This window comes from Lysinibacillus sp. IITD104, assembly GCF_036698265.2.
In the GTDB taxonomy this organism is placed as follows: Bacteria; Bacillota; Bacilli; order Bacillales_A; family Planococcaceae; genus Lysinibacillus; species Lysinibacillus boronitolerans.
The window spans coordinates 1967259-2024929 of record NZ_JBAHYH020000001.1; the positions used below are offsets into that span (position 1 = coordinate 1967259).

The 57671-nt window shown below is 38.4% G+C and carries 62 protein-coding genes, 1 pseudogene and 1 riboswitch (2 of these 64 cut by a window edge); of the genes and pseudogenes, 40 read left to right on the top strand and 23 right to left on the bottom strand.

Going from position 1 to position 57671, the window contains the following annotated elements:
* The 4 genes from V1L66_RS09875 to V1L66_RS09890 form a co-directional block, all read left to right on the top strand.
* Positions 1-283 carry the 3' portion of an anti sigma factor C-terminal domain-containing protein gene (locus V1L66_RS09875; RefSeq protein ID WP_333003884.1) on the top strand. Its footprint begins 722 nt before the window's first position, so 283 of the gene's 1005 nt are visible here — the last part of the coding sequence; the start codon falls outside the window, past its left edge; it ends in the stop codon at positions 281-283.
* A gap of 173 nt (positions 284-456) precedes the next feature.
* Positions 457-1212: an SDR family oxidoreductase gene (locus tag V1L66_RS09880; RefSeq protein ID WP_333003882.1), complete on the top strand. Its 756-nt coding sequence runs from the start codon at positions 457-459 to the stop codon at positions 1210-1212.
* A 25-nt stretch (positions 1213-1237) separates the two neighbouring features.
* Positions 1238-1666, top strand: coding sequence for a MarR family winged helix-turn-helix transcriptional regulator (locus tag V1L66_RS09885; protein ID WP_004230567.1), 429 nt, complete (start codon positions 1238-1240; stop codon positions 1664-1666).
* Positions 1667-1957: 291 nt separating this feature from the next.
* Positions 1958-2731 carry an IclR family transcriptional regulator gene (locus V1L66_RS09890; protein ID WP_036077236.1) on the top strand — a complete coding sequence of 258 codons (774 nt, stop codon included), beginning with the start codon at positions 1958-1960 and terminating at the stop codon, positions 2729-2731.
* Positions 2732-2755: 24 nt separating this feature from the next.
* Here V1L66_RS09890 and V1L66_RS09895 read toward each other — a convergent pair whose 3' ends face one another.
* Positions 2756-3958 (bottom strand): aminotransferase class V-fold PLP-dependent enzyme, encoded by a 1203-nt coding sequence (locus V1L66_RS09895; RefSeq protein WP_016995615.1) that lies wholly within the window; start codon positions 3956-3958, stop codon positions 2756-2758.
* A 14-nt stretch (positions 3959-3972) separates the two neighbouring features.
* On the bottom strand, positions 3973-5061 hold the full coding sequence (locus V1L66_RS09900; protein WP_333003879.1) for a Xaa-Pro peptidase family protein: 1089 nt from the start codon (positions 5059-5061) through the stop codon (positions 3973-3975).
* Positions 5062-5354: 293 nt separating this feature from the next.
* On the opposite strand from V1L66_RS09900, the gene V1L66_RS09905 reads away from it, so the two are divergent.
* From V1L66_RS09905 to V1L66_RS09925, 5 genes are all read left to right on the top strand, one after another.
* Positions 5355-6290: an LCP family protein gene (locus V1L66_RS09905; RefSeq protein ID WP_036077229.1), complete on the top strand. Its 936-nt coding sequence runs from the start codon at positions 5355-5357 to the stop codon at positions 6288-6290.
* Positions 6291-6641: 351 nt separating this feature from the next.
* Positions 6642-6752, top strand: coding sequence for a hypothetical protein (locus tag V1L66_RS09910; protein WP_016995537.1), 111 nt, complete (start codon positions 6642-6644; stop codon positions 6750-6752).
* 149 nt (positions 6753-6901) lie between these two features.
* Positions 6902-7462, top strand: coding sequence for a signal peptidase I (gene lepB / locus V1L66_RS09915; protein ID WP_048392477.1), 561 nt, complete (start codon positions 6902-6904; stop codon positions 7460-7462).
* A gap of 399 nt (positions 7463-7861) precedes the next feature.
* A riboswitch (purine riboswitch) is annotated at positions 7862-7961 on the top strand.
* Positions 7962-8035: 74 nt separating this feature from the next.
* Positions 8036-9226, top strand: a complete 1191-nt coding sequence (locus V1L66_RS09920) for an MFS transporter (RefSeq protein ID WP_333003875.1) — start codon at positions 8036-8038, stop codon at positions 9224-9226.
* A 253-nt stretch (positions 9227-9479) separates the two neighbouring features.
* Positions 9480-12086, top strand: coding sequence for a cation-translocating P-type ATPase (locus V1L66_RS09925; RefSeq protein WP_333003874.1), 2607 nt, complete (start codon positions 9480-9482; stop codon positions 12084-12086).
* 46 nt (positions 12087-12132) lie between these two features.
* On the opposite strand, the gene V1L66_RS09930 is transcribed toward V1L66_RS09925, so the two are convergent.
* Together V1L66_RS09930 and V1L66_RS09935 are read right to left on the bottom strand one after the other, a co-directional pair.
* The gene (locus V1L66_RS09930) at positions 12133-12615 is read right to left on the bottom strand and encodes a DUF3231 family protein (RefSeq protein ID WP_036077220.1); all 483 of its coding nucleotides are present in this window, start codon (positions 12613-12615) and stop codon (positions 12133-12135) included.
* Positions 12616-12712: 97 nt separating this feature from the next.
* Positions 12713-13369, bottom strand: a complete 657-nt coding sequence (locus V1L66_RS09935; protein WP_333003872.1) for a cupin domain-containing protein — start codon at positions 13367-13369, stop codon at positions 12713-12715.
* Positions 13370-13606: 237 nt separating this feature from the next.
* Between V1L66_RS09935 and V1L66_RS09940 the strand changes: the two genes are divergently transcribed.
* Genes V1L66_RS09940 through V1L66_RS09955 form a run of 4 tightly spaced genes read left to right on the top strand, consistent with a single transcriptional unit; the run spans position 13607 to position 15768 of the window.
* Positions 13607-13828, top strand: coding sequence for a transcriptional regulator (locus V1L66_RS09940; protein ID WP_036077216.1), 222 nt, complete (start codon positions 13607-13609; stop codon positions 13826-13828).
* Entirely contained in the window at positions 13825-15084 is a 1260-nt protein-coding gene (locus V1L66_RS09945; protein ID WP_333003868.1) for a DNA polymerase thumb domain-containing protein, read from the top strand. The genes V1L66_RS09940 and V1L66_RS09945 overlap by 4 nt, the downstream gene beginning before the upstream one ends.
* Before the next feature lie 11 nt (positions 15085-15095).
* Positions 15096-15431, top strand: coding sequence for a YolD-like family protein (locus tag V1L66_RS09950; protein ID WP_312124762.1), 336 nt, complete (start codon positions 15096-15098; stop codon positions 15429-15431).
* Positions 15415-15768: an aconitate hydratase gene (locus V1L66_RS09955; protein WP_312124764.1), complete on the top strand. Its 354-nt coding sequence runs from the start codon at positions 15415-15417 to the stop codon at positions 15766-15768. Before V1L66_RS09950 ends, V1L66_RS09955 begins: the two co-directional genes overlap by 17 nt.
* A gap of 62 nt (positions 15769-15830) precedes the next feature.
* On the opposite strand, the gene V1L66_RS09960 is transcribed toward V1L66_RS09955, so the two are convergent.
* The 6 genes from V1L66_RS09960 to V1L66_RS09985 form a co-directional block, all read right to left on the bottom strand.
* The gene (locus tag V1L66_RS09960; protein ID WP_333003863.1) at positions 15831-16571 is read right to left on the bottom strand and encodes a hypothetical protein; all 741 of its coding nucleotides are present in this window, start codon (positions 16569-16571) and stop codon (positions 15831-15833) included.
* A 156-nt stretch (positions 16572-16727) separates the two neighbouring features.
* Positions 16728-17204: a GNAT family N-acetyltransferase gene (locus V1L66_RS09965; protein ID WP_312124769.1), complete on the bottom strand. Its 477-nt coding sequence runs from the start codon at positions 17202-17204 to the stop codon at positions 16728-16730.
* An 87-nt stretch (positions 17205-17291) separates the two neighbouring features.
* A complete protein-coding gene (locus V1L66_RS09970; RefSeq protein WP_036076476.1) occupies positions 17292-17576 on the bottom strand; it encodes a hypothetical protein in 285 nt (94 codons plus the stop codon).
* A gap of 361 nt (positions 17577-17937) precedes the next feature.
* The gene (locus V1L66_RS09975; protein ID WP_081011033.1) at positions 17938-18063 is read right to left on the bottom strand and encodes a YjcZ family sporulation protein; all 126 of its coding nucleotides are present in this window, start codon (positions 18061-18063) and stop codon (positions 17938-17940) included.
* A gap of 259 nt (positions 18064-18322) precedes the next feature.
* Positions 18323-18547 (bottom strand): hypothetical protein, encoded by a 225-nt coding sequence (locus V1L66_RS09980; RefSeq protein WP_004224247.1) that lies wholly within the window; start codon positions 18545-18547, stop codon positions 18323-18325.
* 691 nt (positions 18548-19238) lie between these two features.
* The gene (locus V1L66_RS09985) at positions 19239-20225 is read right to left on the bottom strand and encodes an SDR family oxidoreductase (protein ID WP_376747981.1); all 987 of its coding nucleotides are present in this window, start codon (positions 20223-20225) and stop codon (positions 19239-19241) included.
* Between the two features lie 92 nt (positions 20226-20317).
* Between V1L66_RS09985 and V1L66_RS09990 the strand changes: the two genes are divergently transcribed.
* The 9 genes and pseudogenes from V1L66_RS09990 to V1L66_RS10030 all read left to right on the top strand — a co-directional run bounded on the left by V1L66_RS09990 (position 20318) and on the right by V1L66_RS10030 (position 27731).
* Positions 20318-20488, top strand: coding sequence for a hypothetical protein (locus V1L66_RS09990; RefSeq protein ID WP_016993274.1), 171 nt, complete (start codon positions 20318-20320; stop codon positions 20486-20488).
* A 95-nt stretch (positions 20489-20583) separates the two neighbouring features.
* A pseudogene (locus V1L66_RS09995) lies at positions 20584-21048 on the top strand (SDR family oxidoreductase); the annotation flags it as partial.
* 335 nt (positions 21049-21383) lie between these two features.
* Complete coding sequence (locus tag V1L66_RS10000; RefSeq protein WP_026023421.1) at positions 21384-21932, top strand: hypothetical protein; 549 nt, start codon at positions 21384-21386, stop codon at positions 21930-21932.
* Positions 21933-22283: 351 nt separating this feature from the next.
* Entirely contained in the window at positions 22284-23345 is a 1062-nt protein-coding gene (locus tag V1L66_RS10005; RefSeq protein WP_333003852.1) for a suppressor of fused domain protein, read from the top strand.
* 65 nt (positions 23346-23410) lie between these two features.
* Entirely contained in the window at positions 23411-25072 is a 1662-nt protein-coding gene (locus V1L66_RS10010; protein WP_333003851.1) for a DUF6138 family protein, read from the top strand.
* Between the two features lie 13 nt (positions 25073-25085).
* Positions 25086-25781: a DUF4274 domain-containing protein gene (locus V1L66_RS10015; RefSeq protein ID WP_333003848.1), complete on the top strand. Its 696-nt coding sequence runs from the start codon at positions 25086-25088 to the stop codon at positions 25779-25781.
* A 17-nt stretch (positions 25782-25798) separates the two neighbouring features.
* Complete coding sequence (locus V1L66_RS10020) at positions 25799-26599, top strand: hypothetical protein (RefSeq protein WP_333003846.1); 801 nt, start codon at positions 25799-25801, stop codon at positions 26597-26599.
* A gap of 175 nt (positions 26600-26774) precedes the next feature.
* Complete coding sequence (locus V1L66_RS10025; protein ID WP_333003844.1) at positions 26775-27242, top strand: DUF4259 domain-containing protein; 468 nt, start codon at positions 26775-26777, stop codon at positions 27240-27242.
* Between the two features lie 21 nt (positions 27243-27263).
* The gene (locus tag V1L66_RS10030) at positions 27264-27731 is read left to right on the top strand and encodes a hypothetical protein (protein ID WP_333003842.1); all 468 of its coding nucleotides are present in this window, start codon (positions 27264-27266) and stop codon (positions 27729-27731) included.
* Positions 27732-27792: 61 nt separating this feature from the next.
* Here the strand turns inward: V1L66_RS10030 and V1L66_RS10035 are convergent, their stop codons facing one another.
* Together V1L66_RS10035 and V1L66_RS10040 are read right to left on the bottom strand one after the other, a co-directional pair.
* Positions 27793-28827 carry a YdcF family protein gene (locus tag V1L66_RS10035; RefSeq protein ID WP_048392508.1) on the bottom strand — a complete coding sequence of 345 codons (1035 nt, stop codon included), beginning with the start codon at positions 28825-28827 and terminating at the stop codon, positions 27793-27795.
* A gap of 116 nt (positions 28828-28943) precedes the next feature.
* Complete coding sequence (locus tag V1L66_RS10040) at positions 28944-30110, bottom strand: immunity 26/phosphotriesterase HocA family protein (RefSeq protein WP_333003840.1); 1167 nt, start codon at positions 30108-30110, stop codon at positions 28944-28946.
* Positions 30111-30293: 183 nt separating this feature from the next.
* Here V1L66_RS10040 and V1L66_RS10045 point away from each other — a divergent pair, with 183 nt between their 5' ends.
* The 4 genes from V1L66_RS10045 (at position 30294) to V1L66_RS10060 (ending at position 32862) form a co-directional block, all read left to right on the top strand.
* Positions 30294-30728: a GNAT family N-acetyltransferase gene (locus tag V1L66_RS10045; RefSeq protein WP_112118467.1), complete on the top strand. Its 435-nt coding sequence runs from the start codon at positions 30294-30296 to the stop codon at positions 30726-30728.
* A 12-nt stretch (positions 30729-30740) separates the two neighbouring features.
* Positions 30741-31232, top strand: coding sequence for a nucleoside 2-deoxyribosyltransferase (locus V1L66_RS10050; protein WP_112118468.1), 492 nt, complete (start codon positions 30741-30743; stop codon positions 31230-31232).
* A complete protein-coding gene (locus V1L66_RS10055) occupies positions 31232-31546 on the top strand; it encodes a YbjQ family protein (protein ID WP_004225046.1) in 315 nt (104 codons plus the stop codon). The genes V1L66_RS10050 and V1L66_RS10055 overlap by 1 nt, the downstream gene beginning before the upstream one ends.
* 395 nt (positions 31547-31941) lie before the next feature.
* Positions 31942-32862 carry a WYL domain-containing protein gene (locus V1L66_RS10060; protein WP_333003836.1) on the top strand — a complete coding sequence of 307 codons (921 nt, stop codon included), beginning with the start codon at positions 31942-31944 and terminating at the stop codon, positions 32860-32862.
* A gap of 32 nt (positions 32863-32894) precedes the next feature.
* On the opposite strand, the gene V1L66_RS10065 is transcribed toward V1L66_RS10060, so the two are convergent.
* Positions 32895-33326 (bottom strand): hypothetical protein, encoded by a 432-nt coding sequence (locus V1L66_RS10065; protein ID WP_048392515.1) that lies wholly within the window; start codon positions 33324-33326, stop codon positions 32895-32897.
* Between the two features lie 93 nt (positions 33327-33419).
* Here V1L66_RS10065 and V1L66_RS10070 point away from each other — a divergent pair, with 93 nt between their 5' ends.
* The 6 genes from V1L66_RS10070 (at position 33420) to V1L66_RS10095 (ending at position 39628) form a co-directional block, all read left to right on the top strand.
* Positions 33420-35108, top strand: a complete 1689-nt coding sequence (locus tag V1L66_RS10070; RefSeq protein ID WP_333003830.1) for an AAA family ATPase — start codon at positions 33420-33422, stop codon at positions 35106-35108.
* 199 nt (positions 35109-35307) lie between these two features.
* Complete coding sequence (locus V1L66_RS10075) at positions 35308-35817, top strand: TetR/AcrR family transcriptional regulator (RefSeq protein WP_016993288.1); 510 nt, start codon at positions 35308-35310, stop codon at positions 35815-35817.
* Between the two features lie 92 nt (positions 35818-35909).
* On the top strand, positions 35910-36329 hold the full coding sequence (locus V1L66_RS10080; RefSeq protein WP_333003828.1) for a DUF3995 domain-containing protein: 420 nt from the start codon (positions 35910-35912) through the stop codon (positions 36327-36329).
* Between the two features lie 45 nt (positions 36330-36374).
* Complete coding sequence (locus V1L66_RS10085) at positions 36375-36992, top strand: histidine phosphatase family protein (RefSeq protein WP_036076450.1); 618 nt, start codon at positions 36375-36377, stop codon at positions 36990-36992.
* 78 nt (positions 36993-37070) lie between these two features.
* Positions 37071-37907: a serine hydrolase gene (locus tag V1L66_RS10090; RefSeq protein ID WP_333003825.1), complete on the top strand. Its 837-nt coding sequence runs from the start codon at positions 37071-37073 to the stop codon at positions 37905-37907.
* Between the two features lie 458 nt (positions 37908-38365).
* Entirely contained in the window at positions 38366-39628 is a 1263-nt protein-coding gene (locus V1L66_RS10095) for a polysaccharide deacetylase family protein (protein WP_333003823.1), read from the top strand.
* A 48-nt stretch (positions 39629-39676) separates the two neighbouring features.
* On the opposite strand, the gene gltS is transcribed toward V1L66_RS10095, so the two are convergent.
* Positions 39677-40861 carry a sodium/glutamate symporter gene (gltS, locus tag V1L66_RS10100; protein ID WP_333003822.1) on the bottom strand — a complete coding sequence of 395 codons (1185 nt, stop codon included), beginning with the start codon at positions 40859-40861 and terminating at the stop codon, positions 39677-39679.
* The gene (hutG, locus tag V1L66_RS10105; RefSeq protein WP_333003820.1) at positions 40858-41823 is read right to left on the bottom strand and encodes a formimidoylglutamase; all 966 of its coding nucleotides are present in this window, start codon (positions 41821-41823) and stop codon (positions 40858-40860) included. Before hutG ends, gltS begins: the two co-directional genes overlap by 4 nt.
* A 140-nt stretch (positions 41824-41963) precedes the next feature.
* Between hutG and V1L66_RS10110 the strand changes: the two genes are divergently transcribed.
* From V1L66_RS10110 to V1L66_RS10130, 5 genes are all read left to right on the top strand, one after another.
* Positions 41964-42857 carry a LysR family transcriptional regulator gene (locus V1L66_RS10110; protein ID WP_333003819.1) on the top strand — a complete coding sequence of 298 codons (894 nt, stop codon included), beginning with the start codon at positions 41964-41966 and terminating at the stop codon, positions 42855-42857.
* 145 nt (positions 42858-43002) lie between these two features.
* Positions 43003-44238: an acyl-CoA dehydrogenase family protein gene (locus V1L66_RS10115; RefSeq protein ID WP_312127341.1), complete on the top strand. Its 1236-nt coding sequence runs from the start codon at positions 43003-43005 to the stop codon at positions 44236-44238.
* A complete protein-coding gene (locus tag V1L66_RS10120; protein ID WP_258860562.1) occupies positions 44235-45011 on the top strand; it encodes an SDR family oxidoreductase in 777 nt (258 codons plus the stop codon). The genes V1L66_RS10115 and V1L66_RS10120 overlap by 4 nt, the downstream gene beginning before the upstream one ends.
* 13 nt (positions 45012-45024) lie before the next feature.
* The gene (locus V1L66_RS10125; RefSeq protein WP_333003816.1) at positions 45025-46068 is read left to right on the top strand and encodes a phosphotransferase family protein; all 1044 of its coding nucleotides are present in this window, start codon (positions 45025-45027) and stop codon (positions 46066-46068) included.
* 292 nt (positions 46069-46360) lie between these two features.
* Positions 46361-46576 carry a DUF3955 domain-containing protein gene (locus V1L66_RS10130; RefSeq protein ID WP_409072222.1) on the top strand — a complete coding sequence of 72 codons (216 nt, stop codon included), beginning with the start codon at positions 46361-46363 and terminating at the stop codon, positions 46574-46576.
* A gap of 37 nt (positions 46577-46613) precedes the next feature.
* Here V1L66_RS10130 and V1L66_RS10135 read toward each other — a convergent pair whose 3' ends face one another.
* Positions 46614-47099, bottom strand: a complete 486-nt coding sequence (locus V1L66_RS10135) for a tetratricopeptide repeat protein (RefSeq protein WP_257960826.1) — start codon at positions 47097-47099, stop codon at positions 46614-46616.
* 626 nt (positions 47100-47725) lie between these two features.
* On the opposite strand from V1L66_RS10135, the gene V1L66_RS10140 reads away from it, so the two are divergent.
* The gene (locus V1L66_RS10140; protein WP_333003811.1) at positions 47726-48571 is read left to right on the top strand and encodes an alpha/beta hydrolase; all 846 of its coding nucleotides are present in this window, start codon (positions 47726-47728) and stop codon (positions 48569-48571) included.
* Between the two features lie 72 nt (positions 48572-48643).
* Here the strand turns inward: V1L66_RS10140 and V1L66_RS10145 are convergent, their stop codons facing one another.
* From V1L66_RS10145 to V1L66_RS10155, 3 genes are all read right to left on the bottom strand, one after another.
* Positions 48644-49066 (bottom strand): hypothetical protein, encoded by a 423-nt coding sequence (locus tag V1L66_RS10145; protein WP_312125801.1) that lies wholly within the window; start codon positions 49064-49066, stop codon positions 48644-48646.
* 142 nt (positions 49067-49208) lie between these two features.
* Positions 49209-49784: a GNAT family protein gene (locus tag V1L66_RS10150; protein WP_333003809.1), complete on the bottom strand. Its 576-nt coding sequence runs from the start codon at positions 49782-49784 to the stop codon at positions 49209-49211.
* A gap of 16 nt (positions 49785-49800) precedes the next feature.
* On the bottom strand, positions 49801-50667 hold the full coding sequence (locus tag V1L66_RS10155; RefSeq protein ID WP_333003807.1) for an effector binding domain-containing protein: 867 nt from the start codon (positions 50665-50667) through the stop codon (positions 49801-49803).
* A 267-nt stretch (positions 50668-50934) separates the two neighbouring features.
* Between V1L66_RS10155 and V1L66_RS10160 the strand changes: the two genes are divergently transcribed.
* Complete coding sequence (locus V1L66_RS10160; RefSeq protein WP_036076435.1) at positions 50935-51690, top strand: bifunctional 2-polyprenyl-6-hydroxyphenol methylase/3-demethylubiquinol 3-O-methyltransferase UbiG; 756 nt, start codon at positions 50935-50937, stop codon at positions 51688-51690.
* 47 nt (positions 51691-51737) lie between these two features.
* Here the strand turns inward: V1L66_RS10160 and V1L66_RS10165 are convergent, their stop codons facing one another.
* Positions 51738-52931, bottom strand: coding sequence for a Ger(x)C family spore germination protein (locus V1L66_RS10165; RefSeq protein WP_052125337.1), 1194 nt, complete (start codon positions 52929-52931; stop codon positions 51738-51740).
* Positions 52932-53076: 145 nt separating this feature from the next.
* On the opposite strand from V1L66_RS10165, the gene V1L66_RS10170 reads away from it, so the two are divergent.
* Positions 53077-53460 carry a VOC family protein gene (locus V1L66_RS10170; RefSeq protein WP_333003998.1) on the top strand — a complete coding sequence of 128 codons (384 nt, stop codon included), beginning with the start codon at positions 53077-53079 and terminating at the stop codon, positions 53458-53460.
* Between the two features lie 161 nt (positions 53461-53621).
* On the opposite strand, the gene V1L66_RS10175 is transcribed toward V1L66_RS10170, so the two are convergent.
* The 3 genes from V1L66_RS10175 to V1L66_RS10185 form a co-directional block, all read right to left on the bottom strand.
* A complete protein-coding gene (locus tag V1L66_RS10175) occupies positions 53622-54536 on the bottom strand; it encodes an SAM-dependent methyltransferase (RefSeq protein ID WP_333003803.1) in 915 nt (304 codons plus the stop codon).
* Between the two features lie 1400 nt (positions 54537-55936).
* Positions 55937-56461 carry a hypothetical protein gene (locus tag V1L66_RS10180; RefSeq protein ID WP_333003801.1) on the bottom strand — a complete coding sequence of 175 codons (525 nt, stop codon included), beginning with the start codon at positions 56459-56461 and terminating at the stop codon, positions 55937-55939.
* A 225-nt stretch (positions 56462-56686) separates the two neighbouring features.
* Positions 56687-57671: the 3' portion of a VanZ family protein gene (locus V1L66_RS10185; RefSeq protein ID WP_333003799.1), read on the bottom strand. Its footprint extends 440 nt past the window's final position; 985 of the gene's 1425 nt are visible here — the last part of the coding sequence; its start codon lies beyond the right edge, outside the window; it ends in the stop codon at positions 56687-56689.

Genomic DNA, 57671 nt, shown 5'->3' on the forward strand with positions numbered 1-57671 from the left:
TGGCTTTCAATCAGAGCAATCCAAACCAAAACCTCGACGCTCTTCAATCGATGAGGTTGCGACCTTTATTCGAAACATTGAGCTTCTGCGTAAAAGCAAGAACTTTGAGTGGGAAACAAACCAGATTTATCAAGCTTTAGTAGGGGAAAATGGCACCCTGGAGAAAAGTGATGTGAAAATAAGTGGGGCTGTAGTAACTGGTACTCCAGAGCAATTGCAGTCATTACAAGGACAACCCTACATTAAAGGGTCTATATTTGGTGTAATATCAAATCAGAAATAGAGCGCTGGAAAAGAGTAATCGGCACAATCATGTAGGAAAGATCAATTTTAGAAAAAGCTTATTTTGGATTAACTTCTCCAGAATAGGCTTTTTTATCTGAAGCAATTTAGTTTAAAATTAAATAGTTTAATGTTAAACTATTAACAGAGAAACAAGAAGGAGATGTTGTTGCAGTGGGTAAACTACAAAACAAAATGGTCATCATTACTGGCGGTGCAGGTGGTATTGGTAGTGGAATGGCAAAAGCTATGGTAAAGGAAGGGGCGATTGTTACAATTGTTGACTTAAATACAGAAGCAGGCGAGGCAATGGCAAAAGAATTACAAGAAATGTCGCCAAAGTCTATGTTTTTACAGGCTAATCTAATGGAACGCGACCAATTACCAAAAATTATTGATACAGTCGTAGAAAAATACGGTAAACTAGATGTGCTAGTTAATAACGCTCATGCTGCTAAACAAGTTACAATAGAAGAAACTACACAAGCAGATCTTGACTTGTCATTTGGGACAGGTTTTTATCCAACCTTCTATTTAATGCAAGCAGCACTACCGCATTTAAAAGAAACTAAGGGTAATATTATTAACTTTGCATCTGGAGCAGGCATTCAAGGTCATGAAACACAGGCTGCTTATGCCGCTGCTAAGGAAGCCATTCGTGGTATTTCTCGTGTGGCCGCAAATGAATGGGGACGTTTTGGTATTAATGTCAATATCATTAGTCCGCTTGCTGATTCACCAGGTGTACAAGCATGGGCAAAAGCACAGCCAGAGTATTATGAAGCGGTGAGAAGTAAAATTCCGTTAGGTCGTTTTGGTGATATTGAGCAAGATATCGGTCGAGTAGCTGTTTTCTTAGCTTCTGACGATTCTCAATACATTACAGGTCAAACGATTATGGTGGATGGAGGCTCACTAATGCTTCATTAATTCTCAGCGTTTGAGGAGGATTTTTTTGAAACAGACAAATATTTTTAAACTGATTCATATGATTGAACAGGTGAACAATGCGAATATTATACGTTTTACAAAAGCGTTCCCATATCCTTTAGGAATTTCACCAATTTTAGTTTTAAATGAGCTACATGTCAAAGGCCCTCAAAAACAAGCAGAATTAGCTGAAACAATCGGCTATACAAAAGGTGCGATGACGAGCATTGCTGAAAAGCTGGTCAAGCTTGGATTAGCAGAAAGACTATATGATCCATCTGACCGTCGCACCATTCGTTTACAAATTACAGATGAGGGTCAAAGTGCTTTAGCAAAGGCTCAATCTATCGGGAAAGAGGTCTTTGTACAGCTTTTTGAAGTATTAGATGATGAGGAAATTGCCCAATACTTGCGGATTCAAGAAAAATTAGTACAGGGTATCCAGCAGAAATAGCCATGTAAAAAATCAACCTACCTTTTAAGAGGTGGGTTGATTTTTCATTGTTTAGGCGGATAACTGGTGGATAAAACTCAAAATGTGACGGATAGAAAGGGGATTCTAGCGGATAGCCTTCCTTTTTTGCGTGATAGCCATGCTCAGCACAATCCGAATGTTCATATGAACTGCTTGAATTAAATAGTTTATTTAAAATCTAATTGTAAAATAGTTGAATTTATTGAAAATTGTCCGTGTTCATTTTATAATCAAAATACGGTTCTATTATAGAGACATTTGAGGTGTGAAATGACATTAAAAACATTAGATAACTCATTGGAGGTACTGAAATATTTTAATAAAGAAAATCCTACATGGGGTGTTCGTGAGCTAGCGAAAGAGATGGATATTAGTCACTCCATTATTTATCGGATTTTAGCAACCTTCGAAAAACAAGGCTTTCTTATTCAAAATCCTGAGACAAAAAAATATGAATTAGGGCTTCGCTTTTTAGAATATGGTCAGATGGTTAAAGATAAATTAAATCTTTCTGACTTTGTTTTACCAATTATGATCAACCTTGCAGATACCATCAAGGAATCCGTATTTTTAACATGGCTGGATGGAACAGATGGTGTCACAGTGGAAATAGCTGAGAGCTCTCAAACCATTAAGTTTTCGGTGTCGATTGGCACGCGGACACCACTACATATCGGGGCATCTTGTAAAGTCATCATGGCTTATCTACCTGAAGAGAGAAAAAAAGAAATCATGGAGCATGGGATGAAAAGGTTAACGCCTGAAACCATTACTGACCCTGATGAAATGTTAGCCGATTTAGAAAAAATACAACAGCAAGGCTGGTGCTTTTCGACGGGAGAGTACTCTCATTCCGTATTTGGGCTCGGTGTACCTCTTTTTAACAGTAAAAAAGAAGTCATTGCCTCTTTAACAATTGCTGGTCCTATTTATCGTAAGCCAACAGAGGAGAAGTTACCTGATATGGTGAATGTTCTTCAATATGGAGCGATGAATATTCAACGGTATTTCGATCAATACAGCTTTAAATTATATCATGAATAAGCATGAAAAAGAGGCTCAAGATAGTTAATGTCTATCTTGAGCCTTTGCTTGGATTTCTCTCATGATGGATACAGCTGTGTCGATTTCTTCAAACGTATTAAAATAGTGTGGTGAAAAACGTGCCATTTTAGTAATCTGATTGCGTTCCATAATGGTATTCGCCATAAATGTGCCAGCTTCAATGATGACCCCTTGGTCTGCTAAAGCATTGGTTAGCTCATCTGGTGACAGCCCTTCAATGTTAAACGGCGTAATCGATAATCGATGAGCACTATTTTGAGGACCATATAAGACAATGCCTGGAATGGTGGCAAGCTGTTCAATTAAATAGTTTGTTAGCTGCTTTACACGATCATATATGTGGTGGATACCAATATTGTTCGCATAATCAATAGCTGCCCCTAATCCGAAAATACTTGGAATGATCGGACAACCTGGCTCAAAACGTTTAGCTGTTTCTAAAAATGAATAGGCATTGTTCTGATAATCCCACTGGGTGCTGCCCCAGCCAATCATAATAGGCGTCAATGTTGGAATGAGTGCTTCTCGTACATATAAAATACCTGATCCTTCAGGACCGCGTAGCCATTTTCGTCCACATGCAACTAGAAAGTCACAGCCAAGCTCGGCAACATTCATCGGTGTTAAACCAAGTGTTTGATTGGCATTCATCAATGTTAGTACATTGTGTTGCTGGGCTAGCTGACATATTTCTTTGGCAGGCTGGAGTGCCCCAGCAGCATTGGACATATGGGCAAAGGCAATCAATTTTGTTTGTGGTGTGATGAGTTGCTCAAGGGCATATAAATCCACCATATATTCATCATTGGTTTTTAACACTTTCAGCTGAACCCCTTGCTGCTGAAGGGCAAGCCAAGGCACATAGTTACTCAACATTTCTGTGTCGAGCACTATAACCTCATCCCCCTGTTTCCATTGCAAGCCTCCAGCGACATAATTAATCGCCACTGAACCGTTTGGCATAAAGGCAATTTCCTCTTTTATTGCGCCGATGAACAATGCGGCTTTTTCTCGAATACGCTCTACTTGCGCATACGTTTCTTGACGAAAAGAGGGCAGGTAGGGACCAATACTTGCTTGTTTTTGGAGATAGCTAGTCATTGCATCCACGACTGGCTGTGGCATGGCAGATGCAGCAGCTGTGTTTAGATAAATATAGTGTTCAAGTAGCGGCATATCCTGTTGTATTTTCCTCATATCGATCATTGTACACACCAACCTTATAAAATGATTAATTCTTTCGAATAGGTCATTAAATTTTCGTAACCATCTTCGGTAACAATTAAATTATCCTCGATACGAACACCACCAACATCCTGCACATAGATACCTGGCTCCACGGTAAAGGCCATGCCTGGCTTTAACACTAGTTGATTCCGCTGCATCATATAAGGCTCTTCATGTGCGCTTAAACCAATGCCGTGGCCAAGTCGGTGTGTGAAATAATCGCCATAGCCAGCATCGCGAATAATGCCTCTTGCTAGATCATCAATGGCATGAGCTGTCATGCCCGGTTTTATGGCTTCTATGGCTGTTTCATTTGCTTGCTTCACAATGCTATAAATTGTTTTGAGCGTTGGTGAAACTTCTCCTAAAGCAACCGTTCTAGTCATATCCGCCACATACCCCTTATAAATCGCGCCAAAATCTATGACGATTAATTCACCTGTCTCTATTTTCTTCGTGCTCGCTCTACCATGAGGAAGTGCACCTCGATAACCAGAAGCAACAATGGTTCCAAAAGGTGTTCCCTCTGATCCACGTCGTCTCATTTCATATTCTAATTGGGCTGCGACTTCCATTTCTGAAATACCAGCTTGAATAATCGGTAATGTGGCTGCAAGACTTTCTTCGACGATCTGTACAGCCTGACGCATGAGGGCTATTTCGTGTTCATCTTTTTCCATACGTATATCACGAATGGTTTCACCGATATCACATAAAGTGTCATATGTAAGTTTTTCGATAGCTTTCTGTTCCTTCACGCGCATGGTGTCAAACTCAACGCCAAGTGTCTGCGCTGTTGCTAGTTCTTTTTTTAGTTGCTGGATGGCCTGTGTGGGTCCTTCCTCATCCGAATAGGATAAGATTGTCCCACCATAACTTACGTCTATTTTTGTTAATTCTACTTGTGGAACGAGAAAGTATAATTGATGATGAGCAGTAATAGCGACTACTGTTAGGCGTTCACTTTGCTTTAACTGAAGACCTGTAAAATAATACATGTTTGACCCTGGCACTAGCACTGCTACATCAATTGACTGTTGCTGCATACGGGAAACGAGCTGCTCTCTTCTTTTTTGAAACATTGAGTGATTCCTCCTAAAAAACGTTTCTATTATAGAGACGTTGTATCTGAAAAATAGTATATATCAACAATAATGAATTTTCAATAAATTAAGATAGCACCATTTTGATAGAGGGGAATGAATGTAAAAGGAAGATAATTGACAAATGAGGGAATAGTATGTTGTAAATTTAGTAAATACTAGTGTACGTCTTTTTTTCGTTCATTATGCATATAAGTAGACTAGATAAACTTTTTTCCAACTTAATACGTCAAAAAGAGGGGCAAAATTGTTAAGCAAGAAAGGACTTATGTATGGAAAAAAACATGAAACGCTCAAAAGAGAAAAAGAGCAAGAAAAAATTATGGCTGTGGATTGTTGGTAGCCTATTAGCAATTTTTTTGATTTTTATAGGTACTGCCTACTTTACCATCCAAAAAACTATGAATAAAATAAATACACCACTTATTCAAACAACAGATGCAGCACAACCAGAAGAAAAAACAGTGATTAAAAAAGATCCATTTTCGGTTCTAATGCTTGGGGTCGATGAACGAAAAGATGATAGTGGTCGTTCCGATACCATGATTGTAATCACTGTGAATCCTGAAAAGCAGACGATGAAAATGCTTAGTATACCCCGTGATACTCGAACAGAAATCGTTGGTCATGATACAGTAGATAAGATTAATCATGCCTATGCCTTTGGAGGCGTCCCGATGGCTGTGGATACGGTCGAAAATTTTTTAAATATACCCATCGATTATTATGTATTTATTAATATGGAGGGCTTTTTACAAATTATTGATACGCTGGGTGGCGTAACAATCGATAATGATATGGATTTAACCTTTGACGACTACCATTATCCAAAGGGAGAAATCACATTAGATGGTAATGAGGCCCTTATTTTTTCTCGTATTCGTTATGAAGATCCACGAGGTGATTTTGGACGTCAAATTCGACAACGTCAAATCATTGAAGCGGTGATGAAAAAAGCCTCCACACCATCAACATTATTAAAAGCAACCGATATGTTGAATGTACTAGGTGACAATGTTCGCATGAATTTTTCAGTGAAGGACCTTATTCAGCTACAAGGTATTTATAAAAAAATGGATAAGGATATTGAGCAGTTATCGTTTGAAGAGGGCGAAGGTGAAAGGATTAACCGCATTTGGTACTATATTCCGAATGAGGCAGAGCTTCAAAAAATACAAACAGATTTACAAAACCATTTAAAAAAGTAAGTAAGCAAGTTGCTTACAAATGTCGCATATTAGTTGTTAACTTTTTGGCCACGAGGGGAGGGAGATGAATGAATGGGAGGACCCAGGTGCTGAGGTATACAGCGCTGAATCATTGCATGCAAAGCTATGTACCTAAACGTAAAGTGCGAAAAAATCCAGTCCAATCAGCAATTAGAGGCCTACAAGTATTATGTTTAAAATTATTTATGTAAGGGATAAAAAATCATTCAGGTAGGGTGCATGCCTAGTTGAATGATTTTTTTGCTGTTATTCATCTTTTTTCGATATTTCTTGAAATATCAGAAAATTAAGTGTATACTGACATTAGAAATGGTTAAAGGAGTGATTGTGATGATTATAGGCACAATTTTATTAGCATTTGCATTACCAGTGGGTATCGTATTAGCAGTAGATTTATTAAACGAGCAGCATCACTCTGCTACACAAACTAACCATTCATAACGATGAAACAGCAAAATATCAATTTCTAGACAATGTTACTTTGTAGCCTTGTCTATTTTTCTATGAATAGGAAACAATTTGTGTGATTCATTCGTCAATAATAGTGAGAAAATGTTATACTATTAAAAAAACAGTATCGGGGAATGAGCATGCAAGCGGAAAAAACATCCAATCTAAAAAAAGAAATATTATCCTACATCAAAATTATTGTCATTACAGCTGTTGTTGTTTTTGGCTGTAAGCAATTTTTATTTGCGCCGATTAAAGTGCAGGGAGCATCTATGTATCCGACTTATCACGATAAGGATATTATTATTGTAAGCAAAACAAGTAAAATCGAGCGTTTCGATCAAATTGTTTTCCAATCACCTGTCGAAGATGAGTTATATATTAAACGTGTCATTGGTCTTCCAGGGGATAAAGTGGAAATGAAAGACGATGTATTGTACGTCAATGGCAAAGCATACAAAGAAGATTATGTGAACCGTCAAACGGATGATCCTAATCAATTGCGCATTACGGAAAACTTTACATTGGAGCAATTAGTGAATGAAAAAGAAGTGCCAGAGGGCATGTATTTTGTGCTTGGTGACAATCGCCTAAAAAGTAGTGACAGTCGCCATTATGGTTTAATTTCAGAGGATGCTGTATATGGTGAATCAAAATTAATACTCTATCCATTTAGTCATTTTCATATTGGCTCAAAATGATGAAAAAAGAGGTCACTCTATTGAGTAGCCTCTTTTTTATTGTTGGGGTAAATCGGTACAGCTTTTATAAGTGGGATAATAGACACAAATCCTTGAATTTTCAACGGTTTCCTTGATGGGCGATGGCTTACTTTTCATGGGAGATTGCATTGCTGGTTCTTCATTTGTGAACGCTTCTTCTACTAATTCTACGCCATAAAATAGTATTAAAAAATAGCAGACAAATCCTACTATACGCAAACAATCACCTCGTAAAATAGTTATTGTATGTTTATATATATGGTCAAATTCGTCGAAATATAAGCAGAAAATCGAAATTTTCTCTTGCCAAAAAGATTTTTAGAGGCAATGAATTCTATGAAAAAAGCTATTGTCAATGAAATTTTGATGTGCTACTATAGCTAAAGTAAATATTTGATCTGTATAACCTCAATAATATGGATTGAGGGTCTCTACCAGGAACCATAAAATCCTGACTACAAAACTTTGCTTCATTTTTGTAGTCAGGATTTTTTTAGTTTGTTTTAAAACAATCTCCTACAAAAATGAACGTGTACCGAAGGGGAGATTACGATGAATTGGAGAGTTTATATTCTTGCTGTGACTACCTTTGCAGTAGGGTTAGTTGAATTAATTGTTGGTGGAATCCTGCCAAATATTGCAGAGGATTTAGATGTGTCTTTAGCGACAGCGGGACAATTAATTACTATTTTTGCACTTGTTTATGCGATTTCTGCGCCTGTCCTACTATCCTTGACAGCTAAGGTGGAACGCAAGCGCTTATTCCTTATTTCTTTATTTATTTTTACGTTAGGAAATCTAATGACCTTCTTTAGTACAACGTTTATCATTGTGCTAATCGCACGTATTTTCACAGCTATGAGTACAGCGTTAGTGATTGTTTTATCATTAACGATTACAACTAAAATCGTAGAGCCTCGCCATCGTGCTAAAGCACTGGGGCTTGTTTTTATGGGGGTAAGTTCTGCGCTGGTGATCGGTGTGCCAATGGGTATTTTTATTACAGAAGCGTTTGGCTGGCGAGCTGTATTTTTAGGTATTAGTATCCTATCAACGATTTCAATGATATTAATTGCTTTATTACTTGAAAAAATGCCAATTGGAGAAGTAGTGCCACTCAAGGCGCAAATTAAATCGCTGGCGAATTTAAAAATCCTGACAGCACAGTTAACTACCCTATTTATGCTAGCGGGCCATTACATGCTCTACGCCTATTTAACACCATTTTTAGTAGAGGCATTTGATATGAATGCTTCATGGGTTAGTATTTGTTACTTAATTTTTGGTATTGCCTCTGTTAGTGGAAATGCTGTAGGTGGATGGGTGAGTGATAAAATTGGCACAAGTAAAGCCATTATTTTAATTGTCTCAGCTTTTGCCATTGTCTTATTTAGTATTCCTTATACAATTATTGCCCTTCCACTGTTTTTAGTATTTACGGTTTTATGGGGTGCGTTGAGCTGGGCACTGACACCGCCATTACAAAATTACTTAATTCAGGTGGATCCTCAATCATCGGATATTCAGCAAAGCTTAAATACAGCTGCCCTGCAAATTGGTATTTCTATCGGATCAGCAGTTGGTGGCGCAATGTTTGCTTGGACAGGTTCTGTTATGCACCTAGCTAGCTTTGGTACGATTCTAGTTCTTTGTGCATTAGGCTGCGCGATCTTTTCTATTAAAAGGGCACCTCTTGGACAGGAGCAGCACGTAGATTATCAGTCAGCACATCATCATTCATAATCGAACGATAGCCCTGAAAGGTATTGGGAAAGCCATCCCAATACCTTTTTAATTGGTTTGCATGAATCTATTTTCGTACACTTCCCAAAATTAAATTCTCTATGGTTTCTTAGCATACTCTAATTACCTATGGAATAGATTGTTGTAGTTAATGAATTTACAGATTTGAGGAGTTTGAGATTTTAAGAGCGAATATTATTTTTAAGAAAAATAGTAGGAGACTTTCAAATCTTGTAAATGGAAGGAGAACTCAATGACTGAATATCATCAACAATCAACTGCTGAAGTCATGAAGATATTGAACGTCACCACGCAAGGTTTGACTGATGATGACGTCCAAAAGAGGCAACAAGTCTATGGCTATAATGTATTAGAGGAAGGGAAAAAGACAAGTACGTTGGCTGTTTTTATGGGCCAATTCAAAGATTTATTGGTCATCATTTTACTCGTTGCTGCCTTCGTTTCCTTTCTACTAGGAGAAGTAGAAAGCACCATTGTGATCATGATCGTGGTTATTTTAAATGCCATTTTAGGTACAGTGCAGCATGTGAAGGCTGAACAATCATTAGATAATCTAAAAGCATTGACCTCTCCCATTGCCAAGGTCATGCGTCATAATCAACTAGTAGAAATTCCTTCTGAAGAAATTGTAGTAGGGGACCTTCTGATGTTGGAGGCGGGAGATTATATTAATGCGGATGGAAGACTACTAGAAAGCCATAATTTACACATCAACGAAAGCTCTCTTACAGGCGAATCGATTGCTGTGGCAAAAAGTACCGACCCTATTCGAAAAAACAATATCACCATTGCGGATAAAAAAAATATGGTGTACTCAGGAAGCTTTGTGACCAATGGACGTGGCATCGTGATGGTTACGGCAATTGGGATGCAGACGGAAATCGGAAAAATTGCGAATTTACTCGATACAGCCAAGGAAAAGAAAACACCATTACAAATTAGTCTCGATCAATTCGGTGAAAAGTTAGCCTTAGGGATTACGCTGATTTGTTTAGCAATCTTTACGATTGACCTTATCCGAGGACGAGCCTTAGTAGAGTCCTTTATGTTTGCCGTATCTCTTGCCGTTGCGGCTATCCCCGAGGCTTTGAGTTCCATCGTGACAATCGTATTAGCTTTTGGCACCCAAAAGATGGCGAAGGAAAATGCAATTATTCGCAAGCTTTATGCTGTGGAAAGCTTGGGGAGTGTATCGGTCATTTGCTCTGATAAAACAGGTACTTTAACAGAAAATAAAATGGTGGTACAGGAAGTTTTTGTAGATCAGAAGAAGATTCCCCATGATTGGCTTAATCCAACGAACCCAGTGGAAAAAGAGTTAATGGTAAAAGCGCTTTTATGTAGTGATGCTGTCGAGCGCGAGCAGAAAGAAATTGGTGATCCTACAGAAATTGCGCTTGTGAAATTGGGGAAACAATATGGTTTAGATGAATTGAATATACGTGAGCAATATCCAAGACTGGCTGAAATTCCATTTGATTCGGCGAGGAAGCTCATGAGCACTGTCAATCAGATGGACAAGCAATCCATCATGATTACCAAAGGGGCTCTGGATGTACTCTTGCCAAAAGTGACGCGAATCAAAACATCAACAGGTATTTTTGAGATAACCCCGCAGCATCGCCAGAAAATCGAGGCGGTGAACCGTGATTTTTCTATGAATGGCTTAAGGGTGTTAGCCATTGCTTATAAGGAGGTATTGCCTCTACAAAAAGTCGATCCACGAGCGGAACGAGATTTAATCTTTGTCGGCTTAGTGGCGATGATGGACCCGCCAAGAAAAGAGTCGAAAGAGGCTGTGGAAAGCTGCATAAAGGCAGGCATTAAGCCCGTCATGATTACAGGTGACCATAAAATTACAGCAACCGCGATCGCCGAACAAATTGGTATTTTGAAAAATCCAGCTGAAGCTATAGAGGGACATGCGCTCGAAGGCTTAACTGATCAAGAGCTGCAAGAGAAAGTACAGGATTATTCTGTGTATGCCCGTGTTACACCAGCCCAAAAAATTCGAATTGTTAAAGCATGGCAGGATAAAGGACATGTTGTGGCCATGACAGGAGATGGTGTCAATGATGGACCTGCTCTGAAGCAAGCAGATATTGGGGTGGCTATGGGCGTGACAGGCACAGAGGTTGCAAAAGATGCCTCATCCATGATTTTAACGGATGATAATTTTTCAACGATTGTCAAGGCAATTGCCAATGGTCGTAGCATCTATACAAATATTAAAAATGCTATTCTGTTCTTATTATCTGGAAATGCAGGCGCTATTTTTGTCGTGTTATATGCAACGGTTCTGGGCTTACCTGTTCCTTTCGCACCTGTCCATCTACTATTCATCAACTTATTAACAGATAGTCTGCCTGCTATTGCCATCGGTTTAGAGCCAAATAATAAGAAAACAATGAAGGACAAGCCTAGAAACATTCATACCCCTTTATTAAATAAAGCCTTTACCACACAAGTTGTGCTTGAAGGGATATTAATCGCCATTTCCACCATTATTGCGTTTCAAATCGGTTTATCGACAGGTGATACGCTAACAGCAAGCACGATGGCCTTTACAACACTATGCTTGTCAAGGTTAGTGCATGGCTTTAATTCCCGATCCAAACAATCCATCTTTGCGATTGGTATATTTTCGAATAAATATACATGGTTCGCCTTTATCATTGGTGTGCTAAGTTTACACATTGTTTTGTTTATGCCGATGCTTACAACGGTCTTTGAGGTGGCTCCATTAACACTAGCACAGCTAGGCTTTATTTATAGCCTATCGGTGTTACCATTCCTAGTCAATCAATGGTATAAGCTATTGTTCGTGAGAAATCGATAAAGATAAAAAAAGAAGCTTCCGTTAGTTATAAAACGGAGGCTTCTTTTTAGTGTGTAGAGGCTAACAACCAGCCTTTACTCTTACTTAGGTCAATCAATTTCGCTCCAAGTAGCGCATAACGCATATGGAGTTCACCATATTTGGTTAGATGTGTTTTCTTTACTGCCAGTTCTAAAGCTTGGCTTACGGCAATCAAAGAGGAGGCAATATTCATCGATAAAATAGCACTAATTTCGCCATCATTAATGAAGGATTTTCCGCGAATATCCGTTATTTTCATTTTACCGTATTCTATCGATGCTGTTGGTGCTAACACACCATTTTCCTTTAATAGCAGTGTTAGCTGTTTATTTTCCTCTTTTAAACATTGAATAAATTCCAATGTAAGGATTTTTAAGTTTTTATCACGCGTATGCTTAAAAAAAGCATGACTTGAAGCAATATAGCCTTGATTGATCCCAAGCTGTGACCAAAGCTTAAAAATCTCCTTAAATCGTAGTGATGCTAGATTTTCATTTATCATTGTCATCCTGACACTTCCTAACTCTTAGGTTGATTTAAGATTAGGATGGAGCAGTAAATGACATTCTATTCATCTTTTACAATAAAAAATGTATAAGAGGTCGCTAATAGTAGGTGCCATAAGGATACATAGAAGGGTAACGGTATGGGGAAGGGTATGGACATGGTTTCATATATTGCTGTGGCATGGTTGGTTTATAAGGGGCTTGATCGGTTGCTGATTGGACACGATTGCAGCCTTTTGCTGGTCCGATATAAGTCGTAGGAACAATCGGTGCAATCGTTTTCTTCCATTGTTCTTCATCTAAACAATACGTATGGGCCATAATATTGGCTGGTGTGAATTTTAAGATATCCGAGCCTAAAATGACCTCTGGCGTTGGCGCATCAAAAATAGCAAGTAGATGCGTGTCATCTTCTGTGGCTTCTTCATAATGCCACCAGCCCTGTGGTACATTGGCAACCTGCCCAGGCTTGATAGGATAGTTTTGAATTTTCTTGGTAAAGGGATTCAATAGAGAAACCGTTGCGGCTCCTGCAATACAATAGACAAGCTCTGCTGCATTTTGATGGTAATGTGGCTCGATGACATTGTCCTTACTTAAAAAAATATCAAGCAAAGATGTATTTTCTAATGTATTTAATTGTTCCACACCGAGAATATTAATGTAATTTCGGGAGTCTTTTTTAAAAAGCGTACTTTTATTGACATCAAAAGTGAACGCTGCAGAAGGGGCGCTATAATCGATATTTGAGCTCATACTTACATCCTTTCTCATGTAATTGAGCTATTCATCATCATAGATTATGTTTCAGGTGCTCCTAGACTTACACAAATGCCTAGCTACAGCTAGCTCTGTCAGGATGAAAATTAGCTAAAATTACCACTTCTATTTCAGAACATATGTGCGTATAATAAAAACACAAACGTTTGTTCTTGGTTATTAAAAACTCTGTTCAACATGAACGCAAACAGAGTCAGTAAAGGAGCATTCAACATGAAAGAACAGTTGATAAAAGCCATGCATCGTCATCAAATCGTTCACATGATGTATATAGCGAAATCAGGTGCCATTACGAAAAGGCGCGTGAAAATCATCCATATTAAAGGTGATTCCTTTACCGCCTTTTGCTTTACAAGGCTAGCGAAGCGTACGTTTCGTATTAACAATGTTCTAGCACTTCTGCCCATTCTCCAACGGGAGTCTGAGGTGATATGAATTACAACGACTTCCCACAGAAAGATATTTTTTGTATTGATATGAAGTGCTTTTATGCAAGCTGTATTGCCATGCTAGAAGGGCTAGATGTGCTGACAGATCCAATTGCCGTCATCGGTAATTTTGAACAACCTGGCAGTATTGTACTGGCTGCATCACCAGTGATGAAAGAAAAATTTAACATTAAAACAGGGAATCGGCGCTATGAAATTCCCAAACATCCAGACATTAAGTTGTTTGAACCAAAAATGTCCTTTTTTCTAGAGATGTCCATGGCCATTACGCGTCTGATTGCACAATATGTCCCTCCAGAGGCGATCCATGTTTATAGTGTGGATGAAAGCTTTGTAGATCTAACAGGCACAGAGCAACTTTGGGGTTCGCCTGAGCAGGTAGCCAAATTGATTCAGGAAGATATCTATGAAAAGTTCCGCATTCCGTCCGCTATTGGCATAGGACCAAACATGCTGATGGCTAAATTAGCATTAGATTTAGAGGCAAAAAAAACAGGCTTTGCCAAATGGACCTATGCCGATGTGCCAACAAAGCTTTGGCCAGTACGTCCGTTGTCTGATATGTGGGGGATTGGGAAACAGATGGCAGCCAATTTAAATGCGATGGGCATTCAAACAGTCGGTGGATTAGCCCATGCCGATTTAGCCGAATTAGAAAAGCGCTTTGGTATTATGGGTAATCAATACTATTACCATGCATGGGGCATTGATCTCTCCACATTAGGTGAGCCATTAGTGAACAATGCGGCGTTAAGCTTTGGAAAGGGCCAAATGCTCATGAAGGATTATCACACACGAAAGGATATTGCGGTTGTACTCCTAGAAATGTGTGAGGATGTGATGCGACGTACACGAGAAGCAGGCTATGTCGGGCGGACTGTTAGCTTGGGGCTCTCTTACAGTCGCAATGCGATGACGAAGGGGTTCCATCGCTCAAGAACCATCGAAAGTCCAACCAATGAGACCCTTGTTATGTATCAGACTTGTCTGGCCTTACTAGATGAGCATTTTGCGGGTGAGCCAGCACGTCAATTATCTGTTAGACTGACAAACTTAGAGCCAGAGCGTAGCATTCAGCTTGATTTATTTGATGAGCGAAAGGACCAGCGACAGGTCATTGGTCATGTCATGGATGCGATTCGTAGAAAATATGGAGTGGTGGCCTTATTACGTGCAGCCTCCTATACCAGCGCTGGTACAGCTATTTCAAGGAATCGCTTAGTGGGCGGGCATTTAGCATAAGGAGTGGAAAAATGATAAGAGATAGAGGAACGATGAAATGGACAGCGATGATGCTACCAGAGCATTTAATGCTTTTGAAGGCATGGAAACAAGAGATGTTGACAGAGTTGCCACGGGAACATGCTGAATGGGAGCTTGAAGAATTACAGCAAACAATCACACAAGCATTCACACAGCATAACTATATTATGTTAACTATATGGGAACATGGTAACTATGTGCAATGGGGAGGTACCATCCAAGCGATGAACGAGGAGCAGCTGTTACTAGAAACCATTACCACAACGAAGCCCATCCCGTTAAGATACATTTATGCTGCTCGTATAGAAGATGATGGATGTGATTAATGGAGAGCAACGGCGATTATTACATCAATATTTGCTGCTTGATTTAGCTGTGAAATCCTTGCAGCACGACCTAACAGTGGCGGAACATTTTAAGATGAAGCGTGTATTTTTACCTGCTATGGATGCCTTATTAAAGCAGCTACACAAAGATTATTTTCAATTAAAACGTCAGCTCGCCCAACAAAAAATACGATTAGTTGGCTGGCATCGGATTGATGACTACTTTAGTGATGTGCAGGTGGCTACCGCAGGTAATGATGAGGTACTACGCTATGCCAATCAAGCGTTAAAAACCCAAGTCGAAGAGCTAATAAATAAACATTTACACAATGCCTAGGCTTACCTCTACGATGAAAAAGCCAAAAGCTGATGACAGGAATGGTCAGCTTTTGGCTGGCTTTATTTCTCGATAGGTTTCACATCAATTTGCTCAACAAGAAACTCATTGTTAGTACGATTAAATTGATAGGTAATCCGAACATCGGCTACATAAATAGGTGAGATGCCAATCGATCCAGGGATGTTTAACATTATTTTTTGATTTTCTACTGTATAAATGACCACACCACCGAAAGCAAGTTGCGCTTGATTGATATCTGGCGCTGGATCAAAGTCATAATCAAATGTAGATTCTTTTCCCTGTGCTTTCATCGTAATCGCTAATGTGCCATCATTTTTTTTAGTAATCGTTGATTCAATAGTATGTGCAACGATGTCTTCATAATGTTGGACATTCATCTCCGATAAATCCTCTCCATTTACAACATGAATCTCATAGTGATTGAGGCCTGTCCCTCGTCCAGTTTGGATAATAATAACAGCCTCTTCCTTATGATCATTTGTCAGATCTGTGTAGAATACCTGAGGCGTAGTTCCTGTATCAGGGATTGTCCAGTCAAAATTTTTCCGCTTACCATCAATATCTAAAGTTACCTCTGTTAGTTCATTTTGTGCTTCATTCCGTGCAAATAATTTCACCTTCTCATCTTCGGAAACAGCGATCAATGGAGCCTCATGTTGTATCTCCAGCTGTGATGAAACCTGTTCAGCAGGGGTGTTTACTGTCTCGTTTGGAACAGTAACACTACATCCAGCTAGTAGAGAAATTCCTAATAACCATAGCCACATCTCTTTTTTCAATGTCGAGAGCCACCTTTTCTATAGCTTATTGACTTTATTATACTGTACAAACATGCCCCATAGCAGTTCAATTCGTGAAGGAAAAGCTTATATACCAGAGCGTGGAGGAGTAACAATGAAATTTAGAGATGGTAGGTGAAATGAGTGATACTTGCTTTATAGCGGCAAATTCATAACGATTTGCTCACCAATTGGTCCCATTCTTCTTTCTCCATGATCCACAAAGCCTACTTTGATATATAAATTCTGTGCCGCTCTATTTTTCTGATTGACGACTAACACTACTTCATTACATTCTTTAAATTCCTGCTTCACAAAATCAGCAAGTGCAAGCATAGCCCTTTTAGCATAGCCCTTACCTTGCTGTTGATGATCGATGGACAGGGCAGTTAGTAACATTGCCTGAGGATTACTAGAATATTCTTGTACTCTGTCCGTTGCATGAAGAACAAAAAAGCCAACAGGTACGCCACCACTTAAAATCACAATTGGATACTGTCCGACCTTCTCGATTGAAATCTCTTTAGGAAGTGCCGTAAATTGGTGTTGTTCTTCAGGTAATTCAAAACGATTTAACTGCTCTACATAGCTTTCAGAGAAATGTACTAACTCAATATTCGTTGTTTCTTGCATAAAAAAGCCTCCTTTTCTAATAGTTTAACCACAGAACAAACGTTCGTCAAGGAGGCTTGTATTAAAATAATGTGGGGGTAGGTCATTTTAACTTAAAAGGGTACCAAAAAGTAAAATAAAAGAAATACTAATCATCACAATAAGTGTAATGACCATTGTTAAAATTCCTCGAAGCAAGGTCGTTAAATTTTTAACATTTTTCATACCGACCAGGCTTAGGTAGAAGCAGGCAATAGACAAGAGCAGTGTCAATAGTAATGGATGGAAATGAAGATATGTGTCAAAGAAGTCTTTCATTGAACCTGATAGAAAAAATAATAGGATACAGCCCAAAGATAAGATAAATGACCAGAGATTTAAATTAATTCCCATTGTTTTCCTCCCTCCTATAAAAACGAATTTGTTGTAGGAATGTTCCGATGATTCCGCTTGATAGGGAAAAGGAGAAACTAAATGTGTCGTTGCTCGAACAGGGTCACTCGGACGAAAGTGACCCCAAGTACCAAAAGGAGTGTAAAGTAAAGTTACAAGAACTTTACACTACTATTAGTATGTGAAGCTAGCGGTTTAAGATAGTTATCTATCTAAATTACTAACTTTTAATTGTGAGTAAAAATAAATGAGCTAGAAAAAAACGAAAAGGGGAGGAGATTTGAATAGCTGTGGTAGCGATTCATGGTAAAAAGGCTTTAGCTTCTGTAATGGAACAGAGGCTAAAGCCTGAGACGATCAATTAACACATGAAGCTAGCACCAACGATAATAAGAAGGATGAATAGTACAACAATAAGCACGAATGTAGAGCTATTGCCGCTTCCATTGTCCCCGCCACAGTAACTATTGAAATTACAGTAACTCATGAAACACACCTCCTTTCCTTCTTCTAAAGTATGTATAGGACAAAAGGGGAGCGTTAGTGAGCCAAGCTACAACTAGAAAAAATGACTGAGTTGTCCCTTCATTCGGAATAAGGCGATGAAAGCTTTACTTTATTATTATGATGGAATAGTAGCTTGAGCTAGTTGTTAGCCTGTATAGCATCAAGAATAATGAAACAAATTCTACTAATTGTTTTGGAATTCAACACGATGTAAAAAAACATCCGTTCTAGGATGTTTTTTAGTATAACGGCTGCTGCGTATGACAAGGGGGAAAGCCGTTCACATCATGAATCATATGAAGGTCGTACTGCTTTAAGGCAAATTGACTTTGATACAAATATTCAAGAACAAGCAGTTTTCCTCCTGATACGCCACAGAGAACACCAGAAGTTCCTTGACCATTTGTAAAAGAAACACCAACAGGCTGACCGATTAAATACGGAATTTTATGTTGCCAAGGCACAATAGCCACTCCTTTCACTATAATATATGAAAGGAGTGGCTAGAGGTTCTTATCTTCACAAAATCGTACACTCTGTTTTTGGAGATGCTAACAATTATTATTCTTTCATTATTAGGTTTAATCAGGATACAGGCAATTGTTGCTGTAGAAAACATTGCCTCCAAGAAGCTACTAACAAAATTCAAATTTAAAGAAGAAGGCTATTTAAGACAATATGCATAGTGTTACAGGACAAAGTAGCGATATGTAGATCTACTCATTGTTAAAGACAGAATTTGCGAAAAAGGGGTAGGAAAATTAGTGTACTATCAAGTTAATATAAATGCCGCACAGTCCTATTAGCCTGATGGAATGAGGAGAACCTTCTTAAGAACAATGCAACGGCTGATTAATGAATAAAATCTTGGGGAAATTTTCAACTAAACAGCGTATGTAAAAAGGGATAGCATTGTACAAAAACATCTTGGGGGCGATGTTAAAGGTGCTATCCCGACATTAATGTATGTGAAAGAACTTAAGAACATTACCACTGTGAGTAAATTGAAAAGTAATTGAAATAAGGGTGTAAAGCTTTTAATTAAAGGTATAATCCGAGGCCACATGGATAAATAACAGGTGGTTTTTCCTTGTCTGCTATGGTTGAATTTATATTTTCATTATTAAGTCCTGCCATTAAACCATATTACGTCAATTATGAATTGGTTGATTCGCCACCATCCACATGCAAGACTTGCCCTGTAACATGTCTAGAATCATCTGATGCTAAATAAACAAATGTAGGGGCGACTTCAAAGGGCTGAGCCATTCGGTTAAATAAATTGGTTCCGTGTAAGGCGTTTTCATCAGAGGAGAAGCTAGAAGGTATAAGTGGTGTCCAAATACGACCAGGGGCTATCGCGTTCACACGAATCTGTTTTTTGGCAACGCTTTTTGCTAGGGAACGAGTCCAGCCTACGATTGCCGCCTTTGTAGCGGAATAATCGATGAGTAAAGGTTCTCCTGCATAAGCCACAACGGAGGCAGTGCCAATAATGGAGCTTCCTGCTCGTAAATAAGGGAGAGCAGCTTTTGTCGTATAGAAGTGAGCATATACATTTAATTTAAAGGTTTCATCAAACTGTTCATCCGTGATGTCTGTCAGCTCATTTTGCTGAAATTGAATCCCAACATGGTTACATAAAATATCCAATTGACCAAAAGTGTTTATCGTTTCGGAAACAATGTCTACACATTGTTTTTTAAAGCGAAGATCCCCAGGAAGCAGCAGACATTTTTGTCCTAATTCTTCAATTCTTTTTTTCGTTCTTAGCGCATCTTCATGCTCATCTAAATAAGCAATGGCCACATCGGCCTCTTCTTTCGCAAAGGCAATGGCAGCAGCCGCACCCATCCCACTATCACCCCCAGTAATAAGCGCGACTTTTCCCTTTAATTTACCACTCCCTTTATAATGAGGATTTTCAATGATGGGCTTAGGGACCATTAAGCTTTCCAATCCCGGTTGGCGTAATTGTCTTTGTTCAGGTTGAGTAAGTGGCACTTCTTTATATTGTGTAATCTTCCCATAGACAGGATATTGTGGGTACGGATCTTCCTTTTTATTGTCCTCAAACCACTTTTGATAAAAGTGGATTTGTGCTAATAATTCACGATAGTCCTTGTCATTCGGATTAGTAATAACCAATCCCTCCTTTTCAACATATACTATGAAAGCTTAGCTTTTTGTGTTAAACATCCAAACAAGCAGTGAAGGAAACAGGGGGACTGAAAATGGAGGTTGAATTTTTCCCAGAAGTGACACGATTATTAGAAAATGAAGCGTCTACATTAGAGATCCATTATTTGAATGACACCTGGTTAACACCAACGATTGGCGTAAGACCACCTTATTATAGCTACCCAATTTACGAGTCATATTATCCGATTTGGGCTAATGAATAACCTGTAAACGAGGAAGCCATCTGGTGTTGTTATTTTTTCAACATTCGATGGCTTCTTGTTGCAGCTAATTTGGGAGTTTTTTTATATTCTCACATGGTTTTGAAGATAATTATACATTTGATAAGGATGAAGTAGAGGATATTTCAAAATTAATCAATATCAATCTAACCTCTACTATTACATATATTCAGGCACTTTTACCTAACCTAAGACAAGCAAAGCAGGGAAAGGTTATTTTAATTGGATCTACAGCGGGCTTAGATCACACAAACAATGCACAAGTTTCTTTTGTCACATCTAAATTCGGCGTAAGGGGCATTACAAATGCACTGCGTGAACATTTAAGGAAAGATAAAATTTCTGTCACATGCATTAATCCTGGTGAACTGGCAGCAGAAGTACCCTATGAAGAGGGAGCAGAAAAAGCCATTCATTTATATGAAGGTACACGAATCCCCGTACAGGATATTGTATCTCTTGTGCAATGTGTAATTAATCTATCAGCAGTCTCCTGTGTAAAAGAAATTAATGTCCCAGCCATAACGGATTTAAATGCATGATTACTCAGTGAACGCTACTCAATATTGAGTAGCGTCTTTTTATAAAAGGGATAAATGAATTCCTTCCCTTAGAAAAAATTTTCGCGATCCCCTCACACATAACACTACAAGTAAGCTCATATAAATAAAGGTAGTAAAAAAATCAACATCCTTTCATCGTCATAATCAAATACTAAAAACACTTCCAGCCTATTAAATCTTAAGAAAATCTTCAGGTTCTACTAGGAAATAATTAAGATTCGCTATGTATAATTATAAAAAAAGGAAATTTACGAAACCATTTGAAGATTTAAAACGTATTGGTAGTAGGAGAGAATATTGAAGTAGGTGAAGATATGGCACATACGATTTACATAGTATTAACCAAAACAGGGACGTTATTATCAAAAGCGATCGGTATGTATACGGGCAAGGAGATGAATCATGCATCCATAGCCTTTGATGAGGGACTATTTGAGATGTATAGCTTTGGTCGAAGGCAATTGAACAATCCGTTAAGTGGGGGCTTTTTACGAGAGGATGCAGAAAGAGGGCTATTTGAGTGTGCGGATTGTGTTATTTATCGCTGTCGTATATCACATTATCAATATTTAGACATGATGAAAATTGTCCGTTATATGTACTGGAATCGAGATCGCTATAAATATAATTTTATCGGACTTTTTGGTGTGATGATGCAAAAGGAAGTGAGACGTGAGCGTGCTTATTTTTGTTCCCAGTTTGTAGCGACGCTACTAAAGGTGGGAGGGCTAAAAATATATCAAAACCCAGCATTAATGACGCCTCATTGCCTAGCGCAATTACCGTATTTAGAGAAAGTATTTGCAGGGAAACTGGCAGATTATTTACAAACAGTTCGTGAGCCAGCTATGCTATATGGTTAATGAATAGATGCACTACCTGACGTTTAAATAGAAAAATAAACACTCACGCGACAATCTTCTCTTTTGCAAGAGGATTGTCTTTTTATCTTTCAGCAGAAAACGCCCTTCTTTATCAGTGGTGCGATGAATGTACAAATTGTACTTTTTGATTCAATGGTGTCCCAATACTTTTCGAGCAAGCTAAGGCGTCATCAATATTAGTCATATTTACCCCATATAGAATGTCAATAAACCTAGTTGCTGGAAACTGGAAAATGAGTCCTATTCCTGTTAAAAGAGTCACTATAAAATTGCTATCATAAATATAGATACGTACGTTCTACGAGTGATATCAGCAAGGAGGATATGGAAATGAGTGATGAAATAGCAGCAGTTGGCTGGGATGCGATTGATCAGGCATTAGCACAGGTATATGGTGAGCAGGAGCCAAAGCATTATGGAACTTTGATTCCCTATTCACTAGGAGGACAAGATCCTTTAGATGGAATTAGTGTTTATAAAAGCGAAACATCCATTCCACATTGGCATTTTGTTACATATGGCTTCTCGGAACTATATGAAAAGGAATTTGAAAACAAGGACTATAGTGGATATGGATTTGAATTAACATTTCGACTAGTACGTCAACTAGATGAGGACGAGCCACCTGCTTGGGCATTGAATTTACTACAGAATATGGGCAGATATGTGTTTAATAGTGGTAATGTTTTCAGAGCGGGAGATTATTTGGATGCAAATGGTCCGATTTGCCTCGATGCCGACACACAATTAACGGCACTAGCCTTTACACATGATCCAGAGCTTGCTGAAATCGATACACCAAATGGCAAGATGGAGTTTATCCAAATGGTCGGTATTTCAGAGGATGAGTTAGAAGCGATGCAGACATGGAATACACTTGGTGTACTACAGGCTGGCATGAAGCAAATACCAAGCTATACTACGGATTTAACAAGAACTTCTCTCCTGCAAAATTCTGAAGTTGCCGAGGCAGTTGTGCGAGGAATGGAGGAAGATGGCTCTAATACGGGGTTTCTTTTCGTAGATCAACTTGCTTGGGAAGTAGAAAAAAAGAGCTGGTTTAACAAACCGTCTAATGTTGTTCAACTTGGAGCAAAGCAAGCAGCTGTCATTAGTAAATTATTACGTGGACGTATTCTGAAAGATAAAGATCTTACCTTAGTCGGTCAACAAATAACGATAATATTTAAAGCAGGCCCTCAGGTAGGCTATTCAGAGAATGGTCAAGAGATGACGATCACATTGAACAAGGCAGCGGTAGGAGAATTAAGTCAGAGGCTGATACCGCAAGAAAGTCAATTCACTATTTCTTCTTTAGCTGGTGTAAGTTTTCAAATTTTGAAGACACATATTAAAAATCAAGAAGGAGCGGTTGTGAAAACAATCGGATAAGATGGATCTCTCGCTAAGGCTTTAGCGGGAGATTTTTCTCTAACAATAGAAAGGGAGGATGTACAGTGAAGCAGTGTGTAGAGCATTTTCTAGCGGCTGTGTGGGAGCAAATCACGGCTGTTTATCAAGAAGAGAGTAAACGAATAACAGGGCTGAAAGAGCAAAGTAGGTTACAAGCAGGCATCCTTCAATATTTGAAAGTTGCCTGGAAAAAAGGAAAAAGTCCTAATGGCACAATCTTTATAGATGTTTATGAGCCATTTAGTTGGAGTGCTAGCTCCTATAAGGTGGAAGCGGGTTCATACATACAAGAATTTACAGATGTCCAGCATATTGAAGAGCTTTTTAGTGCTTTATGTACTAAAACAGAGGAAGTATTTCAATCTGAGCAATACGGTCCCCGATTTTTTGATTACCGCTTTGAGGTTGTGCTGGAATTTGAACATGATAAAACGGTGCTTCATTATCAAAAGGAGCTGTTGAATAATCGTAAACTAGCGTCAACGAAACAAGTGCTGGCAAGCTTTATAGAAACAAAGGTGATGGCAGAGCTACCAGTTAGGCCAAGTGACAATGATGAATTTTTCCTTGCGAAGCATTTGGTTAATCCACATTTTTTCCATCAAACAGCTGAGGAAGTCGAACCACTTATTCATCGGCTTCAAGAAAAGCATCGGGCGAATAAAGAACGTTTAGACAAATGGATTTATTATTATACAATGGCCTTTAAGCAGTGGGCAGAGGAGCATTTTTTAACGCACTATTTTGAACAAGCAGGCGATTATAGGAAAGAGTGGGTATTGAAAACAGAGGACTCGGAACAACAACTAGAGAAGGAAAAACTAGATTTCTTTCTTTATGTCGCGTTGAAGATTGGTCAAAAAGAGCCAGCCACTCGATTAGAATACTTGGAACTTGCGAAGCAGCTTGGCTCGCTGCAGGCAGCTAATTATTTGGAAAAAGGAAGCGGTCGTTTTGAAAGTATAAGAAAGCGGGATGTATTCGAAGGACAGGCAAATGATATTTTACAAACGATTGATATACGAGTGATGGTAGAAGAGGAAAACGCTTATCGTGAAGCCCTTTACTATATCATTCAACTGCTACAAGAGGGTTTTCCAAAGGGCTATAAGCTGACTTTAAAGAGTAAAGCGAAAAATTATCTTCCTATTAAAAAGTTAGCTAAATCAAAGCTTCATCAATTTTTCGCCAATTGCCTACAATATCCAAATCTTTTCCCTTTATTAGCGGACTATGCCCAGCTCGCTATGGAGGAATATGCTTGGTATCAGGATGTTGAGCCGAGTGAAAAATCAGCTATGCCCAGCACCTATGCGGTTTTTGGATTAGGGCTTTATAGCAAGGATTATTTTCCACTTGTTCAACGATATATGTTACTCGTTGATACAGAGCATCAATCCGTGCAAGATGCTTATGCGGAAGCCTTTCTTGAAGCTCATGGCTTATCAGTAGAGATGATGCCTGTGTTTGTAGCTATTTTACTTGGTGCAAGTGAATCAGCTAAGCCAATAAAGAACATTGACATCATGGATTTAGATTTGCTCGTGGCACTCGGACAAGAACTTGAAAAGAAAGCAGATTATCAGCGTCCATTTGTTTTATATCGAATATTCGGTAGTTCCAAGAAGCTTGCTCAGCGACTAAAGCAAGAATCAGCACCAATAAGGGATGAACTTGAGAAATTACTGCAATGGATGGATTCCTGAAGGGGGTAGACGAATGGAATGGACGGAAGTGAGTAAATCCAAGGATTTAGAGGTCGTTCGTGAGGCCATTAGTAAATTAGATGTAAATGAGCGAGATGCACGTGGGAGAACACCATTAATGCTTTTTATAACAAATCGAATGCCACATGAAGGAATCAAGCTTCTTTTGGCACAGCATATAGACTTGGAGGCACGAGATAAGCTTGGTGATACAGCACTTAAAAAAGCGGTAAAGTTTAAGCAGAAAGAAGTGATTTCTTTACTACTTGCAAAGGGTGTAAATTTATCTGAGCCAGAGGGGATTACCGCTACAGCTTGGTTTGCGGCAAGGGAGCATGCAAGAATAGCTGATTTATTGGTAGATACACCAGGTGCAATCCGTCTAACTTTGAATGCAGAAGAACAACAGCAAGCTGATGCCATTTTATATGAGGATTCTCTCAATACAATGTGCCAGCGCATAAGCAATGTATCATCAGCTGTTATTTTACATGCCATTGTCAATAGCTATAACTGGGATGATGGCCCCGAGCCTATGCTCGCAGCATTAGCTAATCCAGTTTGTGCCCCTATTACCATGATAGACATGTTTGAGCTAATGGAAGGAGAATATTGGCTAGCACTAACAGAGGAAGAGATAGCGAGTTCCGATTGGAAGCGACCATGGAAAGAGATGGCACTAACCTTACAAGAAAAATTAAAGTGCTAGCTAGCGAGGAGAGAATAATGGACCAAAAAGCAAGGAAAATATTAATGCAAACCTATTGGCAATCTGGTGGATGGCGTTCAGGTGGTTATACCTATACAGAAGAAGATTTTCAATATGCTAAAAGTAAGGGCTTGATGTTTGATCGATTAACGATTTCCCATGATGAATGTGTACAAAGATTGCGACAGCTGCATGAGAAATTCTTAACAAAGGAGCTTGTGGTAAAGGCATTTTTGCATAGCTTATCGACGCGCAAAGTACATTTACGCAGTGCCTTATCGAGCTGGGCTCTTACGCATAATTTACCAATGCATACGTATGATGAACAACCTGTGGCATTGGTCTCCTATAGTGGCTGTGGCTACTGTAATGAGCGGAAAATCATGTCCAATGCTACGTATGTCAATGAAGATTTAAATGTGCTTAATTTTGAACGCATCAAGTGGGGAGGGGTTCGCCTCAATTGGCTCATCTATTGTTTACTAGACTTAGAATGCCTAGTGAAAGAACAAGAAGCATTGAATGTAAGTGAGGAAGACGTAGCCATCTTAAAACAGATGGTAGCAGCAATAGAATCCTGTAATGACACAGATGCAGCTAGACAGCTTGAAAAGCGCTGGAAAGATGTTTTCAAGTCCAATCAACATGAACGAGATGTGGTCATGGAAATCTGGGGTTATGCGGGACTACTCGTATCAAAGGATGATTATCGCAAGGAGCGTGGACGTGGAACTGATTTTATGTCAATGGCGACTTGGAGAGGACAGGATGGCTATTCACAGGAAAAGATGAAATTTTACTTTGGCTCCTACCTATAAAAAGGAGCAGTTATCGATCAAAAGATGGACCAAAGGATGCTGAGGATTATTGGTATAGCGAAGGCATTTTAAGAGCGCATACCATAATGGACTGCTGCCATGGTCATGCACTAATAATGTACAGATTTTACTTTTACCAGAGCTTTACTAGAATAAAAAAGAGAGGTGCAGTGAGATGGGTGCTTGGGGATACAAAGCATTGGAAAGTGATGAAGGTTTAGATGTGGTGGCGTTTTTACAGGAGTTTATGGAACAGCATAAGGAATCCAATCAGCTACCATTATCGGGTATTGTACAGGCTATGAAACAGCAAGGCTTTTTTGGTAAAACATTGGAGGATATAGATTTTTTCTACGATATAAGTGCCCTGGCTTTGGCAGAACTTTATAGTCAATATTTGAATACGGGAACCATTTATGGTCAAGAAAGTAAGGATGTACAGATACAATGGATAGTAGATGAAAGCTCTTTGACATTTATATTGCGGTATTTACAGGACATTCGAGATGAAGTACCTGATCAACATGGTAGTAGAGAGATTGTAGAATTATGGCAAGAGTCCAAGAGTTGGCCAGAATGGCAGTCCAACTTAGCCTATCTTATTCAGAAGGTGGAACAAGCGATTAACCGTTTGCCACAATAATAATAAATGGAGTGATTGGAAATGACCTATGATTTTTGGATGATGGCTTCCATCATGGAGTTGGTTGAATATCCAGATGAGACAAGTGATGACTATATAGCACATCCAACTTTACAGACGATCATGGATGTGCTTGAAATCCAAGTACCGATAGCAGAGATTTACGAACGTTATTTTGATCAATCCATTCATACAGGACATGTTTTAGTATTTGCGAATAAGCAGCAACCACATGTCTGTGTGGTACTTGATACTTATCGAGATCCGCTCGATCAGCTGGATTTAATTCAATTTGGCTGGAGAGTGAACACAAAAGATGTTCACCTAGTAAGACCCCTGACACGAAAACTATTTGATAATTGTGACGAGGGGATTCACTGTGAGGAAGGTCAATCCATTCTCTATCAGGCATTACAAGAACAACGCTATCCACGAAAACTTTACTATGAGATATTATATGAACAACAGCTGAAGAAATTTTGGGTATGATAGCATCAAAAAGGATTCGTAACACTTTCTATAAAAAGTGTACGAATCCATTTCCTAGAACCTATACAAAGAAAAAGCTGAATAGAGATAGCGCAATCGAAATGATTACAATAGGTCCAATCATTTTCATATGTCGTTTTCGTGCCATTACAACAATCGCTACATATTCACGAATCATCGCATTTGGCCAATAATAAAAGGCTGTCTTAGAGCCAATGCCCTGACTATCTAAGCCCGCAAGTCTTGCATAAATACCCGCACGAAAAAGATGGAAATTATTCGTGGTGAAAATACTGTTATAGGCCTCACCCTGTTTCCGATCATCCATGAGCTGCTTAGAAAATAACATATTTTGATAGGTATTCACAGAGCGGTTCTCCTGGAGTGTATGCTCAATGGGAATGCCTTTTTCTATTGCATATCGTTGCATCGCTTCAGCTTCGGGTAGATTTTCATCAGGACCTTGTCCACCAGAGAAAATAATGGTAGGTGGAGTAGTCACTGCTGCTTGCTTATGATAGAAGTCAATTGCCTTTTGAATTCTACTAGCTAAAAGTGGAGGCACCTTATCATTAATTAATCCACTGCCTAGTACAATAATAAAATCTTGATTCAATCGAGGGCGATTGAATTGGTAGAGAAAATAAGCAGATAAAAAATTGGATAAATGGATAAAAAAATAAAACGTAATGAGTGAAATTCCACCAAAAATGGGCTGGAGGTGGACTGAAAACAAACTCGCTGGATTGATAATCGGTAATAGGATAAAAAGTAAAATGCCAATCGCCACAAGTAATGTTAAGGAATTGGCTAAACGTCTACCTTCTCGCTTCATTAATACTCTCGCATTTAAAAATAAACCAAACATTAAAGCCACAATACCAAAAGGAATTAAAATGAAAAGAGCAATCAGTGGAATAATGACAATAAGCCTTAAAAAGTAATGGTCAGATGCTAAAGATAGAATGACGCAGAATAGCAGAAATGAACAGACAAATAGATTAAATAATAGTCCGTTGATCATTTTTCTTGGGTCTTTAAAGTAAGAAATAAGAAAAACGATGAAAAGAATCAGTGGAATAATGCCAAAATACATACAAAATGCACCTCTAGTGATGGAAGTTGGTTAATGATATCTCTATATTATAAGTAATTATTGGATGAAATCAACCATCGATGAAAAAGTGGAGGGGGAGCATCTAGAAGCTCCCTCTATTTTTTTTGTGTACGATAATAGGTTTTATTGAGGTAATGAATATATTGGGTGCGGGTCAATCCACCCGTTTGGCGATTAAAGTCATCGTAGGAGATATCTTCTGGAAAACTAAATTCAGCGAGTGCCCGCTGACGATCTTCGCGGAAGTGTGGATGATCTAGCGACTCTGTTACAATTCCTTCCTCTTGCTTCAACCAATCACTGGCAACGCCTGCATAGACACCATGATTGGTAAAACGGCTAGCTGTTTGATAGGAGGTGGAAGGTGCAGGTTTACTAATTGTTCCTGTCCCCCAGGATAGACGATATCGAGGCTCTTTCCCATAGTTTAGTGTCACGCCATAGCCCATTGGAAATACAATATCGGATTCTGTTAACATTTTATGGCCTATCTTTTCATAGCATCCTCGCATAAAATGGTCATCCATCACAATATGGGTTTGAGGGGCCAATGGAGCAGATATGATTTCCTCAAGAGAAGGCAGGCGCTCTGTTGTTGTCAACAAATAGGGCCGTACAAACAATGGCATTGTCATTACATTATGCCAAATACTATCTTCTCCAAATAGATGATCCTTTTGCATTTGTCGTAAATCGCCAATGACAAGCACATAGCCATCTACAAATAAATCGATTTCTACACGAAAAATATCACCTGGCACAGTTTTATAGCGTAGACTTTTCATCTTGGTTAGCTTTTCTAGCTTGTCTGAGTAATCTGCAGGAAGCTGGGAGGGAAATTGCTCTAACCAATTCAAGAGAGCCGACTTAGTCGTTAAATGCTCAAAGCCTGTTAATGGTAGCTGGTAATATGTTTTAGTGTTACGAGCTGTGATATAGCTAGATGGATGGTTTTCATTACCTAGACCAGCAGAAAAAACAACGCCTGCAGCTTTCACAGCGGAGATATTGGTATAATTCAATTTCTTCTCTTTTCCACGCGCGGTTTGAGGGACAATGACTTCACGATTACGTGTTAAAATGTCGACATCCGCTTCTTGGTAGCTATGCTCGTTCACGAAAATTCTTTTTTTAATGAGATCACCTTCAAGGCAAATAAAATAATCCTCTCGAATCGGAATCGTTTCCCAATGTGCTTCTAAAGTATGTAGGCCGAAATAGGGGCGCAATGAATTCGTTAACCAACTAGTAAATGGTGTCAATCGGATTTCCTCCTAGCTATTGTTTTGTATTTTGGTCAAGTATACTGAATTTGGTGGGTGTCGAAAATAGCTTAGATGGAAAATAGTTACTTTTATGCAGTGATAATAATTGCTTTTGGAGCAGATGCCTACCTTTTTCTTCAGGCTATAGAACTGCTATAATGACAGACAGAGGTGATGAATATGCATATTGTGACGATTGAAGGCATACCCTATGCTTGGCTTGAACAATTACAGGAAATCCACGCTCACGTTTTTGATGGAGCTAATTTGCCACTCGAAAAGCTAGAAAAGAAAGAAGGCCTTCTTTGCATATTGGCAGTGGAAGCTGACACATTGATCGGCTTTAAACTAGGCTACCCACATCCAGATGATATATTTTATAGTTGGTTGGGTGGCGTTCATGCAGCACATCGAGGTCAGGGAATTGCAAGTCAATTAATGAAACAACAGCATGAATATATCAAGACTTTAGGCTTTCACAAAGTTCGTACATACGGAAGAAATACATTCAAAGCCATGCTCATTACCAACCTCAAGCATGGTTTCGATATATTATCAACATTTATTGATGAAAAAGGCAGACATAAAATTATATTTGAAAAAACAATTGATTAAGGAGTTTTATACATGAAAGCATATTTAGCAAATGGGTTATTTTCGTTAGGCGATCGTTTTGTAAATGAACAATTAGCAGCAGCTATTCGCGAGGCGGTACCAGGCATCGCATTATACGTACCTCAGGAGAATGAGGCCATCAATGATAAATCTGCCTATGCAGATAGCTTAGCAATTGCCCAAGCAGATTTAGAGATGCTACAGGATAGCGATGTTCTGATAGCTGTATTAGATGGGGTGGAAATTGATTCAGGCGTTGCCGCAGAGATAGGTGCGTTTTCGATGCTGAATCGTCCCATTATTGGGGTGCTAACAGATGTTCGTCAGCAAGGGCGGGACAATATGCAAAAAATAGAGGCACTGATCCGAGATGGGCTAGAGAATCAGTTTGTTTATCGTAATTTATTTGTTGTGGGGTTAATTAAACGCAATGGCGTGATTACATCTTCTATTGAAGAGGCTGTGAAAGCCATACAAAAACTACAGAACGGGGAGGCATCATGATGCTATTAGCTACATCAGACATGGTGGCAGGAAAAGATATCATGGAAACATTAGGGCTAGTGAAAGGGAATTCTGTTCAATCTAGAAATATTGGTCGTGACATGATAGCAGGTCTTCGCAATATTGTAGGTGGAGAAATGAAGGAGTATGCGGAGATGCTTGTGCGCTCTCGTGAAATTGCCACAGAGGCAATGGTAGAGGAAGCCAAACAATTAGGTGCAGATGCAGTTGTAGGCGTTCGTTATGCTACTTCATCTGTCATGGATGGTACATCCGAAGTATTGGTATATGGAACAGCTGTAAAATTCAAATAAAAGAGTACAAGGACTTTCATTCAATGGAAGTCCTTTTTCAATGGTTAAAAAGTGACACATTCATCTAAAATGCTGTAAAATTTTAGTTAATTATGTCAAAAATACAGTCTATTGTGCTGCTTGAATGGTGATTTATTATAGGATGCGTATAGTACAAATTATACCAATAAAGTAGAAGTTTTATCTTGATTCAGTTTATAGATAATGAGATGAATGCACAAATGGAGTAGGTGTCAAAACACCAACTGAATCAAGATAAAAGCCCAAGCGGAGGTTACAGATTTTGAAGAGGAGCTTTTTGAGCAACTCGCAAAAAATCTGGACGCAATCAGTAGAAGGGCTATTTATGGCCAATATACTGCAAGCTGGGCATGATAGAAGAAAGAGTGGGATATATGGTAGATTCACAACAAGGCAAAGGCTATCGCGTACTATCGATGTTTGATCGATTGATGGATGGCCAAGGAATCAACAAGAAGCAAGAAGCATTGACACATCAGGTTGGTGAAAAAACCATACAACGGGATATCGATGAAATTCGTACGTATCTGGAAAAGGCTAAGCTAGATTACCATTTACAATATGTACGTACAGAAAAAGTGTATAAATTAATGCATAAAAAAAACAATCGTTTATCTAAAGAACAGGTACTAGTCATCGTTAAAATACTGATTGCCTCAAAAGCTCTCGTAAAATCGGATATCGGTGAGATCGTTTATCAACTTCTTTCTCGTGTAGCAGACAATCAACTGTTATTAAATGAAAAAATTGTATATGAAGATATCCATCAAAATAAGTCATTATTGTCCTTGATATGGGGAATTTCAACAGCCATTCAAAAGAGAAAGGTCATTACAATTGATTATTTACAGGAGGGTGAAGCGATTCCAACTACAAAAATTTTAAAGCCGCTCGCTGTTATCTTTTCAACACATTATTTTTATTTAATAGGAGATAATCAAGACACCCCAACTGTTTACAGAATGGATCGTATTCAGCATTTTCGTGAAATGACTATCCATTTTGAATTTCCATCTGTACATCCATTACAAGTAGAGGACGCTAATGACCTTACTCATATCCGTCTTCTCTATAAAGGCCGTTCTCCTCAAATAGTCTACAGTCGTTTCCCAACAGCCCACCTAGTTTCACAAAACAATCATGAATATGTTTTTGAGGCAGAAGTGTTAGAATATGGCGTGAAAGAGTGGTTGTTAAGTCAAGGAGCCGATATGGAGGTATTAGAGCCAATTGAACTGAGAGAAGAGATCATTGAGACCTTACAAGCTATGCAGCAAAATTATCGTTACATATAAAAACCCGTGCGTACATGCACGGGTTTTTACGTTTACTGAAACAATTGTTTGATAAATGTCGTATCGATATCCTTAGTGAGCTTATAATCTTTCATGTAATTTTCCTCATATAAATACACGAATAAATGCTGGTCATCATCCAAACGCAAGCCAATTTCCCTGTTGTCATTAATTGAGAGTGTTAGCCAGTATGCTTCATGAGAATCAGAATTCGAAAACCACACCTTTTTTAAAGGTAGGTCCTTGAATGGCTGCATAATTTGATTGATTTCTGCTGCGTCAGTAATCGTTACTGTTTTTTCATCTGAGGAACGAATAATTTCAATCTCATGAATTTCCTCCATTTCGAGACGTTCTGTTACCTCTGTTGTAAAATCAGTGTCTCGTGTTAACAGCATTGTCGAGATATACAGAATAAGTAGTGGTAGTAAAATGCCTAGAAGTAGTTTGTATCTTTTTTTCATGCTGGTCTCCTTAAATTCTAAAAATTCACACATATGTATTCTTTTCCACGCTATAATTGAGCATATACTGAAATGATGAAGGAAGGCAATTAAATGACACATAATCATGAAGAAAAAGAACTATTTTACCCAAGTGGAATCATCATGTATCGAGGTGGCGTCAAAAAGAATGATTTCGGTCACGATATTTATGACGGCAAAGGCTCGTTATTTGATCAAGAGGGAGAATTATTATTCGAGGGTGAATTCGTCAATCATATGAAGCAAGGCAATGGCATTATGTATTTGAAAGGACAACTCATTTATCAGGGTGAATTCATTCAAAATAAAAAACAGGGTCATGGCATTTTATATAAGGATGGTCATATCCATTATGAAGGTCATTTTCGCAATGATTTAATGGACGGCTATGGTGTCTTATATTATGAAGAAGAAGTAATTAGGCCTTATCAAACACTAAGAGCACAGTACCCACATTTAAATCAACCGCAGTATGAGGGTGACTTTGTCCACGGCATGAAAAAGGGAAAAGGCAAGCAATACTATCCAAATGGATTTTTACAATATGAGGGTGATTTTATTTGGCATCATATGCAAGGGGCTGGCAAGCTGTATTATCCTACGGAATCACCAACAACTGAGGAGCTTGCACGTGGCGTAACTACACTCCACTATGAAGGTCATTTCTTTGAGGACCTAAAGCATGGTAAAGGCAAAGTATATGCTAGAGATGGAATTCTAGAAGCGGAAGGGCAATTTAAAGAGGATATGATGACAGGGCAAGGAACGCTCTATTATGCCAATGGGCAAGCTTCCTATATTGGTGACCTCGTTCAAGGCAAAAAACATGGACGAGGCGATTATTTTAATGAAGAAGGCAAAATTATTTATAGTGGTGAATTTATCAACGATGAGCGGTTACGCATTACACCTGAAGTCGAGCAAGAGATTGCCAAGCTACAAAAACAATTAGATAGTCTTGTAGGTCTTCCGAATGCAAAGAAGGAATTACATAATTTAATAAACTTTATTAAAATTCAAAGTCTGCGTGTGGATCATGGCTTAACAAGCTTTCCTATTACGTATCATCTTGTCTTCTCGGGCAATCCAGGCACAGGTAAAACAACCGTGGCACGCATTATTGGCCAAATCTACAAGCATCTTGGTGTTCTTTCAAGTGGGCATTTTGTGGAAACAGATCGTGCAGGATTGGTCGCTGGCTATGTTGGACAAACAGCGTTAAAGGTTCAGGAAGTCGTTAACAAAGCAAAGGGCGGGGTACTTTTTATTGATGAAGCCTATTCATTAATAAATGATAAGCAGGATGCATTTGGGAAGGAAGCGATTGATAGTTTATTAAAGACAATGGAGGATCTACGTGATGACTTGGTAATTATTGTTGCGGGCTATACAGAGCTAATAGAAGAATTTTTACAATCTAATCCAGGCTTTAAATCTCGCTTTAATCATTTTGTACAATTTGATAATTTTAGCACGGATGAACTTTATGATATTTTTGCGATGCTTTGTCAAACGAACGATTATCGATTTGGCGAAGCATTTGCCCAACATATGAAAACACAGCTACGTCATATGCCGATTGAAACCATCCCTAATTTCTCGAATGGGCGTTATATTCGAAACTTGTTTGAAAAACTAGTGACGATCCAATCAAACCGATTGATTCAACAGGCAACAATCTCTAGAGAAGAACTCATGACATTTGAGGAGCAAGATATTTTACAGGGCATTGCAGAAAAGTTGTTTGACAATACTTTTTAAGACGAGGAGTAAATTCATGAAAAAGCTATTAGTGTTTATTTTAGTGTGTGCATGTATTTTACCACGACTAGTAACAGTTCATGTTACAGTAAATAATCATATTAATGTACGCCATAAAAACGATAAAAGTGGATGAGTGATGTATAAAGTGGTAATATAAGACAAAACATACGTTAGCGTATTTTTTTGGAGGGCAATCATGCAAGTAACGAAAGAGGATTGGATTAGAGCGGGTCTAGAGCAATTAGCAGAAGCGGGGATCCATAAAGTACGTATTGAAGCACTTGCTCGATCATTAAACATTAGTAAAGGTAGCTTTTATCATTATTTTCGTGATCGTCAACAACTATTAGATGCCATGCTAGACTATTGGGAAAACCATGCAACAAAGGCCATTATTCAAAATATGGAGCAAGTTGATGCTACTTTAGAGCAGCTTTTACGGATAAGTTTTCACAAAAATAAAAAAATGGAGATAGGCATTTATGCTTGGGCCAAATATGATTCAGATGTCGCAGCGCGTATTGTTCAAATAGAGGAGCAGCGAATAGCCTGTGTGGCGACGCTCTATCAAAAAAATGGGATAAGCATAGACGAATCCACTGATCGTGCAAGATTGGCTTATTTAACCTACATAGGCTGGATGACACGATTTGATGCCAATCCTCATTTCGATCTCGAAAAAATGATTAAGCTGTTAATACAATAAGAAGGTCTCTCAGAGCTGACATAAGCTTTGAGGGACTATATTTAACGCTAGAACATACGGTATCGTATGTAAATGTGAAGAGGAGGTAGAACATGTTTATTTTATCAATTGTCGCAGTGGGACTATTATGGCTTATTAGTGTCCTACATATTTATTGGGCCTTTGGTGGTCGATGGGGTACAGAAGCTGTTATTCCTATGAAAGAAGGCAGCCAACAAGCCGTTTTTACGCCGAGAAAATGGGGAACGCTCTTTGTTGCAATGCTGTTGATGCTAGCAAGTGGTATCATCCTTGTTCAAGGAGGCTTCATGCCATTTTTTCAAGCCTCTATTTATTCAAAAGTAGGAAGCATCGTTTGTGCGCTAGTATTTTTGCTACGAGCAATTGGTGATTTTAAATATGTTGGTATTTTTAAAACGATTAAGCATTCCAAGTTTGCTCAAAATGATTCAAAATGGTATAGTCCTTTATGCTTGTTTCTTAGCTTTGTTTATGTGCTGGTGTTAGTTTAACAGTAATTTTACTTTAACAGGGGGAGCAGTATGGGGGGAAATAAAATGGAGCAAATGATCTACTTACTTCGTCATGGTGAGACGACTTATAATACGCAAGGGAGATATCAGGGACAGCTTGATTCCCCACTCACTGAGCGTGGTCGGGAGCAGGTTCAGCAAAATGCACGCATGCTGAAGTCACTCATTGGTGATGTAGATGACTGGACCATCCTATCAAGTCCAATGGGAAGAGCTATGCAAAGTACAGCCATACTTTGTGAAACACTTGGCTATGACGGCAACAGGGTGAGGCAGGATCCACGTTTAACAGAGGTTGCTGTGGGACAATGGGCTGGTTTAACCATGGCGGAAATACAGCAAAAATGGCCTACCTTGTTAACGAACACGGATGCCTTCAATTGGTATTTTCGTGCACCAGATGGGGAAACCTACGAAGCTGTTGTAAGCAGATTAACGGCTTTACTTGAAACGATTCAACCACTTTCAAAAGTGATTGTTGTCTCGCATGGCTTGACTGGTCGTATTTTACGCGGCGTCTATGCGAGTCTAAGCAAAGAAGAGACGCTCAAGTTAGAGGTTTCTCAAGATGTAATATTCAAATTAACAAATAAAGAGATTAAAAGAATTAGTTCAAATGTTGATGATGATTTTTACCTGTGAAAATATTTGAGCACATCCCATTTTTCTCAAGGAATATTCAGAAATGCCGCCTCTTATAATGTGTAGGAGGCGTTTTTTATGAAAAAATGGATGTTATTCGGCTGTATTTGTATCATGGTTTTCTTATTTTATTTTACAAGCAAAACATATGAATTCACGCATCTAGAACTGCCATCATTACATAGTCAAAATGCTTTGTTACTCAATGAACAGGGCGATGCATTATACGAAAAAAATGCGGATGCTATTATTTATCCTGCATCCTTAACAAAGATCATGACAGCCATCGTTGCCATAGAGATGACAGATAATTTACAAACACAAACCATTGTAGAGCCCCAAACGATCGCGAACTATACGGCACAAAATGCTTCGATGGCAGGCTTTCAAGCAGGAGATTTTGTCACGATGGAGGATTTATTGTACGGCACACTCCTTGCCTCAGGTGCCGATGCAACAGGAACACTTGCAGATGCTGTCGCTGGCAGTGAGGACAAATTTGTCACGTTGATGAATAACAAGGCGCAAGAACTAGGCATGCATGACACACATTTTGTTAATACCAGTGGTCTACATGATGAGGCTCATGTATCCAGCGTGCGGGATATTAGCAAGCTTCTGCAATATGCATTAGAAAATCCTATCTTTTATCAAATATTTACCTCAAAAAGCTACACAACCTATGTTCCCAATCAATTAATCATCACAAACTCATTATTTACAAAATTACCGGGTCTAGACAGTCCGATAATAGGTGGAAAAACAGGGTATACCCCAGAAGCAGGACTGTGTCTAGCGTCCATAATCGAGAAAGAAGGGAAATCATTTTTATTCATTACAACCAATGCTCCTAGCTATCTATGGAACCCACCCCCACATATTGAAGATGCCCTAACTGCCTTCGAAGCTTTATAGGAGGAAAATTAATGAAAAAACCTCAACTTTTTCATGGTTTCCAGCGTCTTAATAGAAAGGGGGATATTTAAAGGACGGTGGTGGGTAACAGCCGTCAAATACGAGATTAAGGTGATGAACCGCTCCAAATAAGGAGAAAGCCGCTCACCTAAGTCGATAGTACCCTCTATTCTTCGGAACAGCATGAAGATGATCAATTCTTAAAATAGGAGCTAACAAAAAATCTACAAGATAAGCCACCATCATTTTATTATCATAATCTCTGCATAGTTTCGTAGAAAAAAGGGAAGGAGGAATGTATAAGTATTGACTAAAATAAAAATGTAGCAACATCGTAATAGGGAATCTAGTTGATTATTACTATTTTATGGCAGAGTTGTTTACTCTATAATGAAAGTTAAATCTTAGCAATTTTTTAGCAAACAGACATGGAAGACATCTAAGGGTGGTGTAGAACAATGAAAAAATATTTATCCTATGCAATCGTTTTGGCGTTTATGATGTGCATATTGGCTGGGAAACTTTCAGCAAGTGCAGAAGGGTCAGTGGTAATTCAAAAGGTAGTCAAGGATACGGTTATGTATGAAGAAGCTTCTACGAATAGCGCGGAGATCGGTGAACTAACAAAAGGAAGCTTTGTCTCAGTAACACAAGCAAGTAAAGGATGGACACATATTCAAACGCCAGAGCAGGAGGGCTATGTCACATCTGATGCTTTAGTCAAGTTGAAGTCTGAGGGATACCTGGTGAATCAAAAGGGTGGTACAACATTATTTACAGCCCCAAGTCAACATGCCCAGCATGTAGGACAGCTCTATGAGGGACGAATGATTTATGTGTATGGCACAGCACCTGGTGGTTGGTCTTTCGTTCAATATGGCGAGGAGATAGGGTATGTAGCGACAAACGCATTAAAAAAACCAGCTCCAACGAAGAAAAAAATTAATGCTGTTGCTGGTGCTGAATTACGTTTAACAGCTAGTCCAAACGGAGAAGTTTTGGGTACACTTCCCAATAAAACGACTGTCCAGTATTACATAACACTTGCTGGTTGGGCTTATGTAGAGGCAGGCGACCAAAAAGGGTATGTCAAAGCTTCTGAGCTAGCCGATATTCAGTTAATAGATAATAAAGTTTATAATAAAGGTGTACCAGTAGCGAAAGGCGCAAAAAAACGGGTAGCTTTAACATTTGATGATGGGCCTGATGCCAAGGTGACACCACAAATTTTGGCAACGTTAAAGAAATACGATGCCAAGGCTACATTCTTTATGGTAGGTAAAAATGTATCAAGAAATGCTGCAATCGTTAAACAAGTCTATGAAGCAGGACATGAAATCGGCAATCATACCTTGACCCATAAAAAATTAACGACTCTGTCAATAGCAGGCGTTAAACAAGAAGTCAATGGCACAAGTAATGCTATTTATGCAGCCATTGGGCATTATCCAACCGTTTTCCGTCCACCCTATGGGGCGACCAATGACCAAGTACGTTCTGTCATGACAATCCCCTCGATTTTGTGGTCGATCGATACACTAGATTGGAAACATCATAATCCAGATAAAATATTAGCGTATGTCAAAGCCTCTGTAAAAGATGGTAGTATTATTCTTATGCATGATATCCATCAAACAACAGCCAATGGTTTAGAAAATGTCATTCTTTATTTACAAAAGCAAGGCTATGAATTTGTTACAGTAAGTGAGATATTACAATAATAAGAAAGCTTTGCAATTGTCTACTCAGGACGACTGCAAAGCTCTTTTTTATTTAAATAAATTAATAGTTGTAATAATAATAGGAATACCAAATACATCGATTAAAAATGCGCCGACAATCGGTACAACAAGAAAGGCTTTTTTAGAAGGACCGAAGCGTTGCACAACGGCTGACATATTGGCCATGGCATTTGGTGTTGCGCCTAGACCATGTCCTGCAAAACCTGCTACCATGACAGCTGCATCATAGTTTTTGCCAAGTAATTTAAATAGCACAAAAATACTAAAGACAACAATAAAGAATACTTGCGCAAAAACAATGATAAATAATGGTAGTGCCAAATCAGCAATTTCCCATAACTTGATACTCATAAGTGCCATGGAAAGGAATACACCTAATGTGACATCTCCAATTAATGAGATGCTTTTCATATTAATGGCTTCAGGTTTGAATTTATCCATAATATTGCGTACTAAGACAGCCACAAACATAGCTCCTACATAGCCTAGCAGAACAAAACCTGTTGCTTCTGAGAATAGTGTGCCGACATACGTACCAACAGCCATACAGAAAGTAATTAATAAGACTTGTGTAAAGAACGAATCCGATGTAATTTGCTCATGTTTATTTTCATATTCGACTTCTTCCGATTCTTGTTCATCTGGTGTTAAATTATATTTACCTACTAAATATTTGACAATTGGACCACCAATTAAGCCACCAGCAACTAGACCACATGTTGCGGCTGCCGCACCAATTGTCATAGCTGAAGAAATCCCTAAATCTTCTAAGGTCTGGCCAAATGCCGCTGCAGCGCCATGACCACCCTCCATAGAAACGGCTCCTGCCATCATACCGATTAAAGGGTGGATCCCCATAAGTGAGGCCAGTGATACCCCAATGACATTTTGCATTAACGCTAGGAAGCCACATGCTAGCCAGTAAATAATCAGTAATTTACCACCGAGCTTTACAAGTTTAAAGCTTGCACCTAAGCCAATTGTCGTAAAGAAAGTAATCATAAATAAGCTTTGTAAAGAAGTATCAAGTGATATTTCTAAAATACCCGTTGTCTTTAAGATGGTGGCAAGAGCAGCGAACAATAAACCACCAACAACTGGTGCTGGGATACAGAAACGCTTTAAAAAGCCGATTTTATTGATAAGAAAGCTTCCTAGTGCAAAGAGTGCTACAGCTAGGAATACCGTTGTAATTTGATTAATTTCGATCATGAACCTTGCCCCCTAAGTAAGTTATTCAGTGCCTCATACACAAAATAGGCACCTAATTTCACTGTACGTCCGTTTTCATCTAATAACGGATTGACCTCACAAATATCAAATGAATGGGTGTGAGGGTGTGAAGTGACTTGTTGCAAAATAGAGCGCACAGTCGATGGGTCAAGCCCAAACGGTGAGGGAGCACTTACACCTGGAGCAAATGCGGCATTCAATACATCCATACATAATGTTAAAAGAATATAATCATGCTGATCCATAAAGTATTGTAATGCATCCGTTAATTGTTGTTGGTAGGCTACCGTCATTTGATCCTCATAAACATACTTCACATTTAATGCATCAGCTTTTTCGAAAAGTTCTCTTGTATTACCATAGCGTTGAATACCAACAACAAAATAGTCAGCGTGTGGATCCTGCTCTAAAATTTGACGGAACATCGTACCTGACGAAGATTGTTCATCATATGGTCGTAAATCAAAGTGAGCATCTATATTGATGATGCCGATTTTAGCTTCCTTTGGTAGGGCAGAACGAACGCCTAAATAATGGCCATACAGCGTTTCATGCCCGCCACCTAGCACAACACATGATAAGTTTTTTTGCAGTACTGCTGCTACGACTTCACCAAGCTCACGCTGTGCCTCCTCTAAAGCATGGTTTAGACAAACGATATTGCCAACATCAATAATTTGCTGATCGTTCTCAAATGTCCACGGTAAACTTGCTAAGCCTTCTCGTAGCGCATTGGGACCATTTGCTGCCCCTACACGGCCTTGATTTCGACGTACCCCTTCATCGCAGATAAAACCAACGAGTGCAGCACTTTTCTTATCTGAAGCGCTTACATCATTAATCGCGACTCTTTTTACTTGTTGATGTAAACGAAAGCTGCTTTTATTTGTCGTTGAATCTATTCGGCCTTTCCATTGTTTTTGATCTGTCATTGTGTACATAAACGTATCAACCCCATTGTGAATATTATTGTAGAAAAAGTATTGTTGTAATTCATTATATATTCACATAATTATAATTACTAATATATAATTAATATTAATCTATAGCTTTTAACTATAAATAATGGAGGTATCTATAGGTGGACATTAAACAACTACACTACTTTATCGCTGTTTCAGAACAGATGAATTTCTCGAAAGCCGCTGAAAGACTGCATATTTCGCAGCCTTCCTTAAGTAATGCGATTAAAAAATTAGAACAAGAGATTGGCTCCCCCTTATTAGAAAGAAATACTAGAAATCTGCAATTAACAGAAGCTGGAGAATTACTTTTTGAACGAGCAAAAGTTATTGTGAAAAATATGGAAGTGCTGAAAATTGAAATGAATGAAGTGATTGTTCACGGTACAAGAGACATCACCATTGGGGTCATGGAATCGATCAAGCATTGGCTTCCGAAAGTAATTGCCAACTATAAAAAAGACTATCCTCAAATGAAATTTCATTTAGTCGATATTTTAGGCAGTAAGCGGGTGAAAAAATCCTTGAGAAGCTATAAAACGCATGTAATCATCACTAATCAGCTAATGGATGATCCAGAGTTGGAAGTTCAAACCTTATATGAAGAGCGGTTGGTTGCAGTGTTACCTTTACATCATCCGTTAGCCCAAAAGGATACTATAACCATCTCAGATATTTGTGAAGAACCATTTATTATTAGTACCGAGGGCTTTCAAACAAGACGAGATATCTTAACATCATTTGAACAGGCTGGTAAAAGCATCAATATTCAATTTGAAATTGAGCGTTTTGAAACGGCTGTATCGCTCGTACGAGAACATTTAGGTGTGACCATATTACCTGAAAATTACTTGCAAGGTCCGACTGCAAAGACGATTGTAAAAAAGGAAATTGAGGGCGTGAATTTAAATCGGCATGTTTATCTAGTGTACTTAAAAAACCGTCATTTACCTTTAGCCATCCGACAATTATTGAAGGATATTTTACAGTTTTTTGAAAATAAAACGATGTAAGTCCATAGTAATAAATTTTCCGTTTTGTTAGAAAATTCAAAAATAGAACATTGCTTTACTAGAAAAATAGCGGTAACATTTATTGTAAGAATGAAAATGAACATTCATTCATTTTACGAAGTTCAAGCAAAGGGGGTATCTTCCGATGAATTTTTCCTATAGTGAAAAAGTTGTGAAGTTACAGGACAAGCTGACGAATTTTATGGAGCAATACATTTATCCAAATGAGGCCGTTTATACTGCACAGGTCGAGGCAATGGAGGATCGTTGGGGAGCGATTCCACCTATTATGGAGGAGCTGAAGCAGAAGGCACAACAGGCAGGTTTGTGGAATTTATTTTTACCAGATAGTGAATATGGGGCAGGTTTAACCAACTTAGAATACGCCCCTTTATGTGAAATCATGGGACGCTCACTTCTGGCACCCGAAGTGTTTAACTGTAATGCACCTGACACAGGCAATATGGAAGTACTAGTACGTTATGGCTCGGCACAGCAAAAAAAGCAGTGGCTTGAACCATTACTACGAGGCGAACTACGGTCGTGTTTTGCGATGACGGAGCCAGCCGTTGCATCCAGTGATGCTACAAATATTGAGGCGAGCATTGAACGAGATGGAGATGAATACATTTTAAATGGCCATAAATGGTGGACAACCGGTGCTGGGGATCCTCGCTGTAGAGTGGCTATTTTTATGGGCAAGCATAAAGATACAACGGCCCCTATCCATGAGCAGCAGTCTATGATTCTCGTACCGATGGATACACCAGGGGTAAAGGTGGAGCGTATGCTAACGGCTTTTGGCTACGATCATGCACCAGAGGGACATGGTGAGGTTACATTTACCAATGTGCGCGTACCGGTAGAAAATATTTTATGGGGTGAAGGTAAAGGCTTTGCCATTGCGCAAGGCAGACTAGGGCCAGGTAGAATTCATCATTGTATGCGTCTTATAGGTGCCGCAGAGCGTGCATTAGAGGAAATGTGTGTGCGTGTACAAGCGCGGCAGGCATTTCATCGACCACTAGCAGATCAAGGGGTAATGCGAGAGCGCATTGCGGAATCACGGATGGATATTGAGCAAGCAAGACTTTTAACATTGAAGGCTGCTTATATGATGGACACAGTAGGCAACAAAGAGGCAAAAGCTGAAATTGCTATGATTAAGGTAGTTGCTCCAAATATGGCACTTAGAGTCATTGATCGAGCTATCCAAGCATTTGGTGCTGCTGGGGTAGGCCCTGATACAACGCTTGCTGCACAATGGGCGAATTCTCGTACATTACGTTTAGCGGATGGACCAGATGAGGTGCATCGTAATACCATTGCTAAACTAGAATTGAAAAAGCATGCCAACAAACAAGAGGAGCTGGTGAAATGACGGTCCTAGAGTTATTTAGCTTAAAAGGTAAAACAGCGATTGTGACAGGTGGTGGACGTGGACTCGGCGCACAAATTGCACAAGGATTTGCAGAGGCAGGAGCCAATGTGGTCTTGTGCTCACGAAAGGTGGAGGCATGTGAGGAGGTTGCCGCAGGGCTCGAAAAGCTTGGTGTTCAAACATTAGCGCTAGCCTGTGATGTCACAAAGCCAGAGGATATTGCCAATGTGGTAGCCCAAACGATTACAACATTTGGTAGAATTGATATTTTGGTCAATAACAGTGGTGCATCATGGGGAACACCAGCCATTGATATGCCTTACGAAGCCTGGCAAAAAGTATTTGATGTCAATGTCAACGGGACATTTTTATTCAGCCAAGCAGTTGGCAAAATTATGCTAGAGCAGAAAGGTGGCAAAATCATTAATATTGCTTCTATCGCAGGACTAGGTGGTACGCTACCAGCCTTTATGGATACGATTGCCTATAACGCGAGTAAAGGGGCTGTCATCACTTTAACGAAGGATTTAGCTGTCAAATGGGGACCACACGGTGTCAATGTCAATGCCATTGCCCCAGGGTTTTTCCCTACGAAAATGTCCAATGTATTAATTGAACGTGGGCAAGACTATTTGATGGGTGTTACACCGCTAAAACGCTTAGGCTCAGAAAATGATTTGAAGGGCGTAGCATTATTTTTAGCAGCACCAGCTTCGGACTATGTAACAGGGGATGTCATTGTAGTAGATGGGGGCATGAGCTCCATTATTTAAGGAGGGAAAGAAAATGGATACGATGCAAGTAAGGTCAAGTGAACGTTTAGATGTAGATAAATTACATGCCTTTTTAGAGAGCCATTTCCCTGAGCTTCCACAGGATAGGCTTGAAATCACACAATTTAGTGCAGGGCATTCCAATTTGACGTATTGTTTAAAAATTGCTGATTTTGAAGCTGTTCTGCGTCGTCCTCCGCTTGGACCAGTTGCCAAAAAAGCGCATGATATGAAGCGGGAATTTACGATTTTATCGGCACTGCATCCATTTTTACCATCGGTTCCAAAACCATATGTCTATGTAGAGGATCGAGACATTATTGGTAGTGATTTCTTTTTGATGGAGCGCAAAAAAGGTATCGTCCTTGACACACATTTTCCAAAAGGCACAGAGCCAACAGAGGAACTGGCACGTCAGTTGTCCGAGATAATGGTTGATTCTTTAGTTGCATTACATGCGATCCCTTATCAGGACACACCGTTAAAGGATATGGTAAAGCCTGACGGATTTCTTGAAAGACAGGTGCATGGCTGGATCGAGCGCTATGAAAAAGCAAAAACCGCAGAACATAAAGAAGTAGCGATTTTAACAAAGTGGTTAAAAAACAATCTTCCCTCCAATAATGAGGCAACCATTATTCATTATGACTATAAATTGAATAATGCGATGTTCACTGAGGACTATAGCGAAATGATTGGTCTTTTTGATTGGGAGATGACAACGGTAGGGGACCCACTTGCTGATGTTGGTGTAGCAATGAGCTATTGGATGCAAGCGGATGACCCGAAAATGCTATTATATGCACTAGGAGAACCACCAGTAACTGTATTACCAGGCTTTTATACCCGACAGCAATTTATTGATCGTTATGCGGAGAAGAGTGGGCGAGATGTGTCAGCCATTCATTATTACTGTACATTTGCTTATTTCAAATTAGCCGTTATTTGTCAGCAAATCTATTATCGCTATGTTAAAGGACAAACGCAGGATGATCGCTTTGCTCAGATGGATAAAATGGTCGCTGCCCTCATACAACAAGCTTCTAAATCAATATAGTTTATGGAAAAACGGTTACTTTTAACAAAGTAGCTGTTTTTTTTATAGCCCAATATAACAGATTATCCGACATTAATTTATATAATTAATTATGCTAACTCGCACAACATTTACTCAAAAAACATAATAAATCACGTACAAGAAATCAAAAGAGTGGGAACGTTTGTTCTTATTTGTAAGAGATGTTAATCAATAATAATTTATTGTTTTTCGATAAAAAATAATTGACTTATAATAAAAATAACGCTATCATCAATAACAACAAGGTTTTAATAATATGGAGGAAGAAATAATGAAAAAATATTTACTTGCCACAATTCCGATGATCATGGGGATCGTTTGTTTATTTATAAAAGGCATTTTAGGAGATGAGATACTAGCAGATGGTACGGTAGTAGAGAAAAACTTCTTTTTAATTCCATTGAGCTATTTATTTTTCTTTAGCGGTATACTTACATTCTTGATTATGGCGTTATCTTCTTCATTCAAAAAACATAGTTCCGTATAATAATGCTAAAAACAGGCCCTGAATAGGAGCCTGTTTTTTATAACCATGTTTGATCTAGCTTATCACTATAGTAGTGAATAGCTTTTTTATAATCTTGAATGCCTTGATGATTGGTTGTGCGTAATATCGTGTTCAATAATGTTTCCATTGATTTTGCATGTTCGCCAAGATTATAAAGTGTCATGGCATAGAAGACCTTGATATGCTCCGCCTTCGGGAACTCGTGAATGGCTTGTTCAAAGATCCGTTTTGCTTGCTCGTATTGTCCAATAGTCCGATAGGTGCTCCCTAAACCAAGGTAGGCATCCACTAAAACTTCTGGTTCTAGCCCCAACTTTATCGCTTCTTCATAGTGCGGAACAGCCTCTTTTTCCTGCCCTAACGAATCAAATGTCCAAGCACATTGAAATTGATAATAAGCATTTTGAGGATGTTCCTTGACCAGTGCCACCATGCATTGATTTGCTTCCTCAAGCTGTCCGTTTTTTCTTAATGTAAGAATGTGTTCTAATTGTTTGTCCATTATATTTAACCTCTTCTTTACTTAAGTAACATACCATTCATAAAAACAATCTTCTATCAACAACTCAAATGAATCAGCTATTCGCTTAATTTCTCCACAATTATGATCCTAAAAACATGGCCTGATGGCTCGATGAAAATGGGATTAGCCCCACCATCCATTGAAATAAATAGCTGGTTTCTAAAATAGTAGTTGGAGATAGGCTCTCTTTTATATTGTTGGCGAAAATCCAGTGTTAAATCGACAACGTTTTCGTTTCCTACAGTGGATCCACTAGAAAAAGCATGAATTGCTAAACCTGCATATGCCCTCCAAACGTTTCAATGAATGCTACATAATTGCATGCAGTTGTTGCTGTGCATCTATTATTTACTTGCAGGTTTACCCACTAACGTTGGATGCTTATCAAAATGACCGCAAACGCCTTATTAGATCTTCCTTTATAGACACGCTCCCTTTATTAAGTATACACGATCCTTCATTGATAGGAATCTGTGGGAATGATATTGTTAATGTAAATAGTAACATCTACTGAGGTGATAGAATGCTAGAGCGTTCAATGGAAAAAACACGGGAAAACCAAGAGGAAAGGGAGTGATGATACAAAAATAGAAAAGAGGATGAAGATGATGACATATCAAAAACTTATGTGTGATGGATTTGAATTAAACTATTGTATAAAGGGGCAAGGCCAACCAATTTTAGTGGTGGGGAGTAGTGTTTATTATCCACGTCTGTTCTCAGAAGACTTTTACCAACATTTCCAGGTAATTTTTTTAGATCATCGAGGTTTTGGTAAGCCAGCTCAAGCATTTACGCAAGAAGAATATACATTGGACAAAATAGTGAAGGATATGGAGTATGCAAGACAAATCCTTCAGCTAGATGATTTGATTGTTTTAGGGCATTCAGGCCATGCATTTATGGCGATGGCGTATGCCAAAGCTTACCCCCAGCATGTTCAAAAAATCGTTCTATTAAATACGGCAACAACGAATAGTCAAGAAAGACAGCAGCAAAGCTTGTCTTATTTTGAGGCACATGCAAGTACAGCGCGTAAACATCAATTTGCGCACGATATAGCCTTGTTGGAGCAGGATTTAAAGAAGGAGCCTGAGCGACGCTTTGTTCATATGTGTATTCGTATGGGGGCACATAGCTTTTATGATTATATGTTCAATGCAACCGCTATGTGGGATAACGTTCATCCGAATATGGAAATTATTGATTATCTATGGGGTGTAGCTTTTGCGGAGCAGAACCTTTTACAACAAATGCATCAAGTAAACAAGCCGATTTTTGTAGGTCTAGGCAGGTATGATTATTTAGTTGCCCCTATATCATTATGGGATGCAGTGGACCCTATTCCTCATGTAAAGAAAGTCATTTTTGAAAAAAGTGGTCATAATCCTATGTTTGAAGAACCTGTATTTTTTAATGAACAACTAATTCAATGGATAAACGAGGGGTAGTCGAATGGCTGGTTATGCAATTAACCAGCCTATTTTAATATCTAAAAGAGGAGAGCCAAAGTATTAACTATCTCAACAAGCTTTGCGTATTGCCTCAATGTTTTGACAGTCCATAATGACTGGCCGTACTGTATCATCGATTTGAAGGAAGTATCCACAGCAGCTTTGCGGGACAAGATAGATAAAGTGAATTCCTAAAAATTGGATGCCGTCTGAGAGATATACATCTACTAAAGTCCCTGGTTCAAAACTTTCTAAGTGACTGCAAATACAGCTTTGACAATGATTTTTAACTTGGTTTTGTTTCTGATATTTTTTTTCAAATTGGGGACTATTATAATATTTGATTTTATAAGAATCTTCCTCAATAATAGGATGATCTACGCTGGGAGAGTGACCAAAGTAAACATTCTTTGATTCACAATAGCATTTAGAAAACTTATGATAATTGTTAAATTCCCCATCCATTCGTGTTAAATATCTGTTTCCATCCATTTCTAAAACGCTCCTTTATGATTACAATGTCTTGCTAGCATGAGTCATCTATTTCTAGTCTATGTGAAAGAGCCCTTTGGGAGATGGTAAAATGTCCATTTATCTGTACAATATAAGAAAAGGCTAAACTCATTAGTAGAGTTTAACCTTTCAAGTCGTAATCGCCTTTCAATAGTCCGTATATCTCTAAATCAACAACCCCCTTGCCAGACCATAATGAAGCTTGTCTCAAAAGACCCTCTTTCGAAAATCCATTTTTTAGCAAAACTTTTTTCGATGGTTCATTTAAAGGCATGACTTCTGCCTGAATTCGATTAACATTTACCTCCTCCATTAAAAATTTTACGATGACTGCAACTGCCTCTGATGCAATGCCCTTTCCCCAGAATGCTTCAGCTAAGTAGTAACCAATTGTTACCATATCTACTTTTTGATTAAAGTCCATTGCTTCGATAATTCCTACAAGTTTTTCACTCTGTGATTTTTCGAAGATTCCCCATTTAATTCTGCTTTTTTTCATATAATCACGTTCAAAATGGCCAATCATTTTTTGCACAGTTTGAAGGTTATGTTTTGGGATGATGCCACAATACTCAAATACCTTGTCATTATCATAAATAGCAAATAGCTCTTGTACATGTGAGTCTTCAATTTTTTTAAATTGTAAATTAGCTGAATGTAGGGTAGGGAACTGCTTAAATACTGTCTCAATAATCATCGACCTTGCTCCTTTTCTATTCTTTAATGGGAATGTAGATTTTCATTTTCATTTCATGTGGATAGATAGATTGCATGACATCGGTTATTTCAAAATCAGGACCCGTATCGCGCTGATAATTAGAATTCGGCAACCATACGCCGTAAATGAAACGTCTTGTATTTTGAATTCCTTCCGCAGTACCATTCAATGTAAACTCTGCATATTTACCAGCAGGAATTTCAAGGTGGGTAAAGCCTTTCTCTAATTGCTCCTCAAAGATTTCGACTTCCTCTCCTATAATAAAGGAAAACCGGCCATCCTCCTGAAAGTTTGTAGAAATGCCATACGCCATATTGGGAGCTACTTTATGTGAGATTTGCTCATAATACTGCTGTTGCCCAAAATCTAAATAAAAGCCTGGAATGTCTGCATAGTACTGTTCGTCTTGTATGGACGTTTTGTATTCATAGCCTACAATACGTTTTTTAGGTAATTGAAGTATTTCTGGTCGCTGCATAGGGAGTTCTCCTTCCAATTTATAATCCAAAAAATTTATTTTGGGTTGAAGTAGTATGGAGTTGGCCCCTTTACGGTATTTAGCAGGTGTGACACCAAAATACTGAACAAATGCCCGTGTAAATGCCTCCTGAGAACCATATTGAAAGTTGATTGCAATCTCAAGTATATTCTGCGTTGTTGTTGCTAATAAGGAAGCTGCTTCAGAGAGCCTCCTATTGCGAATATACTGCTGCACTGAAAAACCTGTAATGGCTTGGAAAAGTCGTTGGAAATGAAATGCTGAAAAGTATGACTGGGAAGAAATATCTGTAATCGTCAATTTTTCCTGTAGGTTTTCCTCAATAAACTCTATGGCGTTTTGAATTCTTTCAAAATAATCCATACCATCATCCTTTCTTAACTCAATGGTACTGTTTAATAGGAAGGGATTTTTGATAATTTGTGCTAATTTGTACATTAAATTGTAATGTATAGGAAATCAATAGAAACATTGATTGAAACAATAAATAAATGTATAATTTAACTAAATTTACAAGAAAGTGAGTGATAGATAATGATAGTCAGCTCTGTTTTCCCATTGAATATAAGAAAGGTGCGGGAGAATAAATAGATTAAATGATTTCTTCCGCAAAAAATCGGAGGAGACAATATGTACAAAAATTATGGACCATTAAGCACAGCACTTTATGATTTTACGAAACCAGTTGGATATTCCCTTGGTGGGGATATTGAATATTACCTAGAGCGACTGCAAGGTGTAAAGGGGAAGATACTAGAAGCTGGGGTTGGTTCTGGACGCTTCTTTATTCCTTTCTTGGAAAAAGGCTTTGATATAGAGGGAATTGATTATTCCCCAGAAATGCTAGCATCCTGTCGAAAAAGATGCCAAGAACGGGGATTGACGCCAGTGCTGTATGAGGGAAATATTAGCCAATTCACCTTAGGTCAGCAATACGAAGCCATTGTTATGCCTACAGGCTCGTTTTGTTTAATTGAAAATCATCAAGAAGCGCTAGCATCCTTAACTGCTATGTATCAGCACCTTGTTCCTGGTGGACGACTCCTAGTAGATTTATTACTTCCTACAGACTGGAAAACAGGTGAAATTACGACATCTTACCATCAAATTTCACAAGATGAAGGAATTACACTTGAAAGAAAATCGATTGCCATGAACTGGGTGGAGCAATATACGTTGATGGTTTTAAAATATGAGAAGTGGCAGCAAGGTACATTAAGGGATACCGAACTGCAAAAGTTTTTATTGCGCTGGTATGGGATTGAGGAATTTAAGCTTCTATTACAAAGTGTTGGCTTCTCTGATATAACTTGTTCAGCGAATTATAAGTTCCTTCAACAACCAACTGAAGAAACGTCACTCCTAACATTTGAAGCGGTACGTTAATTAAAATGACCAGTACTCCTTAAAAGAGAACTGGTCATTTTTATGAATTAGTCTAGTTTTAATTTAGTTGCAGTTCCGACTCCTTTTGTATGCACATCGACTTCAATTTGAACTGCAAGCTCTGGATAGAGGGTTAGCCAGTTCTTTTTAATTCGATTCCATGCTTGGTAGTCTTCACGATGTAGTACTTCACTAAATTTTAATAGATCAACTTGATAGGTTTGCTGAATCGTTTGAAGTGTTCTTTCTAATCGTTCCTTGATTTGTTTGCTCGTGACTTTATTTAAAGCATCGATGGTTTTTGATTTTGTTAAATCCAACGGGCAACTTATCTCTGCAACGTTTTGTTCAATATCAAGTTTGATGGAAATTGAAGGTAGATCATTTTGAAAATGCCCCGTCACTTTAGTTGAGGAATTAATAATTTCTGTTGAGATTTTCCCTTGCTCAGGACAGGCAATAATTTCAAATGTACTTTTTATATGATTATTTAAAAAACTATAATCTCTGCTTTCTTGTTCGGATAAATAGCCGATAAGTTTATAATTTTTAAAAATAGCCAGTCCACCATATTTTAATTGTGCAGGGCTATCAATTTTTTCTATATTCGAGCTAAAATCTCCAGCACCTGCATCACCATGTATATGAATAGAGGGTAAGACGGCACTATGATCTATACTACCTAATGATTGGATTAAATCATCAAGAATAACAGATTCTGTCGCGCCCCATACTGCTTCAGAAACCCTTAGTGATTTAAACATTTTACTTGCAGGAACATCTTCTAAAGGGGTTAAAACACTTAATATTTCTTGGGCAGTCGAATCATGAGAAACGATAATGTTAAAATCACTTCGTCCCTCAGGGTCTCTTTGAAATAAATCCAAAACGCTATTCATGCCTTCCTTAGCCATTTCTTCACCAATAATAATAATTTGGGCATGCGCATAATAGGGCTTTCTTGGTGTCAGCGATGTCAATTTTCGAATGGCTTCAAATAAGGATTTTCCTTTTGCATGGTAGGTATAGACAGGAACTTGATTGCTAGAGGCCTTTTTTGAGGCTACTTGACTTGGGTTAACAATCTGAACAGAAATTTCGAATAGCTCGTCCGATTTATCAACTCCAACAGCCGTAACAATCGCTAATTCGTTTAACTCCCGCTTATTCCAGCATCCACCCAGTAAAAGAAGCACTAATAGCAATAGGATGAATGATACCTTGTGTTTGATGGTGGACACCTCCTCTAGGAAAAGGGCGAAGTATTTCCGATACTATTAAGGATAAGCAAAAGACAGGCAAAATAATCAATAATGGAAATCTCAATGAATCTTTTTGAAGGAGAATAAAATGAAGAACACAAACTGTGAAATGGAGGTAAGAAAAATGAAACAATCCTTATTTAAAGGTGTAGAGGCCATTTTTATTCCAATAAAAGATCCCCAATTATCGGCTAAATGGTATGAGGAAATACTCGGATTTAAGCTTCTATATAGAGAAGAGGGCGCAGCAGTTATGAAGATTACTGAACAATCCCCCACAGTCATTTGCTTAGTAAAAGCTAAGGAGCATCAGCCATGTCATTTTCCAGACAATCACTTTGGTGTGGGGAAATATGTGAACTTCCTCTCTCAAAATATTGAAGAGACATACTTATTTCTAGTGGATCATCATGTTCAAGTCGAGGCTTTAGAAGGAGAAGGGGATACTAAATTTTTTACCTTCTATGACCCTGATGGGAATCCTTTAGGTGTTTGTCAAACATCATAAGCGGGTCACTGCGTTAACAGTGACCCTAGTAACAAATCTAGGAGGTGTAAGGCTAATTAGCTTTACACTACTATAGTATACTCATTCTCTATATTGAAATAGTTAATTGCCTGGGTAATAAAAAGAAAATTAAGAATTTTATAAAAATAAATAAGTTGGATCTATTTTTTGACAATATGCATATAATGGATAGTTTCAAAAGCACATAAGTAATCTGTTCGGTTTTGAAAATACAGCTCTTGAATCGCTGTTGGAGATAGATGTTCGTATATAAGCAAACCTAATCGATCTAGCATCCTCTCTATGTCCTCATAAGCATAGCATGATTTCATTGGTTCACCACCAACTGCGGCCATGTTGACCATGTTTTCTACTCTATTGGAGAGTCCTTTTTCCGTGAAGAGAGATTCATCAGCATAATCCAAAACAATGGAACTTCCTGATGGAACTAGGGTAAATAGATGATTGAGTAAGCTTGCTAATTCTAATTTTGTTAAGTAATAGGAAACGCCTAACAGACTAAAAAATGTTTTTTTAGATTGGAAGCCTTGCTCTACAAATAATGGAGCTTGAAAGTGCTTTGTAAAATCCATCGATACAAAATGCAGATGATTCAAGAGGGGGAGAGAAGCTTTCTGTAATCTTTTCTTTTTGGAAGCCTGTGTTGTGGGATAATCCACCTCAAAAATTTCTAGCATGGTTTGTCCTTGCTGCTGACGATACGGAAAAGTATCCAAGCCAGCACCTAAAATGACATATTGCTCGACACCAAGTTGTATTTCGCTATGCAAGACCCTTTCACAATAAGCAGCACGTGCCAAAGGAGTTGGTGAGAGTTGAACTTGTGTAATCCATTTTATTAATTCCTTTGAATTGTCTTTAAATTTTGTAGCGATATCTTTATTAAAAAATTCAATGCCCTGTATCATATTAGCTTGGATATTTTGATATTCTTCTTGTGAAATCAATTCTTTGGCTACATAATCATCAAAAATTTTCGGTGTATCAAATTGGCTATGGTAAGCTCTACTAAAGGCAGCCACTAATGAAGTGATACTAGATTCCTGTTGATTCATACCAACACTCCTTAACAAAAAATAGGATTCCCCTGGCCAGGAGAATCCTATTATATATAATATTAATATAAATTTTAGCATAAAAATATTTTTTTGTCAAGTATTAGGTGCTGAGAAAGAGGAGTAATATGAAAAAAATAAAATAGCCTTATCTTTACTCTTAGCAGTAATTGTTAGTGGCATAGGAAGATCAAAGCTCTTTTGCTACAGATCTATTAGAAAATTCCACTATAACACTACATCGTATAGATACAGATAAAGAAGATTAGTATGGTAGATGGCGCTGAGGACGTGTTTGATTTTGCAATTTAATTTGTAGCGTAAAAAATTTTTAAGAATGCGTAACTTTTTAAAACATCAGCCGTCTAACTCTTCAGTAGAATACAAAGAACTTAAGCAAACTAGTAACATTCACTTTTCACAAAAGGGCCAGGATTCACATTTTTTTCGTGTTCCTGGTCTTTTTGTGTTGGTGGTCCTATATTTTAACGAAAAAATAAAGAATTTATGAAACCTTTAGCCTGTTCATTCGTATTGTAATTTGAATCTAAAGCTAGACAAGATTTAGTAAGATTCACTTTCACTTAAAAGACTAGAGCTTACATCATCATGTGAGAATCTAGTCTTTTTTGTGTTCAGATATTGTTCAGTATAATATGTTAATCTTTGAAAGAAGATTTTTCATAGTCTTCAACCTAAACGCAAAATGACCAGTTCTCTTTAAAAGAGACTGGTCTTTTTGTTTCATGTTAATTTAGCAGACTAAGATTCTTCTGCATGTTTGATTAATAGCACGAAATAGTTATTAAAGGGAGAAATAAAACCATAGAGACCTGTATGTTTGTAACAGACTATGTCTGGCTTGTATTGCTTTCAGAATCATCATGCGAGAATGATGACGTGGATTTCATGCTTTAGCAGAAATCATTCAGTTAGTTATGTGAAAATAGCAAATGGGCATCCTACCTATACAGGAACAATCATGGATAAAAGAGACTATGTCATCAGCCGCCTATAGATAATTAAGAGTTTTCATGATTTCTTAATTTAAAGAAAATAAGAAATACTATAAAATTTGATAGAATGATTTATTTTCTCGAAAAAACATTAATTCTCACTAAAATTCTATTGGAAAATATTTTAACTTGTTCAGCGCCTCAAGTTGTCGTAGTATTATAACGAATCAAAACTAAGTTAGTTAGTAAGATTCACTTTCACAATAAAACCAGGTGCTCCCCAAAAGAGAGCAGCTGGTTTTTTGTTTATATGCGACTTGGAAGTCACGAGATAAATGAGTATGAAATATGTAATGAAGTATTAAAGGGAGCCGAATACTCTCCTCTTTAAAACAAAAAAATCCCATCTCTAAAATTTAGAGATGAGAGCTACTGTTCTTTAATCTAGCCACTCAATTGAACAATCGTTAAGGAGCGGTTAGCATAACTAGCGACGAAGGAATCTGAAGCTGCACTGGCTCCCACCAAGTCGCCTGCAGCTAATGTAGCTTGAACCACATAGGCTGAGCTACTTCTATTGACAACATTAAAGACTGCAATGCCGTTTAAAAAAATAGGTTGCCCATTGACGGTAATGCTAACTGTGAAAAATGGTTGATCAGGATCAGGTAACGCAGTTGCTTGTGCATTGATCGAAATGGTGATTTGATAGACACCGTCATTTTGAACGACCAATTCATTCCCAGATGGGCTAACCGCAACATTTGATAGCGGACCAACCACTTGGAAAGTGACGGGTGTTGCCTCAGGCGATAAAAGGCCCAATGTATCTCCTCTGAGGGATCCGTACGCTAAAACACTTCGATCTGGTGAAGGGACAGGAACAACAGGACCAGGAAGGGCAACAATTTTTGGAAAATATTTCATTTCATTTGGACAACAGTCCTGACATGTAAGTTTACCGAACATTCTCTAACCCTCCTCTATACTCTCAATATAAATAGTATATTCAACTCTGTTATCTTTAATTGAACGGACACCTAGGCAACAGATTAAGTTTGTTGATGGTGTCTATTTTGATAGCAGTATTCCAAAGTTTGAGATGTTGAAAGAGAAATTAACTGTTTCAACTCCCATCAAAAGAAAGCCCAGTATCAAGTCTGGGCTTTCCTTAGTTAACAGTATTAGAAAAGGCTACTTTCTCGCCTGAATCAAGGTGAACCAACTTTTTCCATTTAATGTACCAGAAACTCTGTATATAGGTTGATAGAAATCTTTTGTATCATACATATACGAGAGCTCTATTAAATCGACAGTAAGTTGATCGCCTTTTTTTATCAATAGTTCTTCTTCTGTTACGAGTGCATTATATTTTATCTGTGGAAATTCGCCATGCTTAATTCGCTCATACACCTCTGCAGGTGACAAAATATTTACTTCACGGATCAACTGATGCTCATGAATATTATACGATAATGAATACATACTACCATCTGGTTTCAAACCGAGGTCTACTTCACCAAGCCAATAATCTTGGTTCAATTCAGCTTGGTCAGGAAGCGTCCATTCAAATACGCCATTATCCAAAGCTGTAAACTCCCCATCTTTAGGAAGGAGAGAAAGCTCATCCATCATGCTCTTTGCCTTCTTCACAAGTGTTTCTTGGACAGCTAAAGAAGGTTGCACTGGCGTATAAAGATCGTCTGTTAGCAACCAATTTCCCTCTGAATTAATAAATAACGTATACGAGTTTTCCGCTTTGTCTTTTAATAAAACCTCACGATCACCACTAATTTCCTGCCGACTTAACTCTGATAAATCCAATTTCTTTTGCAACAGGGCCTCAACTTCATCTGTATGCATTATTTTTTTATACACTGGGGCAACGGTAGACGTTGCATGTAAATCTAATGAGGTGGTTACATCAACTTCCGACATATTCGATTTCGTGTAGGCGTTAATTGCTAAATGACCAAATTCCTGCTGAGCGTAGACAATCATCATGCCAACAAAAATTACCCCCATTATGAGAGGTATGGCCAGATTTCCGACTAAACTTTTTATTTTTACTTTTTTATGCTGAACAATAGAAGATCCTAGTCTATATAGCTGGTATCCCATAATCCCACCAAGCGAGTTGTTGATTAAATCATCAAGCTCGAAAATCCCTGCTCCTGTG

Coding starts and splice junctions, on each gene's coding strand:
- V1L66_RS09935 (WP_333003872.1), bottom strand. CDS start 13,369: ATGAGCTCAAATATCGATTATAGCGCCCCTTCTGCAGCGTTCACTTTT.
- V1L66_RS10025 (WP_333003844.1), top strand. CDS start 26,775: ATGGGTGCTTGGGGATACAAAGCATTGGAAAGTGATGAAGGTTTAGAT.
- V1L66_RS10070 (WP_333003830.1), top strand. CDS start 33,420: ATGACACATAATCATGAAGAAAAAGAACTATTTTACCCAAGTGGAATC.
- V1L66_RS09910 (WP_016995537.1), top strand. CDS start 6,642: ATGATTATAGGCACAATTTTATTAGCATTTGCATTACCAGTGGGTATC.
- V1L66_RS10045 (WP_112118467.1), top strand. CDS start 30,294: ATGCATATTGTGACGATTGAAGGCATACCCTATGCTTGGCTTGAACAA.
- V1L66_RS10150 (WP_333003809.1), bottom strand. CDS start 49,784: ATGATTATTGAGACAGTATTTAAGCAGTTCCCTACCCTACATTCAGCT.
- V1L66_RS10090 (WP_333003825.1), top strand. CDS start 37,071: ATGAAAAAATGGATGTTATTCGGCTGTATTTGTATCATGGTTTTCTTA.
- V1L66_RS10175 (WP_333003803.1), bottom strand. CDS start 54,536: ATGAATCAACAGGAATCTAGTATCACTTCATTAGTGGCTGCCTTTAGT.
- V1L66_RS10160 (WP_036076435.1), top strand. CDS start 50,935: ATGTACAAAAATTATGGACCATTAAGCACAGCACTTTATGATTTTACG.
- V1L66_RS10080 (WP_333003828.1), top strand. CDS start 35,910: ATGTTTATTTTATCAATTGTCGCAGTGGGACTATTATGGCTTATTAGT.
- V1L66_RS09965 (WP_312124769.1), bottom strand. CDS start 17,204: ATGCAAGAAACAACGAATATTGAGTTAGTACATTTCTCTGAAAGCTAT.
- V1L66_RS10050 (WP_112118468.1), top strand. CDS start 30,741: ATGAAAGCATATTTAGCAAATGGGTTATTTTCGTTAGGCGATCGTTTT.
- V1L66_RS10030 (WP_333003842.1), top strand. CDS start 27,264: ATGACCTATGATTTTTGGATGATGGCTTCCATCATGGAGTTGGTTGAA.
- V1L66_RS09890 (WP_036077236.1), top strand. CDS start 1,958: ATGACATTAAAAACATTAGATAACTCATTGGAGGTACTGAAATATTTT.
- V1L66_RS10000 (WP_026023421.1), top strand. CDS start 21,384: ATGGCACATACGATTTACATAGTATTAACCAAAACAGGGACGTTATTA.
- V1L66_RS10120 (WP_258860562.1), top strand. CDS start 44,235: ATGACGGTCCTAGAGTTATTTAGCTTAAAAGGTAAAACAGCGATTGTG.
- V1L66_RS10095 (WP_333003823.1), top strand. CDS start 38,366: ATGAAAAAATATTTATCCTATGCAATCGTTTTGGCGTTTATGATGTGC.
- V1L66_RS10020 (WP_333003846.1), top strand. CDS start 25,799: ATGGACCAAAAAGCAAGGAAAATATTAATGCAAACCTATTGGCAATCT.
- hutG (WP_333003820.1), bottom strand. CDS start 41,823: ATGTACACAATGACAGATCAAAAACAATGGAAAGGCCGAATAGATTCA.
- V1L66_RS10060 (WP_333003836.1), top strand. CDS start 31,942: ATGGTAGATTCACAACAAGGCAAAGGCTATCGCGTACTATCGATGTTT.
- V1L66_RS10085 (WP_036076450.1), top strand. CDS start 36,375: ATGGAGCAAATGATCTACTTACTTCGTCATGGTGAGACGACTTATAAT.
- V1L66_RS09975 (WP_081011033.1), bottom strand. CDS start 18,063: ATGAGTTACTGTAATTTCAATAGTTACTGTGGCGGGGACAATGGAAGC.
- V1L66_RS10075 (WP_016993288.1), top strand. CDS start 35,308: ATGCAAGTAACGAAAGAGGATTGGATTAGAGCGGGTCTAGAGCAATTA.
- V1L66_RS09920 (WP_333003875.1), top strand. CDS start 8,036: ATGAATTGGAGAGTTTATATTCTTGCTGTGACTACCTTTGCAGTAGGG.
- V1L66_RS09945 (WP_333003868.1), top strand. CDS start 13,825: ATGAATTACAACGACTTCCCACAGAAAGATATTTTTTGTATTGATATG.
- V1L66_RS10065 (WP_048392515.1), bottom strand. CDS start 33,326: ATGAAAAAAAGATACAAACTACTTCTAGGCATTTTACTACCACTACTT.
- V1L66_RS09895 (WP_016995615.1), bottom strand. CDS start 3,958: ATGATCGATATGAGGAAAATACAACAGGATATGCCGCTACTTGAACAC.
- V1L66_RS09955 (WP_312124764.1), top strand. CDS start 15,415: ATGATGGATGTGATTAATGGAGAGCAACGGCGATTATTACATCAATAT.
- V1L66_RS10140 (WP_333003811.1), top strand. CDS start 47,726: ATGATGACATATCAAAAACTTATGTGTGATGGATTTGAATTAAACTAT.
- V1L66_RS09950 (WP_312124762.1), top strand. CDS start 15,096: ATGATAAGAGATAGAGGAACGATGAAATGGACAGCGATGATGCTACCA.
- V1L66_RS10180 (WP_333003801.1), bottom strand. CDS start 56,461: ATGTTCGGTAAACTTACATGTCAGGACTGTTGTCCAAATGAAATGAAA.
- V1L66_RS09940 (WP_036077216.1), top strand. CDS start 13,607: ATGAAAGAACAGTTGATAAAAGCCATGCATCGTCATCAAATCGTTCAC.
- V1L66_RS10135 (WP_257960826.1), bottom strand. CDS start 47,099: ATGGACAAACAATTAGAACACATTCTTACATTAAGAAAAAACGGACAG.
- V1L66_RS10055 (WP_004225046.1), top strand. CDS start 31,232: ATGCTATTAGCTACATCAGACATGGTGGCAGGAAAAGATATCATGGAA.
- V1L66_RS09990 (WP_016993274.1), top strand. CDS start 20,318: ATGGAGGTTGAATTTTTCCCAGAAGTGACACGATTATTAGAAAATGAA.
- V1L66_RS09905 (WP_036077229.1), top strand. CDS start 5,355: ATGGAAAAAAACATGAAACGCTCAAAAGAGAAAAAGAGCAAGAAAAAA.
- V1L66_RS10130 (WP_409072222.1), top strand. CDS start 46,361: ATGAAAAAATATTTACTTGCCACAATTCCGATGATCATGGGGATCGTT.
- V1L66_RS10015 (WP_333003848.1), top strand. CDS start 25,086: ATGGAATGGACGGAAGTGAGTAAATCCAAGGATTTAGAGGTCGTTCGT.
- V1L66_RS10155 (WP_333003807.1), bottom strand. CDS start 50,667: ATGGATTATTTTGAAAGAATTCAAAACGCCATAGAGTTTATTGAGGAA.
- V1L66_RS10115 (WP_312127341.1), top strand. CDS start 43,003: ATGAATTTTTCCTATAGTGAAAAAGTTGTGAAGTTACAGGACAAGCTG.
- V1L66_RS09970 (WP_036076476.1), bottom strand. CDS start 17,576: ATGGGAATTAATTTAAATCTCTGGTCATTTATCTTATCTTTGGGCTGT.
- V1L66_RS10035 (WP_048392508.1), bottom strand. CDS start 28,827: ATGTATTTTGGCATTATTCCACTGATTCTTTTCATCGTTTTTCTTATT.
- V1L66_RS10005 (WP_333003852.1), top strand. CDS start 22,284: ATGAGTGATGAAATAGCAGCAGTTGGCTGGGATGCGATTGATCAGGCA.
- V1L66_RS09925 (WP_333003874.1), top strand. CDS start 9,480: ATGACTGAATATCATCAACAATCAACTGCTGAAGTCATGAAGATATTG.
- V1L66_RS10125 (WP_333003816.1), top strand. CDS start 45,025: ATGGATACGATGCAAGTAAGGTCAAGTGAACGTTTAGATGTAGATAAA.
- gltS (WP_333003822.1), bottom strand. CDS start 40,861: ATGATCGAAATTAATCAAATTACAACGGTATTCCTAGCTGTAGCACTC.
- V1L66_RS10170 (WP_333003998.1), top strand. CDS start 53,077: ATGAAACAATCCTTATTTAAAGGTGTAGAGGCCATTTTTATTCCAATA.
- lepB (WP_048392477.1), top strand. CDS start 6,902: ATGCAAGCGGAAAAAACATCCAATCTAAAAAAAGAAATATTATCCTAC.
- V1L66_RS09930 (WP_036077220.1), bottom strand. CDS start 12,615: ATGACAATGATAAATGAAAATCTAGCATCACTACGATTTAAGGAGATT.
- V1L66_RS10145 (WP_312125801.1), bottom strand. CDS start 49,066: ATGGATGGAAACAGATATTTAACACGAATGGATGGGGAATTTAACAAT.
- V1L66_RS09900 (WP_333003879.1), bottom strand. CDS start 5,061: ATGTTTCAAAAAAGAAGAGAGCAGCTCGTTTCCCGTATGCAGCAACAG.